The 56,165-nt window shown below is 38.3% G+C and carries 64 protein-coding genes and 5 tRNA genes (1 of these 69 running past the window's edge); 52 read left to right on the plus strand and 17 right to left on the minus strand.

Features of this window, described 5'->3' with window-relative positions:
* Positions 1-30: 30 nt before the first annotated feature.
* The 5 genes from ACFFHK_RS07040 to ACFFHK_RS07060 all read right to left on the minus strand — a co-directional run bounded on the left by ACFFHK_RS07040 (position 31) and on the right by ACFFHK_RS07060 (position 4,955).
* The gene (locus ACFFHK_RS07040) at positions 31-540 is read right to left on the minus strand and encodes a phage protease (RefSeq protein ID WP_382370957.1); all 510 of its coding nucleotides are present in this window, start codon (positions 538-540) and stop codon (positions 31-33) included.
* Between the two features lie 229 nt (positions 541-769).
* Positions 770-1,231, minus strand: coding sequence for a phage virion morphogenesis protein (locus tag ACFFHK_RS07045; protein ID WP_382370959.1), 462 nt, complete (start codon positions 1,229-1,231; stop codon positions 770-772).
* A 135-nt stretch (positions 1,232-1,366) separates the two neighbouring features.
* Positions 1,367-1,867: a PBECR3 domain-containing polyvalent protein gene (locus tag ACFFHK_RS07050; RefSeq protein ID WP_382370960.1), complete on the minus strand. Its 501-nt coding sequence runs from the start codon at positions 1,865-1,867 to the stop codon at positions 1,367-1,369.
* Between the two features lie 81 nt (positions 1,868-1,948).
* Positions 1,949-3,655, minus strand: coding sequence for a 2-succinyl-5-enolpyruvyl-6-hydroxy-3-cyclohexene-1-carboxylic-acid synthase (gene menD / locus ACFFHK_RS07055; protein WP_382370962.1), 1,707 nt, complete (start codon positions 3,653-3,655; stop codon positions 1,949-1,951).
* On the minus strand, positions 3,636-4,955 hold the full coding sequence (locus ACFFHK_RS07060; protein WP_382371190.1) for an isochorismate synthase: 1,320 nt from the start codon (positions 4,953-4,955) through the stop codon (positions 3,636-3,638). The genes menD and ACFFHK_RS07060 overlap by 20 nt, the downstream gene beginning before the upstream one ends.
* Positions 4,956-5,107: 152 nt before the next feature.
* Here ACFFHK_RS07060 and ACFFHK_RS07065 point away from each other — a divergent pair, with 152 nt between their 5' ends.
* Both ACFFHK_RS07065 and kdgK read left to right on the plus strand, forming a co-directional pair.
* Positions 5,108-6,322: a pyridoxal phosphate-dependent aminotransferase gene (locus tag ACFFHK_RS07065; protein WP_382370964.1), complete on the plus strand. Its 1,215-nt coding sequence runs from the start codon at positions 5,108-5,110 to the stop codon at positions 6,320-6,322.
* A 241-nt stretch (positions 6,323-6,563) separates the two neighbouring features.
* Positions 6,564-7,475: a 2-dehydro-3-deoxygluconokinase gene (gene kdgK, locus ACFFHK_RS07070; RefSeq protein ID WP_382370966.1), complete on the plus strand. Its 912-nt coding sequence runs from the start codon at positions 6,564-6,566 to the stop codon at positions 7,473-7,475.
* Positions 7,476-7,573: 98 nt separating this feature from the next.
* Here kdgK and ulaR read toward each other — a convergent pair whose 3' ends face one another.
* Complete coding sequence (ulaR, locus tag ACFFHK_RS07075) at positions 7,574-8,320, minus strand: HTH-type transcriptional regulator UlaR (protein WP_382370968.1); 747 nt, start codon at positions 8,318-8,320, stop codon at positions 7,574-7,576.
* Between the two features lie 119 nt (positions 8,321-8,439).
* Positions 8,440-9,531, minus strand: coding sequence for an L-ascorbate 6-phosphate lactonase (gene ulaG / locus ACFFHK_RS07080; protein WP_382370970.1), 1,092 nt, complete (start codon positions 9,529-9,531; stop codon positions 8,440-8,442).
* A gap of 387 nt (positions 9,532-9,918) precedes the next feature.
* On the opposite strand from ulaG, the gene ACFFHK_RS07085 reads away from it, so the two are divergent.
* From ACFFHK_RS07085 to cgtA, 7 genes are all read left to right on the plus strand, one after another.
* Positions 9,919-11,703 (plus strand): PTS ascorbate-specific subunit IIBC, encoded by a 1,785-nt coding sequence (locus ACFFHK_RS07085; RefSeq protein ID WP_382370972.1) that lies wholly within the window; start codon positions 9,919-9,921, stop codon positions 11,701-11,703.
* A 58-nt stretch (positions 11,704-11,761) separates the two neighbouring features.
* Complete coding sequence (locus ACFFHK_RS07090) at positions 11,762-12,232, plus strand: PTS sugar transporter subunit IIA (RefSeq protein WP_382370974.1); 471 nt, start codon at positions 11,762-11,764, stop codon at positions 12,230-12,232.
* Between the two features lie 30 nt (positions 12,233-12,262).
* The gene (locus ACFFHK_RS07095) at positions 12,263-12,943 is read left to right on the plus strand and encodes a 3-keto-L-gulonate-6-phosphate decarboxylase UlaD (protein ID WP_382370976.1); all 681 of its coding nucleotides are present in this window, start codon (positions 12,263-12,265) and stop codon (positions 12,941-12,943) included.
* 362 nt (positions 12,944-13,305) lie between these two features.
* Positions 13,306-13,542, plus strand: a complete 237-nt coding sequence (gene rpmB / locus ACFFHK_RS07100; protein WP_013746215.1) for a 50S ribosomal protein L28 — start codon at positions 13,306-13,308, stop codon at positions 13,540-13,542.
* Between the two features lie 11 nt (positions 13,543-13,553).
* Positions 13,554-13,724, plus strand: coding sequence for a 50S ribosomal protein L33 (rpmG, locus tag ACFFHK_RS07105; RefSeq protein WP_065234024.1), 171 nt, complete (start codon positions 13,554-13,556; stop codon positions 13,722-13,724).
* Positions 13,725-13,886: 162 nt separating this feature from the next.
* Entirely contained in the window at positions 13,887-14,843 is a 957-nt protein-coding gene (locus ACFFHK_RS07110) for a DMT family transporter (protein ID WP_382370978.1), read from the plus strand.
* 2 nt (positions 14,844-14,845) lie between these two features.
* The gene (gene cgtA, locus ACFFHK_RS07115) at positions 14,846-16,015 is read left to right on the plus strand and encodes an Obg family GTPase CgtA (RefSeq protein WP_382370980.1); all 1,170 of its coding nucleotides are present in this window, start codon (positions 14,846-14,848) and stop codon (positions 16,013-16,015) included.
* A gap of 36 nt (positions 16,016-16,051) precedes the next feature.
* On the opposite strand, the gene murQ is transcribed toward cgtA, so the two are convergent.
* The 6 genes from murQ to ACFFHK_RS07145 form a co-directional block, all read right to left on the minus strand.
* Positions 16,052-16,975 (minus strand): N-acetylmuramic acid 6-phosphate etherase, encoded by a 924-nt coding sequence (gene murQ / locus ACFFHK_RS07120; protein ID WP_382370982.1) that lies wholly within the window; start codon positions 16,973-16,975, stop codon positions 16,052-16,054.
* 16 nt (positions 16,976-16,991) lie between these two features.
* Positions 16,992-18,104, minus strand: coding sequence for an anhydro-N-acetylmuramic acid kinase (locus tag ACFFHK_RS07125; RefSeq protein ID WP_382370984.1), 1,113 nt, complete (start codon positions 18,102-18,104; stop codon positions 16,992-16,994).
* Positions 18,105-18,192: 88 nt separating this feature from the next.
* Positions 18,193-18,268, minus strand: a tRNA-Val gene (locus ACFFHK_RS07130).
* A gap of 32 nt (positions 18,269-18,300) precedes the next feature.
* Positions 18,301-18,376: transfer RNA gene (locus ACFFHK_RS07135), tRNA-Val, on the minus strand.
* Positions 18,377-18,405: 29 nt separating this feature from the next.
* A tRNA-Val gene (locus ACFFHK_RS07140) sits at positions 18,406-18,481 on the minus strand.
* Positions 18,482-18,498: 17 nt separating this feature from the next.
* Positions 18,499-18,574: transfer RNA gene (locus ACFFHK_RS07145), tRNA-Val, on the minus strand.
* Positions 18,575-18,752: 178 nt separating this feature from the next.
* Between ACFFHK_RS07145 and gltX the strand changes: the two genes are divergently transcribed.
* The 24 genes from gltX to ACFFHK_RS07265 all read left to right on the plus strand — a co-directional run bounded on the left by gltX (position 18,753) and on the right by ACFFHK_RS07265 (position 35,943).
* Positions 18,753-20,201, plus strand: coding sequence for a glutamate--tRNA ligase (gene gltX, locus ACFFHK_RS07150; protein WP_382370986.1), 1,449 nt, complete (start codon positions 18,753-18,755; stop codon positions 20,199-20,201).
* A gap of 103 nt (positions 20,202-20,304) precedes the next feature.
* Positions 20,305-20,380: transfer RNA gene (locus ACFFHK_RS07155), tRNA-Ala, on the plus strand.
* Positions 20,381-20,650: 270 nt separating this feature from the next.
* Positions 20,651-21,244 (plus strand): XTP/dITP diphosphatase, encoded by a 594-nt coding sequence (locus ACFFHK_RS07160; RefSeq protein WP_382370988.1) that lies wholly within the window; start codon positions 20,651-20,653, stop codon positions 21,242-21,244.
* Entirely contained in the window at positions 21,241-22,380 is a 1,140-nt protein-coding gene (hemW, locus tag ACFFHK_RS07165) for a radical SAM family heme chaperone HemW (RefSeq protein ID WP_382370990.1), read from the plus strand. The genes ACFFHK_RS07160 and hemW overlap by 4 nt, the downstream gene beginning before the upstream one ends.
* Positions 22,381-22,393: 13 nt before the next feature.
* On the plus strand, positions 22,394-23,053 hold the full coding sequence (gene rpiA, locus ACFFHK_RS07170) for a ribose-5-phosphate isomerase RpiA (protein ID WP_382370992.1): 660 nt from the start codon (positions 22,394-22,396) through the stop codon (positions 23,051-23,053).
* A 33-nt stretch (positions 23,054-23,086) separates the two neighbouring features.
* Positions 23,087-24,325: a phosphoglycerate dehydrogenase gene (gene serA, locus ACFFHK_RS07175; RefSeq protein ID WP_382370994.1), complete on the plus strand. Its 1,239-nt coding sequence runs from the start codon at positions 23,087-23,089 to the stop codon at positions 24,323-24,325.
* A 170-nt stretch (positions 24,326-24,495) separates the two neighbouring features.
* Positions 24,496-25,185, plus strand: a complete 690-nt coding sequence (locus tag ACFFHK_RS07180; RefSeq protein ID WP_382370996.1) for a pirin family protein — start codon at positions 24,496-24,498, stop codon at positions 25,183-25,185.
* Positions 25,186-25,444: 259 nt separating this feature from the next.
* Entirely contained in the window at positions 25,445-25,756 is a 312-nt protein-coding gene (gene rpsJ / locus ACFFHK_RS07185) for a 30S ribosomal protein S10 (protein ID WP_001181005.1), read from the plus strand.
* A gap of 17 nt (positions 25,757-25,773) precedes the next feature.
* The gene (rplC, locus tag ACFFHK_RS07190; protein WP_065231803.1) at positions 25,774-26,403 is read left to right on the plus strand and encodes a 50S ribosomal protein L3; all 630 of its coding nucleotides are present in this window, start codon (positions 25,774-25,776) and stop codon (positions 26,401-26,403) included.
* 15 nt (positions 26,404-26,418) lie between these two features.
* Positions 26,419-27,024 carry a 50S ribosomal protein L4 gene (gene rplD, locus ACFFHK_RS07195; protein ID WP_382371006.1) on the plus strand — a complete coding sequence of 202 codons (606 nt, stop codon included), beginning with the start codon at positions 26,419-26,421 and terminating at the stop codon, positions 27,022-27,024.
* Positions 27,021-27,320 (plus strand): 50S ribosomal protein L23, encoded by a 300-nt coding sequence (gene rplW / locus ACFFHK_RS07200; RefSeq protein WP_382371008.1) that lies wholly within the window; start codon positions 27,021-27,023, stop codon positions 27,318-27,320. Before rplD ends, rplW begins: the two co-directional genes overlap by 4 nt.
* Before the next feature lie 16 nt (positions 27,321-27,336).
* Positions 27,337-28,158, plus strand: coding sequence for a 50S ribosomal protein L2 (rplB, locus tag ACFFHK_RS07205; RefSeq protein ID WP_382371010.1), 822 nt, complete (start codon positions 27,337-27,339; stop codon positions 28,156-28,158).
* A 26-nt stretch (positions 28,159-28,184) separates the two neighbouring features.
* The gene (rpsS, locus tag ACFFHK_RS07210) at positions 28,185-28,460 is read left to right on the plus strand and encodes a 30S ribosomal protein S19 (RefSeq protein WP_013745959.1); all 276 of its coding nucleotides are present in this window, start codon (positions 28,185-28,187) and stop codon (positions 28,458-28,460) included.
* Between the two features lie 10 nt (positions 28,461-28,470).
* A complete protein-coding gene (gene rplV / locus ACFFHK_RS07215; protein WP_013745958.1) occupies positions 28,471-28,803 on the plus strand; it encodes a 50S ribosomal protein L22 in 333 nt (110 codons plus the stop codon).
* Positions 28,804-28,820: 17 nt separating this feature from the next.
* Entirely contained in the window at positions 28,821-29,528 is a 708-nt protein-coding gene (gene rpsC, locus ACFFHK_RS07220; protein WP_065231801.1) for a 30S ribosomal protein S3, read from the plus strand.
* 13 nt (positions 29,529-29,541) lie between these two features.
* Complete coding sequence (rplP, locus tag ACFFHK_RS07225; RefSeq protein WP_382371012.1) at positions 29,542-29,952, plus strand: 50S ribosomal protein L16; 411 nt, start codon at positions 29,542-29,544, stop codon at positions 29,950-29,952.
* The gene (gene rpmC / locus ACFFHK_RS07230) at positions 29,952-30,143 is read left to right on the plus strand and encodes a 50S ribosomal protein L29 (RefSeq protein WP_013745955.1); all 192 of its coding nucleotides are present in this window, start codon (positions 29,952-29,954) and stop codon (positions 30,141-30,143) included. Before rplP ends, rpmC begins: the two co-directional genes overlap by 1 nt.
* Positions 30,143-30,397 (plus strand): 30S ribosomal protein S17, encoded by a 255-nt coding sequence (gene rpsQ, locus ACFFHK_RS07235; protein ID WP_382371015.1) that lies wholly within the window; start codon positions 30,143-30,145, stop codon positions 30,395-30,397. Before rpmC ends, rpsQ begins: the two co-directional genes overlap by 1 nt.
* A gap of 206 nt (positions 30,398-30,603) precedes the next feature.
* Positions 30,604-30,927: a TM2 domain-containing protein gene (locus tag ACFFHK_RS07240; protein ID WP_382371017.1), complete on the plus strand. Its 324-nt coding sequence runs from the start codon at positions 30,604-30,606 to the stop codon at positions 30,925-30,927.
* A gap of 47 nt (positions 30,928-30,974) precedes the next feature.
* The gene (locus tag ACFFHK_RS07245) at positions 30,975-31,391 is read left to right on the plus strand and encodes an NINE protein (RefSeq protein WP_382371019.1); all 417 of its coding nucleotides are present in this window, start codon (positions 30,975-30,977) and stop codon (positions 31,389-31,391) included.
* Positions 31,392-31,395: 4 nt separating this feature from the next.
* Entirely contained in the window at positions 31,396-32,175 is a 780-nt protein-coding gene (locus tag ACFFHK_RS07250; RefSeq protein ID WP_382371021.1) for an ion transporter, read from the plus strand.
* 79 nt (positions 32,176-32,254) lie between these two features.
* Positions 32,255-32,659 (plus strand): hypothetical protein, encoded by a 405-nt coding sequence (locus ACFFHK_RS07255; RefSeq protein ID WP_382371023.1) that lies wholly within the window; start codon positions 32,255-32,257, stop codon positions 32,657-32,659.
* Positions 32,660-33,171: 512 nt separating this feature from the next.
* On the plus strand, positions 33,172-34,620 hold the full coding sequence (locus ACFFHK_RS07260; protein ID WP_382371025.1) for a putative Ig domain-containing protein: 1,449 nt from the start codon (positions 33,172-33,174) through the stop codon (positions 34,618-34,620).
* 12 nt (positions 34,621-34,632) lie between these two features.
* Positions 34,633-35,943, plus strand: coding sequence for an MFS transporter (locus ACFFHK_RS07265; protein ID WP_382371027.1), 1,311 nt, complete (start codon positions 34,633-34,635; stop codon positions 35,941-35,943).
* 21 nt (positions 35,944-35,964) lie between these two features.
* Here ACFFHK_RS07265 and ACFFHK_RS07270 read toward each other — a convergent pair whose 3' ends face one another.
* Positions 35,965-36,861 carry a helix-turn-helix domain-containing protein gene (locus ACFFHK_RS07270; protein WP_382371029.1) on the minus strand — a complete coding sequence of 299 codons (897 nt, stop codon included), beginning with the start codon at positions 36,859-36,861 and terminating at the stop codon, positions 35,965-35,967.
* 451 nt (positions 36,862-37,312) lie between these two features.
* On the opposite strand from ACFFHK_RS07270, the gene rplN reads away from it, so the two are divergent.
* The 19 genes from rplN to murA all read left to right on the plus strand — a co-directional run bounded on the left by rplN (position 37,313) and on the right by murA (position 48,553).
* Positions 37,313-37,684 carry a 50S ribosomal protein L14 gene (gene rplN, locus ACFFHK_RS07275; protein ID WP_013745953.1) on the plus strand — a complete coding sequence of 124 codons (372 nt, stop codon included), beginning with the start codon at positions 37,313-37,315 and terminating at the stop codon, positions 37,682-37,684.
* A gap of 13 nt (positions 37,685-37,697) precedes the next feature.
* Entirely contained in the window at positions 37,698-38,021 is a 324-nt protein-coding gene (gene rplX / locus ACFFHK_RS07280; RefSeq protein WP_382371031.1) for a 50S ribosomal protein L24, read from the plus strand.
* 15 nt (positions 38,022-38,036) lie between these two features.
* Positions 38,037-38,576: a 50S ribosomal protein L5 gene (rplE, locus tag ACFFHK_RS07285; RefSeq protein WP_382371033.1), complete on the plus strand. Its 540-nt coding sequence runs from the start codon at positions 38,037-38,039 to the stop codon at positions 38,574-38,576.
* An 11-nt stretch (positions 38,577-38,587) separates the two neighbouring features.
* Positions 38,588-38,893: a 30S ribosomal protein S14 gene (gene rpsN, locus ACFFHK_RS07290; RefSeq protein WP_382371035.1), complete on the plus strand. Its 306-nt coding sequence runs from the start codon at positions 38,588-38,590 to the stop codon at positions 38,891-38,893.
* A gap of 38 nt (positions 38,894-38,931) precedes the next feature.
* On the plus strand, positions 38,932-39,324 hold the full coding sequence (gene rpsH, locus ACFFHK_RS07295) for a 30S ribosomal protein S8 (RefSeq protein WP_382371037.1): 393 nt from the start codon (positions 38,932-38,934) through the stop codon (positions 39,322-39,324).
* A 15-nt stretch (positions 39,325-39,339) separates the two neighbouring features.
* Entirely contained in the window at positions 39,340-39,873 is a 534-nt protein-coding gene (gene rplF / locus ACFFHK_RS07300) for a 50S ribosomal protein L6 (protein ID WP_382371039.1), read from the plus strand.
* A 13-nt stretch (positions 39,874-39,886) separates the two neighbouring features.
* Positions 39,887-40,240, plus strand: coding sequence for a 50S ribosomal protein L18 (gene rplR, locus ACFFHK_RS07305; protein ID WP_382371041.1), 354 nt, complete (start codon positions 39,887-39,889; stop codon positions 40,238-40,240).
* Positions 40,241-40,255: 15 nt separating this feature from the next.
* Entirely contained in the window at positions 40,256-40,756 is a 501-nt protein-coding gene (gene rpsE, locus ACFFHK_RS07310) for a 30S ribosomal protein S5 (protein WP_382371043.1), read from the plus strand.
* 6 nt (positions 40,757-40,762) lie between these two features.
* Positions 40,763-40,942: a 50S ribosomal protein L30 gene (gene rpmD, locus ACFFHK_RS07315; RefSeq protein ID WP_013745945.1), complete on the plus strand. Its 180-nt coding sequence runs from the start codon at positions 40,763-40,765 to the stop codon at positions 40,940-40,942.
* 2 nt (positions 40,943-40,944) lie between these two features.
* Positions 40,945-41,382 carry a 50S ribosomal protein L15 gene (rplO, locus tag ACFFHK_RS07320; RefSeq protein ID WP_382371045.1) on the plus strand — a complete coding sequence of 146 codons (438 nt, stop codon included), beginning with the start codon at positions 40,945-40,947 and terminating at the stop codon, positions 41,380-41,382.
* A 7-nt stretch (positions 41,383-41,389) separates the two neighbouring features.
* Entirely contained in the window at positions 41,390-42,715 is a 1,326-nt protein-coding gene (secY, locus tag ACFFHK_RS07325) for a preprotein translocase subunit SecY (RefSeq protein ID WP_382371047.1), read from the plus strand.
* A gap of 30 nt (positions 42,716-42,745) precedes the next feature.
* Entirely contained in the window at positions 42,746-42,859 is a 114-nt protein-coding gene (gene rpmJ / locus ACFFHK_RS07330; protein WP_005548767.1) for a 50S ribosomal protein L36, read from the plus strand.
* Between the two features lie 149 nt (positions 42,860-43,008).
* Positions 43,009-43,365, plus strand: a complete 357-nt coding sequence (gene rpsM, locus ACFFHK_RS07335) for a 30S ribosomal protein S13 (RefSeq protein ID WP_382371048.1) — start codon at positions 43,009-43,011, stop codon at positions 43,363-43,365.
* Between the two features lie 15 nt (positions 43,366-43,380).
* Entirely contained in the window at positions 43,381-43,770 is a 390-nt protein-coding gene (rpsK, locus tag ACFFHK_RS07340; protein WP_132690360.1) for a 30S ribosomal protein S11, read from the plus strand.
* Between the two features lie 28 nt (positions 43,771-43,798).
* Positions 43,799-44,419, plus strand: coding sequence for a 30S ribosomal protein S4 (gene rpsD / locus ACFFHK_RS07345; protein ID WP_382371051.1), 621 nt, complete (start codon positions 43,799-43,801; stop codon positions 44,417-44,419).
* Positions 44,420-44,447: 28 nt separating this feature from the next.
* A complete protein-coding gene (locus ACFFHK_RS07350) occupies positions 44,448-45,431 on the plus strand; it encodes a DNA-directed RNA polymerase subunit alpha (protein WP_382371053.1) in 984 nt (327 codons plus the stop codon).
* A 41-nt stretch (positions 45,432-45,472) separates the two neighbouring features.
* A complete protein-coding gene (gene rplQ / locus ACFFHK_RS07355) occupies positions 45,473-45,862 on the plus strand; it encodes a 50S ribosomal protein L17 (protein ID WP_382371055.1) in 390 nt (129 codons plus the stop codon).
* A gap of 219 nt (positions 45,863-46,081) precedes the next feature.
* Positions 46,082-47,128 (plus strand): extracellular solute-binding protein, encoded by a 1,047-nt coding sequence (locus ACFFHK_RS07360; RefSeq protein ID WP_382371057.1) that lies wholly within the window; start codon positions 46,082-46,084, stop codon positions 47,126-47,128.
* A gap of 162 nt (positions 47,129-47,290) precedes the next feature.
* On the plus strand, positions 47,291-48,553 hold the full coding sequence (gene murA, locus ACFFHK_RS07365; protein WP_382371059.1) for a UDP-N-acetylglucosamine 1-carboxyvinyltransferase: 1,263 nt from the start codon (positions 47,291-47,293) through the stop codon (positions 48,551-48,553).
* A gap of 190 nt (positions 48,554-48,743) precedes the next feature.
* Here the strand turns inward: murA and ACFFHK_RS07370 are convergent, their stop codons facing one another.
* From ACFFHK_RS07370 to pyrG, 3 genes are all read right to left on the minus strand, one after another.
* Positions 48,744-54,383: an autotransporter domain-containing protein gene (locus tag ACFFHK_RS07370; protein ID WP_382371061.1), complete on the minus strand. Its 5,640-nt coding sequence runs from the start codon at positions 54,381-54,383 to the stop codon at positions 48,744-48,746.
* Positions 54,384-54,414: 31 nt separating this feature from the next.
* The gene (locus ACFFHK_RS07375; RefSeq protein ID WP_382371063.1) at positions 54,415-54,552 is read right to left on the minus strand and encodes an ESPR domain-containing protein; all 138 of its coding nucleotides are present in this window, start codon (positions 54,550-54,552) and stop codon (positions 54,415-54,417) included.
* A gap of 242 nt (positions 54,553-54,794) precedes the next feature.
* Positions 54,795-56,165: the 3' portion of a glutamine hydrolyzing CTP synthase gene (gene pyrG / locus ACFFHK_RS07380; RefSeq protein ID WP_382371065.1), read on the minus strand. It continues 267 nt past the right edge of the window; the window shows 1,371 of its 1,638 coding nt (coding positions 268-1,638); its start codon lies off the right edge, out of view — the gene reads right to left on this strand; its stop codon occupies positions 54,795-54,797.

Consider the following 56,165-nt stretch of genomic DNA (forward strand, 5'->3'; position numbering starts at 1 on the left):
GTGAGAGTAGGACACTGCCAGGTTTTTGAATTAGAGAGAGCCTCCGTAGCGATACGGAGGTTTTTTGTTTTTGGAAAATTGAGATGTTGCAATCGCTTCGTGCAACTCGTGCAATGCGGGACGATTTGTTAGTGCCGCATTAATCACGTCTAACACTTTGCCGTCGCTATCAGTGTAAAAATAAGGTGAGATGTAGCGGTATTCTTTGCCTTTAATTTGCGCAGCCGCTTTTTCTGTCCACTCGACATCGGCAAACAAACCCTCGCCCGAGAGATATTCCGCATGAGCAATCCAACCTGCTGCGGGATTCCCTTGCCCATTTTGCGCAATAAATAACGTTTGGTGTTCATAATCAATCATCATCTTGACCGTGGATTGATTAATCTTGTCCGCTAACGCATAACCGTTTGTATCATCTACATACCAGCCCCCTTTTCCCTCTGGACGTCCATCAGACGGATAAAACCGCCCAAACGGAAATAATTGGATACGTCCGTTAGGCTGTTTAATCTCGCTACAAGCAATGGCGGTTAATTTCATGAATAAATCCTCTTACTGTTGAGGATTACAGGATAATGCAGAGAAAAAAAATGCTCGTGCTGCATGATTTCAGCACTTAATTTTTTTCTGAAATTTAAAACTTGGGTGGAATAAGCAGTGAGGGTATTTTTAAATCTTTTTAAATCGCTTTTAAAACGTTTTAAAAATTTTCAAATGATAAATTGCACCTAAAAAAGAAAAAACGCCAATATGGGCGTTTTATTGGGCATTAAATTAATTTTTGAAAATAGTCCTGAATATCCTGAATCATTTCGTTTTTATCGTCCTCCGTTAACAGCATAAATGGGCGAGCTGGAATGGTTACTTGTTTTTTCTGTACCCATTTATCGCCCACTTTAAATTTAAGGTATGGCGCACGTTTTGCAGTAATCGTACCACCAAAATGATGTAATGCCGCATAGGGGAGATTCGTGCCGACCATCGCATAATCGTTTCCCCATGCTTGTTGAATACTGTTACGCAACTCCCCGCTATCAATTAACGGTTTACCTTGTCTTGCTTTTAGCCCTAACCACTTTGGACGTCCGCCTGCGGCAAAATTACGATCTACGGCGGTTTGCATCGTTCCTGCAAGCTGTTGCATAAGGGGCGCTTTATTCACAATAGCGTTTTCTAATTGTGAGAATTGGTTGATTAATTGTTCTGCATCATTGACTTTTATTTTAATCATAGTAATATCCTTTCTAACCACTAGAAAAGCGATGAATCTTCCGATCGCAGCCTGTCTAGGGTGGATAAACATCCTGCCTAGATGAACGAGAGCGTGTGCAGGTGAAGGGAGCCCTGCCTAGTGGCTTTTCTTATCTTAATTCGTGCGTCTAAATGATTGCACAAAAATTTCATTCGCTAACACTTTTATTACTACTAAATAGCGCTTCCCATTAATGACTTTATATAACTCAAAATGATTGGCTTTTTTTCCAATTTTAGTTTCTGTTGGTGCATTTAAAATATCGGGTAATTTCTGATATTCATCACTAGTAAAATTCTGATCTTCACGGCTTTGAAATTGTTTCATCAATGTGTCATCAGACAACCAGACTGTCGCCACATTGCTATTGATTGCGTTTTTTGTATTTTGATTGAGTACACCCGCTACAAATTTATACTCAAGCCTTAAATGATTACGAACACGCTTTAAGTCATTTTCTGACAGCTTACCACTTAATCCCAAAGCCTTTTTCCCTGCTATAAACTCACGCTCAAATTTTGCAAAATCCAGCTTAAAACTCTCACTACTCATTTCGCGCTTGGCAAATTGATGCGCAAGCTGTTCAGGATAACGATCTAAATTAGGTTTATACACACTACGCCCCGCATGATAATCAAAACCTTTGTCAAGCAGCGTAATGAAAAATATAAACCAATCGTTCTTATTAAATGCTATTTAAGTACCAATAACAGCTTGTGAAATTTGCTTAATTAAGTTTTTATAAATTGTACTTCCATCGGTTGAGTTAACTTTTATCTCAATAATTGTAGTGCTTTTTCTTAAATAAGCATTTTTTAGGGTAGAGGTTAAGTCTGCCCATGTATATGGGCGAGAATAATTTAAGTCAAATGTTGCAGCAATTTGTGAAAATTCAAGATTATGTGGTAAACGATAATATTGATCTTTTACTTCATTATCGACAGGCAACATATCAAAAATTGCTCCACCATTATTATTAATCACAAAAATAATCGTTGGGAATTTTACTTTTCTTAGTAAAGCCAAAGAATTCAAATCATAAAGTGCAGAAAGATCGCCTAAGAAAGCAACTATCGGGGATTCACTTGCGATGGCAACACCTGCTGCAGTCGCAAACAACCCATCAATGCCACTTGCACCTCGGTTGGTATACACTGGATAGTTGTTAGGAAGCTTACAAAGCGCATCTACTAAGCGGACAAATAGGCTATTGCCTAAAAAGAGTACGCCGTTACTTGGTAGTAATCTTTCAATATGATGTGCTAATGATGCTTCATTGAGGTTACTGCCAACCTGTTGTTCGATGAAATTTGCACAAAATTGGGATAAAGCTAAAGGCTCCAGTAACCAAGGTTTTTGGCGAAGTGGAGGGTGTGCACGTAACCAGTGATGTATTTTAGCGTGGAAACGAGTTTGTTTATGATGATAAGGATCTAAGCGACGTTGGGAGTGATCAACCAACCAATATTCTCCTTGAAAGGATTGGAGAAACTGATTGATACGTTTACTGATAATGCCACTACCTAATTGAATCACAATATCAGCTTGTAATAGTTGGTTAAATACGGTTTGATTAGCCAGCCAAATATCTGCGTAAGGTAGTGTTGCTTCAACACCAGATTGTATATCTGTGAGTAAGACCCACCCCATGGTATTTGCCCAAGTGGTAATACCCATTGTTTGTTCAAGTGGTAAACGACCTACAACAAGGACGCCTCGCTTGGCTCGCCAAAAATCCCATTTTTCATGAATTAACACTTCAGTTTGATTTTCTGGGTGGTTTTGCCAAGGCTTTGAACCATTTAACCAAACTTTAATTGGTTGTAACCAACTATGGTTGTCAATTTGTTCGGTTTCTGCCTGATATAAAGGTTCTGCAAACGGCACATTGATATGTATGACACCTGGTGTTAGTTTTTGCTGATAACAGGCTTGTTCTAAGGTTGAAACTAACCAATTAGCACTGTAATCTTGGCTTGGTTTCGGTAAATTGATTTGTGCTACTGGGTAATGTGCAAACATTCCTTGTTGTGGAATAGCTTGGTTTGCACCGCAATCAATTAATTCTAATGGTCGATCCGCACTTAAAATAATTAAATTTGTTTGAGTTTGATAGGCTTCAATAATAGCGGGATAGAGATTTGCCACCGCAGTGCCAGAGGTTACGATAATCGCCACAGGTTTTTGTTGCACTTTTGCTAAGCCTAATGCAAAAAAGCCTAAGCCTCTTTCATCAAAATGTGTATGGCAGGTAACTAGACTCTCATCTTGTAACCGAGCAGCTTCAAGCGTTAGTGGGGTAGAGCGTGATCCTGGTGCAATACAAATATGTTGTACACCATAGTTTACTAATGTTTTTAAAATAACTTTAGACCAACAGCGGTTAAATGTACTGACTGACATTGCTTTCTCCTCGATCTAAGTGAGTGTTAAATAAGGATAATAATCCTGACATTTTTTTGCTAATTTCTTGCCATTCTTCGCTGGCAACAGACTCTTTGACAATACCAGCACCTGCAAATAAGTGTAATTTATCATGATTGAGTTGTGCAGAGCGAAGACCAACACATAATTCGGAAAATTTTTGTGAAATAATGCCTATTGCACCTGCATACCAATCTCGCTCAAATGGTTCATAACGTTTGATAAAATCTAATGCCGTTTGTTTAGGATAACCTGCAATCGCCGCGGTAGGGTGAAGGGTTAATAATGGTTCCCAGTAGCGGTATTGTGATGACAATACGGTATGAATCGGGCGACATAAATGTTGTACTTTTCTTAGAATGCGTAATTGTACATCTTCAATTTTGATATGTTGGCAAAATGGCGACATTTTTTGTTGGATATCCTCGGCAACAAACTGATTTTCTTCTAAATTTTTATGATCGTTTAATAACCAATTTTGATACTGTAATTGTTGCTGTTTTGTATCACCAATAGGCGCCGTACCAGCTAATGCTTCACTATATATATGGTCATCTGTTCGTTGGTATAAGCATTCTGGACTTGAGCCTAAAAATGCAGATTGTTGAGTTTCGGCAAAGAGAAAGTGATAGCAATGTTGATTGACGACAGCACTTGAGGCGAGAAAATCAAAAGCATTTAACTGGTTATCTAAATCGAAAGTGATTTTTTGTGCTAATACAACTTTATCAAACTGCTTTTGTTGGATAGCGAGTAAGGCTTGTTGGATCAACGATTGCCATTCTGCTTGATTGCTACTTTGTTGAATGAGTGTTGGGGTAATATGCTGAATGGAGTGGATAGCTTGTGTTTGCTCAAAAGTTGCCCAATATTGTGCTAATTGTTGTTTTTGCGTTGCCCAATTTAGATGATCGATAAATAGTTTTATTGTGAGTTGTTGCTTACGATACTCCAAATAAAATTGCGGTAATAAAAAATGTAATTCTCCAGCAAATTTAACCCCACCAATAAAATTGAAATTTGGATATTGTTGTTTTAGCTCAGTGAGTTGCTGAAAATCTTTGATTTGTAATAGTGAGCCAAGTGCTACAACTTCATATTGTTGATGACGTTGCTGAAAATAAAATTGTGGGAATAAGGTTTGTGCTTTTAACCAAGCGATAAAATCAACCTTTGGTGTAGTGAGAGTAAGGTGAATCATACCAAATGGTTGAGAAGATGGTTGATAAATAGCGATCTGCTCAGTTAATAATGTTTTGAGTTGTTGTAATACATTCATTGCCAATTAAGGAGTTCTATTTATCCAAATAATAACAAAGGGAGTAATTCTACCGTAATTTCAAATAAACTTCTTGAAAATCTTTCTAAGCCGAAAAAATTAGCGTAAAGTAACCTCTTATTGTTAATCAGTAATTTGCTAGGGTGATGCAGATGGATTATTTTCCCAAATCAAATAAATTAGAACATGTTTGTTACGATATTCGTGGTCCAGTACATAAAGAAGCCTGCCGATTAGAAGAGGAAGGGCATAAAATTTTAAAATTAAATATTGGAAATCCTGCTCCATTTGGCTTTGAAGCGCCAGATGAAATTCTTGTTGATGTGATTAGGAATTTACCAACGGCACAAGGCTATTGTGATTCAAAAGGTTTGTATTCGGCACGTAAAGCGATAGTGCAATATTACCAATCAAAAGGGCTATTAAATGTAGGCGTCAATGATGTTTACATTGGTAATGGTGTGTCTGAATTGATCACAATGTCAATGCAGGCATTATTGAATGATGGTGATGAGGTTTTGGTACCAATGCCTGATTATCCTTTATGGACGGCGGCAGTTACTTTGTCGGGAGGTAAAGCTGTGCATTATCTCTGTGATGAAGAACAGAATTGGTTTCCTGATATTGAAGATATTAAGCAAAAAGTCTCTAGTCGTACAAAAGCGATTGTGATTATTAATCCAAACAATCCGACTGGTGCGGTTTATAGTAGAGAATTATTATTAGAAGTAGCAGAAATTGCTCGTCAAAATAAATTGATTATCTTTGCAGATGAGATTTATGACAAAATTTTATACGACGGAGCCGTTCATCACCATATTGCTGCATTAGCACCTGATCTATTAACAGTTACATTAAATGGATTATCAAAAGCGTATCGAGTGGCTGGATTCCGCCAAGGCTGGATGGTTTTGAATGGACCGAAAAAAGCAGCTGCGGGTTATATTGAAGGGTTAGATATGCTCGCTTCGATGCGTTTATGTGCCACTGTGCCAATGCAACATGCCATTCAGACGGCATTAGGTGGTTATCAAAGTATCAATGAATTTATTCTTCCTGGCGGGCGGTTATTAGAACAACGCAACAAGGCGTATGAATTAATTACGCAAATTCCAGGCATTAGTTGTGTTAAACCACAAGGGGCAATGTATATGTTCCCGAAAATTGATACAGAAATGTATAATATTTATGACGATGAAAAATTTGTTTTTGACCTATTAACACAAGAAAAAGTACTATTAGTGCATGGGCGAGGCTTTAACTGGCATAAACCAGACCATTTCCGTATTGTTACATTGCCTTATGTACATCAGATTGAAGAAGCTATGCAAAAATTAGCAAGATTTCTTAGTCATTATCACCAATAATATTTTTTTCTGTTAGATTTAAAAAATCTCTCTTAGCAAGTGGCAAGGGAGATTTTTTTGTTACTTGTTATGATGTTATTCTCTTTAGTAGTTTGTTTTATAAATTTATTTTTACATCAAAAATAATAAAACAACTTTTCAAAAAAATTAAAGCAATCTATTATTTGTTTAATGGCAAGATTCACAAATTACGCTGATGAATAGAATAATAAATGATGCGATATTAAAGGAGTACCTAATAATGCAAAATAAAATTGCAGTTCTTGGTGAATGTATGGTTGAACTTTGGAGTGATAACGATTGTTATCGACAAGGTTTTGCTGGTGATACATTGAATACAGCGATTTATCTTTCACGTTTGTTAGGTAATTCTGCTCAAGTAGCATATATTACGGGAATAGGGAAAGATGATTTAAGCCAAGCAATGTTAGCGTATTGGGCTGCAGAAAATATCGATACTTCTTCAGCGGTAACTGTACCAGATAAGCAACCTGGGTTATATATGATAAAAACCGATGAGAATGGAGAACGTCGTTTTTTATATTGGCGTAATGATTCGGCTGCACGCTATTGGTTAGCTCCGTTATCAGTAGAGGAAATAACGGTTCTTTTAGATAAATATAATTACCTTTATTTGAGTGGGATCAGTTTGGCAATTTTACCTACAAATGATCGTGAAAAATTGCTTACTGCGATTGAGAAAGCGAAAGTGAAGGTCATTTTTGATAATAATTATCGCCCTGCTTTATGGGAAAATATCGAGTCGACAAAGTCTGTATATCGTAGGATTTTATCCATTGCGGAGATTGCTTTTTTGACATTTGAAGATGATCAAGCGTTATATGGGTTTACCGATTATCAACAATCGGTTGATTTTTCACTTGGATTGGGTGTGAAAGAAGTTGTTGTGAAACGCGGTAAAGAACCTTGTATTGTGGTAACACCAACAGATCGTTATGAAATTGCCGCAACAAAAGTAGAAAAGGTAATTGATACGACAGCTGCGGGTGATTCGTTTAGTGCAGGTTATTTAGCAAAAAGATTGCAAGGTGGCACGATGGTGGAATCTGCTCAAGCAGGGCATAAACTTGCTGGTACCGTAATTCAACACAAAGGCGCAATTATTCCCAAAAAGGTAATGCCACTAATTTAAACGGATTATTTTGCTGGGTAACCAAAAACTCAATATTTAAGTAGGTGTTTCCCAGCCTGTTGTAATTGGTTGATGGAAGAGAGGAACAATCCGTACTGTTACACAGTAATTACTGTGATTCCTTTGTTTCTGATAGTATTGATAATATCAGGTGGTGCTTCTTTTCCTGTTACTAAAACATCAATATTTGTTAATTCAGTAAATAACATACCAACAGCATTACCTAATTTAGAACTATCAACTAAAGTAACCAATCTTGCACTTCTGGATAAAAGACGTTGTTCAGAATTAGCAATTAGCATATCTGTTTTGTATAAACCATCTATTGTTAACCCTTTTCCACTGGTAAATATGGTATTAGCGGCAAAAGTTTCATCATTACTATTGAGCGAAACTGTAATAGCTTGACCTTTATTATATTGTCCTCCCATAATGACCACTTGTTCATGATTATGTTCAATTAAATAATTGGCCAGCGGTAAATAATTCGTGATAATTTGCACATTTCTGCCACAGAGTGCGATACCTAGCATCATCATTGTTGAGCCACAAGTTAAAATAACGCTTTCTCCATCTTTGCATAAAGCGGCCGCGGCTGTGGCAATTCGCTGTTTTTCCCCAGAACTGAGTGGCTCTGTAAGTAACGGTTTCGTTATGCTCTGGTTGGTAATTAATTCAGCACCATTTCTGATTTTTCTTAATTTACCTAATTGATCTAATTTTTTTATATCTCTGCGAATAGTGGCGGGAGAAACACCTAAATAATCGATTAATTCTGGTGTAGAAGCGATTTTTTTTTGTGCTAAAAGGGTTAATATCTTTTGGTGGCGAATTTGCTCATTCATTTCTGAGTATTCCTTAAACTGATTGTTTTTAAGTTCAGGTGATCTGTTTTATTTATTTTATCAAAATGAATGAGCAAAATACCGCACTTTCTGATCAGAAAAGTGCGGATATTTTCAAATTAGAGAATCGATTTGAAAGGAACATTTGGTTCTTGTTCAAAACAATCATCAAAGCCACGTGGGTGATGATATTCAACTAAATCTTTGTCTCGAGGATAGACATATTTGCCACCAACTTCCCAAATAAATGGGTGGAATTGATATTGCAAGCGATCTTTGCGCATACGATAGAGCGCCAAAATTTCATCGGTACTTGCTGTAAAGTTTGTCCAAATATCATGGTGGACAGGGATAACAACTTTAGCTCGTAAACACTCAGCCATTCTAAGAATATCAATAGAGGTCATTTTATCTGCAATGCCAATAGGATTTTCACCATAACTACCTAATGCAACATCAATATCATAATCTTTACCATGTTTTGCATAGTAGATGGAGTAGTGAGAATCACCTGAATGGTAAATATTACCACCTGGTGTTTTAATCAGATAGTTTACCGCTTTTAAGCCCATCTCTTCATCGCTAGGGCAGATGCCATGTAACTCGCCGCCATTTTCTTCTGCACCTCGTGCAGGCAAAGTAACTAAACAAGTACGGTCAAAAGAATCTAAAGCGATCAATTCAATATCTTTGATTTTTACACTGTCGCCAGGTTTCACGACAACGCAGCGGTCAGCTGGAACACCCCATTTCAGCCACATATCTACACAATATTGTGGACCGATAAATTTTACATGATCTAAATTAGGATTTTGTATCACTGCGGCAGCAACATTAACATCAATATGATCATTATGATAATGAGTGGCAATAATTGCATCGACCTCATTAATGCCAAAGGGATCTAATACACATACGGCATTACGTAGATTTGGTTGTAATTTGCGTACACCAGCCATATTCGCCATTTGATGGCCTCTCACCATATCTTTAACTTTTTTTGTTGCTTTGCCACGACCACACCATAAATCAATACATAGATTTGCATTAGCTGGCGTTTTCACCCATAACCCCACACAACCTAACCACCACATTGCCACATTATTTGGTGATACTACTTCTTGCTCAATTTCTTCATTTAACCAAGTTCCCCACTCAGGGAATGTTGATAGGATCCAGCTTTCACGGGTAATTTCTTGAACTTTACTCATTTTATGCTCCTATGATCTTTAAATAGATAATTAAAAGTGTTCAAAAATAATCATATTTAATCAAAGGAAGATAATCAAATGTTTTTTTATTTTTTTATGATCTGTTTCTATTTTTAGTGTAAATACAAAGTATTAATCTGTTTTTATTGGTTTGTTATTTTTTATTTTTGTTTTTCTTTAAAGATAGGAAGATAAAAAAATTGTGATTTTGTTCACAAATGATCAAATATAATCTTTTTTAATCTTTATTAATGGTTATTATAAATATGGATTATTCAAGTTGAATACGATCATGAAAAGGAAAACTTGCCGCTTTCAAGATGAGGCTAATGAAATGATTGGAAGTTGGTGATTCCTTTATCTTCTAATTATATAGGGGGTTCTTTTATGGAAATACTCACAGATATTTTGCTCTTTCTAAAAGATCAGGTGTTGAATAAAGCACCATTCTTACTTGGTATTGTGGCTTGTTTAGGTTATGTATTACTGAAGAAAGATACAACAACGATTATTAAAGGAACGATTAAAACGATCGTGGGTTTTATGATTGTTCAGGCAGGATCGGGTTTTCTCGTTTCTAATTTTAAACCTGTTATTGAGGGCTTATCTAAATTCCATAAATTAACTGGTGCAGTGATAGATCCTTATACCAGTATGCAGGCAACAATTCAGACGATGGCTGATAATTATGCGTGGGTAGGCTATGCGGTAATTGGTGCACTCTTTTTGAACATTCTGTTGGTGGTGTTTAGAAAATTTACAGGGATTCGCACCATTATGCTCACAGGACATATTATGTTCCAACAGGCGGGACTGGTTGCTGTGTTCTATATGATTATTGGGGCATCAATGTGGGAAACGGTCATTTATACGTCGGTATTAATGGCACTATATTGGGGAATTTCATCTAATATTATGTATAAACCAACCCAAGCGGTAACAGGTGGTGCAGGGTTCTCTATCGGACACCAACAACAAATTGCTTCGTGGGTTGCTGTGAAGTTAGCACCAAAACTTGGTGATAAAACGGACTCTGTTGACAATATGAATTTACCGAAATGGTTACATATTTTCCATGATAGCATTTCAGCAACCGCATTAGTGATGACAGTGTTCTTCGGCATTATATTGTTGTCATTTGGTTTAGACAATTTACAAACCATGGCAGGCAAAACCCACTGGTCAATGTACATTTTAGAAATGGGCTTGAAATTTGCGGTGGCAATTCAAATTATTGTAACTGGGGTACGAATGTTTGTTGCTGAATTATCAGAAGCGTTTAAAGGGATTTCCGAACGTTTAATTCCAAACTCTGTACTTGCGATTGACTGTGCAGCAATTTATGCATTCTCACCAAATGCGATGGTGTTTGGTTTTATGTGGGGTGCGATAGGTCAATTTGTGGCGGTTGGAATGCTGCTAGGTTTGAACTCGCCAATTCTTATTATTCCTGGATTTATCCCAATGTTTTTCTCTAATGCCACGATTGGGGTGTTTGCTAACCAATTTGGTGGGTGGAAAGCGGTGATGAAAATCTGTTTTGTAATGGGAATTATTGAGGTGCTGGGATCGGCATGGGTCATTCATTTATTGGCAACGCAAGGCACAATATTTAATGGGTGGATGGGTATGGCTGATTGGGCATTATTCTTCCCTGTTATCTTGCAAGGTATTGTTAGTGTCCCAGGATTTTTCTTTGTGATTGTTGCACTTAGCCTTGTTTATATGTTGTTTGCAGCGAAAAAATTACGAGCAGAAGAGGCAGAAGCGGCAGCAAAAGGTTTAACCTTAGAGCAGTTAGATGGTTACGGCTTAGATGAGGTTGTGAGTCAACAGCAAACAGAAAGTGCAGATACTGAGTTGACACCAGCAGGCACAAAAGCCATTCGTATTTTAGCGGTATGTGGTTCTGGGCAAGGTTCATCAATGATGATGAAAATGAAAATTAAAGGTTATTTGGATAAGCGAGGCATTAATAATGTTATGGATTCTTGTGCGGTAACGGATTATAAGGGCAAACTGAGTGAAGTAGATATTATTGTCTGTTCTCAGCACCTTGCTGATGAAATTCAAGCAGGGGAAGGGAAGTCCGTTCTTGGGGTCAAAAATATGCTAAATCCAAACTCTTTTGGTGATGAATTAATCGCACTCATCAAACAGCACGTTAAATAATTAAAACGATTGATATAGTTTAACTATATCAATCGCCAGCGAGCAAAAAGGGATAAATATGAATTTAAAACAATCACTTATTGAAAACCAATCTATCCGTTTGCAACAATCAGCAAAAACATGGCAAGAAGCAATAAAACTTGCTATTGATCCACTTATTGAATCTGGTGCAGTAGAGCCACGTTATTACGACAGGATTATCCAATGTATTGAAGAAATGGGACCATATATTATTTTAGCACCAGGTTTAGCGATGCCACATGCTCGTCCAGAAGACGGGGTATTACGCACTGCTTTCTCATTAGTAACTTTGACGGAACCCGTTAAGTTTTCAGATGAAGATGAGCCTATTGATGTACTTTTTGCTTTAGCAGGGAGTGATTCAGATAAACATATGGCTGGCTTAATGGAGATTACGCAAGTATTAGATGATCCTGATAGTGATACTGGTGTAGATCTAGAAAAGATTCGTCGATGTAAGACTCATGCAGAAGTGTATGCGGTGATTGATGCTGCACTAAATGAATAATTCTATTATTTAAATAAAAGGGTATATATTATGAATAAACCATTACTCCAAATTGCGCTTGATTCACTTACTTTAGAAAAAGCTGTAGCAGATGCAAAACAAACAGAGTCCCTTGTTGATATTATTGAAGTAGGGACAATTTTAGCTTGTGCTGAAGGAATGAAAGCGGTTTCTGTTTTGCGGGCATTACACCCAAATCATATTATTGTTTGTGATTTGAAGACAACTGATGGCGGCGCTATTTTAGCAAAGATGGCTTTTGAGGCAGGAGCTGACTGGTTAACTGTATCGGCAGCAGCACATCCTGCAACAAAAGCGGCTTGTAAAAAAGTTGCTGATGAATTTAATCAGACACACCCAGAGCTGAAAGTAAAAAAAGAGATCCAAATTGAAATTTATGGAAATTGGACCTTAGAAGATGCTAAACAGTGGGTAGCGTTAGGTATAGAACAAGCTATTTATCACCGTTCAAGAGATGCAGAACTTGCAGGAAATGGCTGGACTGAAGATGATATTGAAAACATGAAAGCGCTAGAAGCATTAGGGTTAAAATTATCTATTACAGGAGGTATTATTCCTGAAGATATTTATCTCTTTGCTGAAATTAAGCAAGCAAAAGCCTTTATTGCAGGAAGGGCATTAGTGGGGGAAAAAGGACAAGAAACCGCAGAAAAAATAAAAGCAAATATTGATAAATACTGGCAAAGTTAGAGACTTGATTCTTGCGCAAGTGAAAAGAAAATGGAAGATACCAGCTTTTGGTAAAGCTGGTATCTTTATTGTATTTGTTGGTTAGCGTAAAGTTTATATTAATAAAATGAGAGATAAAAATTCTTCTTTGATGGAAGATTCATTACATTGCAAAAGAAGAAAAAATCATTTTTTTCACGATCTATTTTGATGATCAGGCTTGAGAAATCAAGATAAAGTGAGTATAATCCACGACCTTTAATATAGTTAGTAGCGGGTCGGGTTTCATACCTGACGAGGTAGCTAACAAATCTAAGCCAATTAGAATGTTGGTAATCCGAACCGTAGAGCTTAAGCTTTAGTTAATTATTGGAGAATTACAAATGTCCAGAGTCTGTCAAGTAACAGGCAAACGCCCGGCAGTTGGTAATAACCGTTCACACGCAATGAACGCAACTCGTCGTCGTTTTTTACCAAACCTTCACACTCACCGTTTCTGGGTTGAAAGTGAAAACCGTTTCGTAACTTTACGCTTAACAGCGAAAGGTATGCGTATTATTGATAAAAAAGGCATCGATGCAGTTTTAGCTGATCTTCGTGCTAAAGGCGAAAAAATCTAAGGAGCTGAAAAATGGCAGCAAAAGGTGCTCGCGAGAAAATTAAACTTGTTTCTACTGCAGAAACAGGTCATTTCTATACTACGACTAAAAATAAACGTAACATGCCAGAAAAAATGGAAATCAAAAAATATGATCCAGTTGTTCGTAAGCATGTTATTTATAAAGAAGCTAAAATTAAATAATCGCTTTTTTATAAAATAACTTTTTAAAATTAACTGCACCCAACGGTATTTACTGATGGGTGCAGTTTTTTATCTATTAAAGAACGAAGAAATTAATATCTTGAATTGAGTTAGAGAGTGAACGGTAGTATTCTGCGATAAAACAGTCATAATCAAGGAATAATGATGAGGCAAGTTGAACGACCATTATCAGGTTTTCTATTGGCATTAACGACAGCGATTTGTTGGGGATCACTGCCGCTTGCTTTACAACGAGTATTAACCGTTTTGGATAGTTATACTATTGTCTGGCTACGCTTTTTAATCGCAATGCTAGGATTAGCAATTATTTTAGTCATAACAGGTAAGCTACCAAATTTCAAAATTGCATTTAATCGGCGATTTCGTTGGATAACTTTAATTGGCTGCATGGGGTTAGCGGTTAATTTTATTCTGTTCAATACATCATTAGAGTATATTAATCCGTCTGTGTCGCAAGTATTGGGGCAGGTTTCGCCCTTTTTTATGATGTTGGCTGGGGTCATAATTTTTAAAGAAAAACTTAGATGGAATCAAAAATTAGGTGCAGTTTTATTATTTATCGGCTTATTGACTTTTTTTAATGCACGCTTGGTAGAGTTATTCACCAGTCTTACCACATATACAAAAGGTGTCCTACTTTGTGTTTCTGCGGCAATTATTTGGGTATCGTATGCCGTTGCACAAAAATTATTATTACGCCGTTTTAATTCACAACAGATTCTCTTTATTTTTTATATTTGTGCAGCATTGATTTTTACTCCATTTAGCCGTCCAGCAAGTTTATCTGGTTTAAATTGGGTAACAGGATTATGTTTACTTTATTGTTGTTTAAATACATTGGTCGCGTATGGTGCGTATGCCGAAGCATTAAATCGTTGGGAAGTGGCAAAAGTGAGCTCGGTTATTACGTTGACACCATTATTTACGATTTTATTTGTGGAAATTTTCCATCGCGCTTTTCCAGAGAGTGTCGCTGCATCTAATTTGAATTTTTTGGCATATGTTGGCGCATTTATTGTGGTATTAGGTGCATTGTGTTCAGCGGTAGGGCATAAATTAATTAAAACACGTCGGTTTGACGTCATAGGAGATAAATAAAGATGAAATTTATTGATGAAGCATTAATTAGAGTAGAGGCAGGTGATGGCGGAAATGGCTGCGTCAGTTTCCGCCGTGAAAAATATATTCCAAAGGGTGGTCCAGATGGCGGTGATGGCGGTGATGGTGGTGATGTTTATTTAATTGCTGATGAAAATCTGAATACGCTTGTGGATTACCGCTTTGAAAAACGCTTTGCTGCTGGACGAGGTGAAAATGGTAGAAGTTCAAATTGTACTGGACATCGAGGTAATGATATTACGTTAAGAGTACCCGTAGGAACGCGAGCAGTCGATAATGATACTCAAGAAGTGATTGGTGATTTAACGGAACATAATATGAAATTACTGGTGGCAAAAGGAGGCTACCACGGTTTAGGGAATACACGCTTCAAATCTTCGGTAAATCGAGCGCCACGGCAAAAAACAAATGGTACATCAGGTGAAAAACGTGATTTACAACTGGAATTAATGTTGCTTGCTGATGTGGGAATGTTGGGTTTACCTAATGCAGGAAAATCAACCTTTATTCGCGCTGTTTCTGCAGCAAAACCGAAAGTTGCTGATTATCCATTTACCACATTAGTACCAAGTCTTGGTGTGGTGAAAGTTGATGCTAATCGTAGTTTTGTGGTGGCGGATATTCCTGGGTTAATTGAGGGCGCATCTGAAGGTGCGGGGTTAGGAACTCGCTTCTTAAAGCATTTAGAACGTTGTCGAGTTTTAATTCACTTAGTGGATCTATTGCCGATTGATGAGAGTGATCCTGCAGACAACATTGCTATTATTGAAACAGAATTATTCCAATATAGTGAAAAATTAGCAGAAAAGCCGCGCTGGCTGGTATTTAATAAGATTGATACGATGAGTGATGAAGAGGCTCAACAACGTGCAGCAGAAATTGTCGAACGTATTGGCTGGGACGGAGATTATTATCTTATTTCTGCGGCAACGGGGCGGAATGTATCTGATCTCGTGCGAGATGTGATGGACTTTATTGAAGCAAACCCACGTGAAAAAGTGGTTATACCAGAAAATGAAGAAGTGAAATTCAAATGGGAAGATTATCACCAGCAACAGTTGTCAGAAGCAGAATTTGATGACGATGATGACGATTGGGATAATTGGTCAGAAGAAGATGAGGAAGGGGTTGAGATTATTTATAAACCTTAACGGGTTTAAACAAATTTAAGCAAATATATGGCGGATTTAATCCGCCATTTTTGTTGTCTGTAATGCGACGTTCAATTTCCCTTGAGCTTGTTGTAATAACTGTTCTGCCTCAGTGCGTGGTAAATGACCTAAAATCATCATAATTGCTAATTTAGCTTGATTATCGGCTAGTTGTAGATAATGGGTGGCGGTTTGTTGATCGCATTCTGTTGCTTGCATCACAATTTTGACTGCACGATGGCGAAGTTTTTCATTCGTTGCTTGTACATCAACCATAAGATTTTGATAGCATTTTCCCATTTGTACCAAACTGGCAGTCGAGAGCATATTTAGTACCATTTTTTGTGCACTCCCCGCTTTTAAACGTGATGAACCTGTTAAAACTTCCGCACCAACAACTGGGGTAATGGCAATATCAGCAAGCTTTGCCATTTCTGAATTTGGGTTACAACTAATCGCGACAGTAGTTGCACCGAGTTGTTTTGCATAGGCAAGCCCACCTAAGACATATGGCGTTCTGCCACTGACAGCTAAGCCTACGACCACATCTTTAGCAGAGAGTGCGAGTTGCTGTAAATCAAATTGTCCTGCTTGTGTATTATCTTCGGCATTTTCAACTGCTTGGCGAATAGCTTTATCACCACCTGCAATAATACCAATCACTTGATTTTGGCTAACGCCGAATGTGGGTGGACATTCAGACGCATCTAATACCCCCAGCCGTCCGCTCGTCCCTGCACCTTGATAGATTAAGCGTCCACCTTGTTGAAAAGCCGCAACAATGCAGTCAATGGCTTGTGCGATAAAGGGAAGTTGGCTTTTGATTGCGATTGCCACCTGTTGATCTTCTTGATTCATCAGTTCAACAATTTCAAGAGAAGAGAGTTGATCTAATTGTGATGAATTTGGATTGCGTTGTTCAGAAGTGAGTTGATCTAATGTTTGAGAGAGTGAAGACATTGGTTAATCCTAATGGTTAAAATGTATCCGCTAAATGAATAGCCCCTAAGACTGCAGCACGAGAAGCCCCTGTTACTTCAGGAACATTTCCTGACTGATGTTGTATGGTTCGGTAGGCTAACCATGCAAAAGCAGCTGCTTCGACAAAATCACTATCAATACCTTTGTCGTTTGTTGTGCAGACTTGCCATTGTGGTAGTAATGCTTGTAACCGTTGCATGATGAGAGGATTTCTTGCCCCACCGCCACAAACTAATAATTGAGCGGGTACATGAGTTTCGGGAATAGGAAGTTGTTGCACAATGGATTGTACGGTTAATTCAAGTAATGTTGCTTGTACATCAACGGCGGGTATATCTGGGAAGAGTGATAATTGCTGCTGCAACCAAGAGAGATTAAATAATTCTCTTCCTGTGCTTTTCGGTGGAAGTTGTTGGAAATAGTGTTCACGTAAACAGTGATCTAATAAGGTTTGGTGTACCGTTCCTTGACTTGCCCAGATACCGTTTTCATCAAAGTGTTTACCTTGATGAAGTTGAATCCAATTATCTAATAACGTATTACCTGGTCCAGTATCATAACCCGTTACCGAATCATTAGGTGGTAGAAGAGTAATATTGCTCATGCCACCAATATTTAACACAACGGTGAAGCAAGCGGAATTAGTAAAAATTGCTTGATGAAAGGCGGGGACTAAAGGTGCACCTTGTCCACCATACGCCATATCTTTGCGACGGAAATCAGTAATGGTTGTTATGCCTGTTTTTGCCGCAAGTAGATTGCCATCAACTAATTGCATCGTAAAAGGAAACGCACATTGTGGCGCGTGCCAAACCGTTTGTCCGTGGCAGCCAATAGCAGTAATTTGTTGTGAGGATAAGTTAGCTTGACTGAGTAATTTATTTACTTCCTCGATATAACATAACGATAAGCGATGTTCGATTTCACCTAACTGTTGTAGGGTGGTGTTCCCTTGCATTAACTGGGTGAGATCTTGACGTAATGATTCTGGCATGGGTGAAAATTGACTGGCAAGCATTTGTGGTTGGGCAGCAGAAAAATCAACTAGTGCAATATCAATACCATCTAAACTTGTACCTGACATAATGCCGATATAAAGAGAGGACATAAAGCAGCCTTTATTAAAGTATGTTATAAGGCAAGTATTATAAACAATAATGGAAGCAGGAAAATAAGAAATGTTGAAATAAAAGAATTGGTGGGCGATACCGGTCTCGAACCAGTGACCCCCTCCTTGTAAGGGAGGTGCTCTCCCAACTGAGCTAATCGCCCGAATAGCATATATTCGTGGTTATTAACAATAGTGGTGGGCGATACCGGTCTCGAACCAGTGACCCCCTCCTTGTAAGGGAGGTGCTCTCCCAACTGAGCTAATCGCCCACATTGTTAATATTGGGTGATGTCATAAGTGGTGGGCGATACCGGTCTCGAACCAGTGACCCCCTCCTTGTAAGGGAGGTGCTCTCCCAACTGAGCTAATCGCCCTTATGACAAACAAAATATGGTGGGCGATACCGGTCTCGAACCAGTGACCCCCTCCTTGTAAGGGAGGTGCTCTCCCAACTGAGCTAATCGCCCACATTTTGTGTTCGACGCATTATAATTATAATTTGTGAGCAGTCAATCGCTTTTTATGGCTTTGGCTTTAATTGTTGTAAAAGTAAGCATAAATTTGAACTTTTTATTAAGAAATAAACTAACTCGTAGTAGAATAACGCGGTTTTTTGACAATAAAGATGATTGATAGGCACAGCTAATGGAAATTAAAAGTTTATTTAATTTAGATCCAAATGTGAAAGTTCGTACTCGCTTTGCTCCAAGCCCAACAGGGTATTTACATGTAGGCGGAGCAAGAACCGCACTTTATTCGTGGTTATACGCAAAACATAACCAAGGTGAGTTTGTATTACGTATTGAAGATACTGATTTAGAACGTTCTACCCAAGAAGCAACAGAGGCTATTTTGGATAGTATGGCGTGGTTAGGTTTATCTTGGGAACATGGTCCTTATTATCAAACCAAACGTTTTGATCGTTATAATGAAGTGATTGATCAAATGCTTGAACAAGGATTAGCGTACCGTTGTTACTGTAGTAAAGAACGTTTAGAAGCGCTAAGAGAAGAACAAGAAAAAAATAAAGAAAAACCGCGTTATGACCGCCATTGTTTACATGATCATAGTCATGATCCAAGTGAGCCTCATGTGGTTCGTTTCAAAAACCCAATGGAAGGTTCAGTGATTTTTGATGATGCCGTGCGTGGTAAGATTGAAATTAGCAATAGTGAGTTAGACGATCTCATTATTCGCCGTACAGATGGTTCTCCAACGTATAACTTTTGTGTTGTTGTCGATGACTGGGATATGGGAATTACGCATGTAATTCGTGGTGAAGACCATATCAATAATACCCCTAGACAAATCAATATTTTAAAAGCGTTAAATGCACCAATTCCACAATATGCACACGTATCAATGATTCTTGGTGATGATGGACAAAAATTATCAAAACGCCACGGTGCAGTGAGTGTGATGCAGTATCGTGATGAAGGATTCCTACCAGAAGCATTATTGAATTATTTAGTGCGTCTAGGGTGGGGACATGGTGATCAAGAAGTCTTTTCTGTTGATGAGATGGTGGAATATTTTGATATACATCAAGTGAGTCGTTCCGCCAGTGCATTTAATACCGATAAACTATTATGGTTGAACCACAATTACATTCGTGAATTACCAGCCGAACAAGTGGCTAGTTATTTAGCGTGGCATATGCAAGATCAGCAAATCAATACCGAAAATGGTCCAGCACTAACTGAAATTGTGCGAGCGCTAGGTGAACGTTGCAAAACATTAAAAGAAATGGCAGCAGCAAGCCGTTATTTCTATGAAGATTTTGCTGAATTTGAGGAAGCTGCGGCGAAAAAACATCTGAAATCGGCTGCGATTGCTCCATTAACAGAAGTTTTATCTCAATTAGAACAACTAGAAAATTGGCAGGCACATGACTTACACCAAGTTATTGAACAAACAGCAACGAAATTAGACATTGGCATGGGTAAAGTGGGAATGCCACTACGTGTTGCGGTTACAGGTGCAGGTCAATCGCCATCACTAGACATTACCATGGAGTTGATCGGGAGAGTACGTTGTTTAGCGCGTATTCAACAAGCTATTGAGTTCATGAAAAATAAAGCAGAGGCTGTATAATCTGTTTGCTTTTTAGTCAAAAAGGGAGTGTTTATCCCTTTTTGGCTAAATTACATTGACATCAAGGAAGACGCCAATTAATATTAGCACCGTTCATTTCAGTGGGGATATAGCTCAGTTGGGAGAGCGTTTGAATGGCATTCAAAAGGTCGTCGGTTCGATCCCGATTATCTCCACCAATCTCACTAATTATCTATCTATTACAAAATTACTCATCAATACTTCACAATATTTTTATCTATTGGGCTAAATCATCATAAATCGTTATAACGCAAGATTTTAGTAACTTGCACAGATATTCAGCAAAATGATTAAGATAAGTTAATTAGCAAGAATGATTGATGAAATGAGATTCACTCTCTATACTATTGAAGAAATACGCACGCGAAAGTTGTTTATTCAGCGTGCGTTTATTTTTCTCATCAATGTTCTTATAGATATAGATTGTTATGACAAAACAAAAAATTGTATTAGCCACAGGAAATCAAGGTAAAGTCAATGAAATGGCAAATGTGCTGGCAGATTTTGGTTTTGAAGTCATCGCACAGACTGAGCTTGGGATAGAAAGTCCAGAAGAAACAGGATTAACCTTTGTGGAGAATGCGTTGCTGAAAGCTCGTCATGCGGCAAAATTGAGTGGTTTACCAGCGATTGCAGATGATTCTGGGTTAGCTGTGGATAGTCTTCATGGTGCACCTGGTTTATATTCGGCGCGCTATGCAGGAGAAAAGGCAACGGATAGCGAAAATAGAGCAAAATTGTTAGCAGAATTACAGAATGTATCCATAGAAAAACGTACAGCAAAGTTTGTTAGTTGTATTGTGTTATTACGCTCAGAAAATGATCCTGTGCCAATTATTGCAGAAGGGGAATGTAGAGGGATAATTACCGAACAGGAAATCGGTGAGAATGGATTTGGCTACGATTCACTTTTCTTTTATCCAGAAAAACAGTTAACTTTTGCACAATTAACCAAAGCTGAAAAACAACAAGTATCTCATCGGGCGCAAGCATTGAAGATATTGCAACAAAAATTAAGATGATTGTTTTACCACCTTTAAGTCTTTATATTCATATTCCTTGGTGTGTGCAGAAATGTCCATACTGTGATTTTAATTCTCATGCCCAGAAAGGCGAAATTCCTGAACAAGCCTATTTACAACATCTGTTGGCGGATTTAGATCAACAGTTATCTTATGTACAAGGACGAGAATTACATTCCATTTTTATTGGTGGTGGTACACCGAGTTTATTTAGTGCAGAGAGTATCGCCTATTTATTACAGCAAATCGCCTTACGCATTCCTTATCGTGAGCAGATTGAAATTACCTTAGAAGCTAATCCAGGGACAGCCGAAGCACAGCGTTTTTTAGGCTATCGGCAAGCAGGCGTAACGCGTCTTTCAATGGGCGTGCAGAGTTTTCATAATCCTCAATTACAATTATTAGGGCGGATCCATAATAGCGATGAAGCGAAACGTGCGGTGATGTTTGCACAACAAGCAGGATTTGAGCGATTTAATTTAGATTTAATGCACGGATTACCTAATCAAACGTTAGACAATGCGTTATCTGATTTACAACAAGCGATAGAACTCAACCCTCCACATCTTTCTTGGTATCAACTGACGATTGAGCCAAATACATTATTTGCGAGTAAACCACCAAAACTACCAGATGATGATTTGTTATGGGAAATTTTTGCCGCAGGGCATAAAAAATTGACGGCAGCTGGTTATCAACAATATGAAACCTCTGCTTATGCAAAGGCAGGGTTTCAGTGTGAACATAATTTAAATTATTGGCGGTTTGGGGATTATTTAGCGATTGGTTGTGGCGCACATGGTAAGGTAACTTTCCCTGAAGGAAACATTTTACGTTATTCACAAACTAAACACCCACAAGGTTATTTGCAAGGGAACTATCGTTATCAACAGTATGAAATAGCAGAGAAAGATCGTCCATTTGAATTTTTTATGAATCGTTTCCGTTTATTAGAGCCTGTAGCAAAACAGGATTTTATGCAATTTACAGGGTTATCTTTAATGACGATTGAAAAGCAAATAGACGCAGCCCAAAAACAAGATTATATTGTAGAGCATCGGGAATATTGGCAAATTACAGAACATGGCAAATTATTCTTAAATGATTTGCTGACACTTTTTTTATCTGAAGAATAGAAAGGATATAGGCATGGATCAATTAACAATGAAAAAAATGGCAGCGAATGCAGCACTGCAATATGTACAAGCCGACTCGATTGTTGGCGTAGGGAGTGGTTCGACAGTGAATTGTTTTATTGAAGCATTAGGGACGATAAAGCATAAAATTAAAGGGGCGGTTGCTGCATCAAAAAATTCTGAAGCGTTATTACGTCAACAAGGTATTGAAGTGTTTAATGCAAATGAGGTATCTGAGTTAGATATTTATGTCGATGGCGCAGATGAGATAACTCCACATAAAATGATGATTAAAGGTGGTGGCGCAGCGTTGACCAGAGAAAAAATTGTTGCTGCATTAGCGAAAACATTTATCTGTATTGTTGATCGTTCAAAACAAGTTGATGTTTTAGGTTCAACTTTCCCGTTACCAGTAGAAGTTATTCCAATGGCACGTTCTCAAGTGGCGCGCAAGTTAGTTGCATTAGGCGGCTCACCAGAATATCGTGAGGGTGTGGTAACGGATAATGGTAACATTATTTTAGATGTGCATAATTTCAAAATTATTAATCCTGTGGAAATGGAAAAAGAATTAAATAATGTAGCAGGTGTGGTAACCAATGGCATTTTTGCGTTACGTCCAGCAAATATTGTGATTGTTGGTACCCCTGATGGCGTGCAGATTATCGAATAAACTCTCATTTTAATAACAAAGGAAAACGCAAACATGACAGCGAAAGTATCTTTAGATAAAGCAAAGATTAAATTTTTATTATTAGAAGGTGTGCATAATAGTGCATTAGAAGTTTTGCATAATGCAGGATATTCAAATATTGAGTATCACACAAAAGCCCTTGATGAAGAGGAATTAATTGAAGCAATTAAGGACGCACATTTTATTGGGATTCGCTCTCGTACATACCTTACCGACAAAGTATTACAACACGCTCAAAAGCTGATTGCGATTGGTTGTTTCTGTATTGGAACAAACCAAGTGGATCTAGAGGCTGCTAAACAGCGTGGTATTCCTGTATTTAATGCTCCATTTTCTAATACGCGATCAGTTGCAGAATTAGTTTTGGGTGAAATCTTATTATTAATGCGTAATGTACCGAAAGCGAATTTTGAGGTGCATCGTGGTTTATGGAATAAATCTGCGGAAAGTTCAAATGAGGCAAGAGGTAAGATTTTAGGGATTGTGGGGTATGGTCATATCGGGTCGCAACTAAGTGTGATTGCTGAATCACTTGGTATGAAAGTTTATTTTTACGATATTGAAAATAAACTACCATTAGGGAATGCCCAACAAGTAAGAACATTAGAAGAATTGTTAACCATGAGTGATGTGGTTTCTCTCCATGTTCCAGAAAATAATTCAACTAAGAACTTAATGAGTGCAGAGCGTATTGCCCAATTAAAACAAGGTGCTATTTTAATTAATGCTGCGCGTGGTACAGTGGTTGATATTGATGCATTAGCAAAAGCATTAGACGAGGGGAAAGTACGTGGTGCGGCGATTGATGTTTTCCCGAAAGAACCCGCGTCGATTAATGAAGTATTTGAATCACCATTACGTCGCTTTGAAAATGTGATTTTGACGCCACATATCGGTGGATCAACCGCAGAAGCACAAGAAAATATTGGTACAGAAGTCGCAAGCAAATTTGTGAAATATTCAGATAATGGTTCAACTGTAACTGCGGTAAACTTCCCAGAAGTGTCTTTGCCAAGCCATAGCTTAGCAAAAGCGAAACGTTTATTACATATTCACCAAAATCGTCCAGGTATCTTGAATAAGATCAACCAAATTTTTGTGGATAATGGGGTAAATATCGCTGCCCAGTATCTACAAACAGATGAAGCTATTGGTTATGTGGTGGTGGACGTAGAATCTGATAACACAGAAAGCCTACAACAAAAACTGAAACAAATTGATGGCACGATTAAAGCGCGCGTATTGTACTAATTACCGTTAAAGAGAAGTGCCTCAGTCAGATGTAGTGGCGAGGCACTTTTTCTTTCTCTGTTGTTTATCGTTTCTCATTTGGAAACTTATCGTTATCTAAAGCTCTCTTAATTTCCCATTTATTGATTGTTACAATCCTCAGTACAAAAATTAATAGAAGGATTGCCACTATGTTATATATCAGAAAATCAGCAGAACGCGGACATGCAAATCATGGCTGGTTAGATTCTTATCATACATTTTCATTTGCAGGTTATTATGATCCACGTTTTATGGGGTTCTCGCATTTGCGTGTAATTAATGAAGATTGGATTATGCCTAGTAAAGGGTTTGGTACGCACCCTCATCGTAATATGGAAATTTTAACTTATGTCCTTGAGGGAACGGTTGCTCATAAAGATAGTATGGGGAATATAGAGGAGTTGAAAGCAGGCGAGTGTCAGATTATGTCAGCAGGCAGCGGCATTACACACTCAGAGTTTAATCCTAGTGAAACAGAAGTGTTACATCTCTATCAAATTTGGATTGAACCAAATGAGATGAATATTACGCCTCGTTATGCGCAAAAAGCATTTGCAGAAGCTGAGGGGGCAACATTGATTCTTTCGCCTACAGCAGAAGCTAATTCTTTTAAAGTGTATCAAGATATGAAGCTATGGCGCTATCAATTTAACCAAACTAAGCAGATAAGCATTCCACTTGAGGAAAAAAGACATTATTGGCTACAAGTGATTAAAGGTTCTGCCAAAATGAATGAGCAATATGTACAAGCTGGTGATGCGATTGCGGTAACAGAGGAATCTCTATTAGCGATTGAAATTGAAGAGAATGTCGAGTTTTTGTTGTTTGATTTAACTTAACTTATGAAAGAAAGTCCACAATAAAGACATAAAAAGTACTTGCTATTTTATTTGTGTTATATAAAATACACGAGCTTTTTAAGCCATTTGATGTAATCATTTATCAAATGATGACAATGTGAGTTTTAGAATAAGTTGTCATAAGAAAATGTTTCCGATTTGGAAACTAAAATAGGTTAGTCGCACTTCTTTCCATTAAGTATTGGAATCTGAGGTGTGAATTTTTTTATTAATCATTTTTGAATGGAGCTCTGGTCTCATGCAGAACCAAAGAATCCGTATCCGCTTAAAAGCCTTTGATCATCGTTTAATTGATCAATCTACAGCGGAAATCGTAGAAACGGCAAAACGTACAGGTGCTCAAGTTCGTGGTCCAATTCCACTACCAACCCGTAAAGAACGTTTCACAGTATTGATTTCTCCACACGTAAATAAAGATGCGCGTGATCAATATGAAATCCGTACTCACAAACGTTTGGTTGATATCGTTGAGCCTACTGAAAAAACTGTTGACGCTTTAATGCGTTTAGATCTGGCTGCCGGTGTTGATGTGCAGATCAGCCTAGGTTAATTTAAGAGGTTATTACAATGATTGGTTTAATCGGTCGTAAAGTTGGTATGACGCGTATCTTCAATGAAGATGGTGTGTCTATTCCAGTTACCGTAATCGAAATCGAAGCCAACCGCGTTACTCAAGTGAAAACCCTTGAAACAGATGGCTACTGTGCAGTTCAAGTTACCACTGGCTCAAAAAAAGCAAGTCGTGTAACTAAACCTGAAGCAGGTCATTTCGTTAAAGCAGGTGTTGAAGCTGGTCGCGGTTTATGGGAATTCCGTGTGGCTGAAGGTGAAGAATTCACTTTAGGTCAAGAAATTAATGTTGATATCTTCGCAGACGTGAAGAAAGTTGATGTTACTGGTACTTCAAAAGGTAAAGGCTTTGCAGGTACTGTAAAACGTTGGAACTTCCGTACTCAAGATGCTACACATGGTAACTCTTTGTCTCACCGTGTTCCTGGTTCTATTGGTCAAAACCAAACACCAGGTCGTGTGTTCAAAGGTAAAAAAATGTCTGGCCATTTAGGGAATGAACGTGTAACCGTTCAATCTTTAGAAGTGGTTCGTGTTGATGCTGAACGTAAATTACTATTAGTTAAAGGTGCTGTCCCAGGCGCAACTGGTGGTGATTTAATTGTTAAACCAGCAGTGAAAGCATAAGTCTAGGAGATAGGAATGGAATTAGTAACTAAAGATGCACAAAGTGCATTAACTGTTTCTGAAACTACCTTCGGACGTGAGTTTAACGAAGCGTTGGTTCACCAAGTTGTTGTTGCTTATGCAGCAGGTGCTCGCCAAGGTTCTCGTGCCCAAAAAACTCGTGCTGAAGTGTCTGGTTCAGGTAAAAAACCATGGCGTCAAAAAGGAACTGGTCGTGCTCGTTCAGGTGATATTAAATCACCAATTTGGCGTTCTGGTGGCGTAACTTTTGCAGCTAAACCACAAGATCACAGCCAAAAAGTGAACAAAAAAATGTATCGTGGTGCAATCAAGAGCATTCTTTCTGAATTAGTTCGCCAAGATCGTCTCGTTGTTGTTGAGAAGTTCGAAGTTGAAGCACCTAAGACAAAAGTTTTAGTTCAAAAATTAAAACAAATGGCACTTGATGATGTTCTTATCATCACTGCAAATGTAGATGAAAATCTATATTTAGCAGCACGTAATTTATATAAAGTAGATGTACGTGATGTTCAAGGTATCGATCCAGTTAGCTTAATTGCTTTTGATAAAGTAGTTATGACTGTGGACGCAGTGAAGCAAGTTGAGGAGATGTTAGCATGAGTCAAGAACGTTTGCTAAAAGTGCTTAAAGCACCGCATATCTCTGAGAAAGCAACAAATAATACTGAGAAGTCAAACACTATCGTTTTCAAAGTTGCATTAGATGCAAACAAAGCAGAGATTGCACAAGCAGTATCTGAATTATTTGAAGTGAAAGTGGATTCTGTTCGTACTGTGGTTGTTAAAGGTAAAACTAAACGTCATGGTGCAAGAATGGGACGTCGCAGTGACTGGAAAAAAGCTTATGTAACACTTGCTGAAGGTCAAACTTTAGACCTTGCAGAAAGTGCAGAGTAATCAGAGGAGATAATCAATGGCTATCGTTAAATGTAAGCCGACCTCCGCTGGTCGTCGTCACGTTGTAAAAGTTGTCAATCCTGAATTATATAAGGGTAAACCTTATGCGCCACTTTTAGATAAAAAAGCTAAAACTGGTGGTCGTAACAATTTAGGTCGTATTACTACTCGCCATATCGGTGGTGGTCATAAACAACATTACCGTTTAGTAGATTTCAAACGTAACAAGTTAGATATCCCAGCGGTTGTAGAGCGTTTAGAATATGATCCAAATCGTTCTGCGAATATTGCATTAGTATTATATAAAGACGGTGAGCGTCGTTATATTTTGGCACCAAAAGGATTATCTGTTGGAGATCAAATCCAAGCTGGTGTAAATGCACCAATTAAAGTTGGTAATTCATTACCAATGCGTAGTATTCCAGTGGGTACAACTGTACACAATGTGGAATTAAAACCAGGTAAAGGCGGTCAAATCGCACGTTCTGCGGGCGCATATGTTCAAATTATCGCGCGTGAAGGAAACTATGTGACCTTACGTCTTCGTTCTGGTGAAATGCGTAAAGTATTAGCTGAGTGCCAAGCAACTGTAGGTGAAGTTGGTAACTCTGAGCATATGTTACGCGTATTAGGTAAAGCGGGTGCTAGCCGTTGGAGAGGTATTCGTCCAACTGTTCGTGGTACCGCAATGAACCCAGTAGATCACCCACACGGTGGTGGTGAGGGTCGTAACTTTGGTAAACACCCTGTTACTCCATGGGGCGTACAAACTAAAGGTAAGAAAACTCGCCATAACAAACGTACTGATAAATATATCGTACGCCGTCGTGGTAAATAATTTTAATTAAATAAAGAGGATAAGCCATGCCACGTTCTCTCAAGAAGGGTCCTTTCCTTGACCTACACTTGTTGAAGAAGGTAGAGAAAGCGGTGGAAAGCGGGGATAAAAAACCAATTAAAACTTGGTCCCGTCGTTCAATGATCATTCCTAGTATGATCGGATTGACCATCGCAGTCCATAATGGTCGTCAGCACGTTCCTGTTTATGTTACTGATGAAATGATTGGTCATAAATTAGGTGAGTTTGCACCGACTCGTACTTACCGCGGTCATGCCGCAGATAAGAAAGCTAAGAAGTAAGGGGTAGATGATGGAAACTATTGCAAAACATCGTTTCGCACGCACCTCAGCACAAAAAGCTCGCTTAGTTGCGGATTTAATTCGCGGTAAAAAAGTAGCACAAGCATTAGAAATTCTTACTTACACTAACAAAAAAGCTGCGGCTTTAGTGAAGAAAGTGCTTGAATCAGCTATCGCTAATGCGGAGCATAATGATGGTGCAGATATCGATGATCTTAAAGTCGCGAAAATCTTCGTAGATGAAGGTCCTAGCATGAAGCGTGTGATGCCACGTGCAAAAGGTCGCGCAGATCGTATTTTAAAACGTACTAGCCACATCACTGTGGTTGTGTCAGATCGTTAATCAGTAGGAGAATAGCAATGGGTCAAAAAGTTCATCCACATGGTATTCGCCTAGGTATTGTTAAACCTTGGTCATCTACTTGGTATGCGAATACACAAGATTTCGCCGATAACTTAGACGGCGACTTTAAAGTACGTCAATTCTTAAACAAAGAATTAGCGAATGCTTCTGTTTCACGTATCACGATTGAACGTCCAGCAAAAAGTATTCGTGTAACTATTCATACAGCTCGCCCTGGTATCGTTATCGGTAAAAAAGGTGAGGATGTTGAAAAATTACGTAACGCAGTTGCAGCTATCGCAGGTGTTCCAGCGCAAATTAACATTGCGGAAGTGAAAAAACCTGAATTAGATGCAAAATTAGTTGCAGAGAGCATTGCCTCTCAATTAGAACGTCGTGTAATGTTCCGCCGTGCAATGAAACGTGCAGTTCAAAATGCAATGCGTTTAGGTGCAAAAGGTATTAAAGTTGAAGTTAGCGGTCGTTTAGGCGGTGCAGAAATTGCTCGTTCTGAATGGTATCGTGAGGGTCGTGTACCATTGCATACTTTACGTGCGGATATCGATTACAATACTGCTGAAGCTAATACTACTTATGGCGTCATTGGCGTTAAAGTATGGATCTTCAAAGGTGAGATTCTTGGTGGAATGGCTGCAGTTATGCAATCAGAACAACAACAACCTGCGGATAAGCCGAAAAAAGCTCCGCGTAAAGGTCGTAAGTAAGGAGATTCGCTAAATGTTGCAACCAAAACGTACTAAATTCCGTAAAGTCCACAAAGGTCGTAACCGTGGTATTGCGGCAGGTACTGATGTAAGTTTCGGTACCTTTGGTTTAAAAGCAGTTGGTCGTGGTCGTTTAACCGCGCGTCAAATTGAGGCGGCTCGTCGTGCAATGACACGTGCAATTAAACGTCAAGGTAAAATCTGGATCCGTGTGTTCCCAGATAAACCAATTACTGAAAAACCATTAGAAGTCCGTATGGGTAAAGGTAAAGGTAACGTTGAGTACTGGGTAGCCTTAATCCAACCGGGTAAAGTTCTATATGAAATGGATGGTGTGTCTGAAGAGATCGCAAGAGAAGCGTTTGCATTAGCAGCAGCTAAATTGCCTATTAAGACCACTTTCGTAACTAAGACGGTGATGTAATGAAAGCTCAAGAACTACGTACAAAAAGTGTTGAAGAGCTGAATGCTGAATTGGTTAACTTGTTAGGTGAGCAATTCAAGTTGCGTATGCAAGCAGCCACCGGTCAGCTTCAACAAACTCATCAGTTAAAACAAGTGCGTCGTCAAATTGCAGTTGTTAAGACTATTCTAACTGAGAAGGCGGGTGAGTAATGACTGATAAAATTCGTACAGTACAAGGTAAAGTAATTAGCGATAAGATGGATAAATCATTCACCATCGCTATTGAACGTATGGTTAAACACCCAATCTATGGTAAGTTTATCCGTCGTACAACAAAATTACATGTACATGATGAAAACAACGAAGCAAAAGTTGGTGATACTGTAGAGATTCGTGAATGTCGTCCAATCTCTAAAACAAAATCATGGACTTTAGTTCGTGTTGTTGAGAAAGCAGTAATCTAATTTATTGTTTAATCAACAAAGTAAAATGAATTAAGCCCTTAGCAGCAATGCTAAGGGCTTTTTTATCTCCAAATTCCTTCGCTATTACCTTCATTTTTTGATTATTTATTGAACGATTTTATAAGCAGTATACTGCTTATTGTTCTCTCTTTACAGAGAGAACAATCCTTCCTACAAATAAAAATTTTTTTATAAGAGTATTTACTATGTCAAATAATGTATTTATAGCAATTAAAGATAAGCTGCCTGCAGATGCAGCAATTTATGTTAAAGATAAATTAGATGCCTTAAGTCCTGAAAAGGCCTCTCAAGTTTCGATGCTATCGTTTAAAAATCCTATGACAGGGCTGATTTTAGGGCTTTTCTTAGGGACTTTAGGCGCAGATAGATTTTATAAAGGAGATATCTTATTAGGAATATTAAAACTGATTTCTTTAGGCGGATTGGGTATCTGGGCACTTATTGATCTCTTTTTAGTCTATAAAGGAATTAAAAAAGATAATTTGCAAAAAGTTCAAATGTTCCTATAGCAATAAAAATAAATGACAGCAAGATAATAATTTAACGAGGTTGGCAAATGCTATCACTTTATTTATCAGGATTAATTCCATCTGATACGTTGTTCCTACTAAAAGAAAAGTTAGCCAATTTAAACGCAAAGCAAAAAGAGCTTATTGAGTTAGCGAATTTTAAAAAAACAAATATAACCCTTGCGCTTTCATTGTCCCTTGGTTGTATTGGGGTTGATCGATATTACCTTGGGGATATTGTGCTTGGTGTAGTGAAATCAATCGGTTTTATTTTATTTGTTATTTTCTTAGGTTTAAGCGATGCAGAAGGAAGTTTTGGTCATGATAGTATTGATGCAATAGTAGGCTTATTTATTTTAGTGTATTTCCTATTTTGTTTTAGTGATATTTTCTTATGCCAAAAAAGAGCTAAAGAAATAAACTTACAAAAATTAAAAGAAATATTAATGTTAACTGAGATATAAGCTAATGAAAGTGCTCAATCATTTAGTGAATAATAAAAAATTCCAAAACTTTATTATTGCTGTCATTATTTTTAATGCTTTTATTTTAGGGCTTGATACTTATAATCTTGACCCTAAAATCCACAATGTTATTGAGATTTTAGATGAAATTTGTTTAGTAATTTATACTATTGAATTAATATTTAAAATAATCGCTTTTGGACGTCATTTTATTCGTTCAGGTTGGAATATCTTTGATTTCTTTGTTGTTGCAGTCTGTTTTATGCCAGCGGGTAGCGATTTTGCGGTTCTGCGTTTATTGCGCATTTTCCGTATCTTACGCCTCCTTTCTGCTTTCCCAAGTATGAGGTTGATTGTTTCTGCGTTACTTAATTCCCTTTCGGCTATGGTCAGTATTTGTTGTTTACTGATGATTTTCTTTTATATCTATGCTGTCCTTTGTGTTGGGCTTTTTGGCGAAGCCTTTCCGCAATTCTTTGGTACCTTAGGTGAGAGTTTATATTCATTGTTCCAAATTATGACACTTGAATCTTGGTCAATGGGAATCGCTCGTCCAGTCATTGCTGTATTCCCCTATGCTTGGATTATTTTTATTAGTTTTATTTTGATTATGAGTTTTATTGTATTAAATCTCGCGATTGGTGTGGTGGTGAATAGCATTGGGGAACTTTCCAAACAAAATAATCAAGAGGAAACGGTGGAAATCACACAGTTACACAAAGAAGTGATGGAGCTTAAACAGTTAATTAAAAACTTATCTACAAACAAGTTCGGTGAAAATTGATGTTTTATTTGTTGGTGTCAAGAAATAGCTTGTAAAACTATATCTTGATGCCGTAAATGTAATTAATTAGGAGATTAAAATGAATTTTAAAAAATTAACCTTAGCTTTCATGATGGTTGGGCTGGTAACGGCTTGTAGTCCCAAAACACCTGATTGTAATGATTCGGATGTAAAAAATTTAGTAATAGAGATTTTTAAAGAGAATATACTTGAATCTAGACTTTTTAGGGAAGATGAGCTTTGGTTATTTACAGAAAGAGATTATTCGATTACAGATGTTGTTATTAGACAGCATGATGAGAAGTTAGATTTCTATACATGTAGAGCTAAGCTTCAAGGGAGCTTTATTAAAGAAGATAAAATTGCAAATGAATCATATCGATCTCAAGCCAGCCAGCCGTTGGTAATTCCAATAACCTATACTATAGAGTCTGTGGATAGTGGAGAAAATTTCCAAGTTAATATTATTTCATTTGGGAAATAAATGTTGAATATTTTCAGTCCCAGTTAGTGGATATTTATTTGTTATATTCATTAAAAATAAATATTGCCGATGAAATGGATATGTATATCAAACAGCGCCAAGCAAATTTAACGGAAATCGAGAAAGAAACCAATAAATCTACGATTTAAACCTTTCCTAGAAGGCTATTCAGGCTACAACGGCGACGATATGGTCTACAAAGTAATTAATCTACACAACAAATCGGTGAGTTTATTTGCACCTTAATTTAGTAGGAAATATTTGTTTAGTTCCATTCCTTTATTTACTTACCACTGAGAGCCATTCTTTAGAATGGTTCAACTCTTCTTTTTTGACTGATTTTAGAAATCTGTTTACCTAATTTATTCAAGAGTGTGATCTTTCTCGCAAAATTGTACTTTATTGATAAAAAACTGAAGTTTTGAGACTTTCTTGCCTGATTTTTGGGGCTTTTTTCTTTTTTCGCTTTTTATACTGATAAGTCAGAGCAATAAAGATAAGGAGCAAGATTTATGCCAAGAATTAATGGAAGTCGAGTGATAGCAGCCAGTCCTTCTCACCCGATTTTATTCAAAATTCCAGCGTGTGGACAAGGTAAGTTATTATTTTCAATTAAGGACTTGCCGAAAGGCTTGAGCCTAGACAGTGAAAAGGGGGTTATTCAAGGTAAGATTTGTGAAAAGGGTGAATACGCTTTTACAGTAGTAGTGCAAGATGAGATTGGCGAGGCTCAACGAGAACTGCTAGCGATAATTGGACAAGGTTTATGTTTAACGCCTTTTATGGGCTGGAATAGTTGGTATTGCCATTCAGAGTTAATTTCAGAGCAACATTTAAGAAAGGTAGCGGAATATTTTGTTCAAACAGATTTAATTAACCATGGTTGGACGTATATCAATATAGATGATTGTTGGCAAGCTATTCGTCAAGGAGACAACCCAATTCAGCCAAATGAGCGATTTACGGATATACAACAGATGGTAACAGATATTCACGCTTTAGGGTTAAAAGTGGGGATTTATTCTACACCTTGGGTTTCTACTTATGCGGGGTTTAATGGCGGTTCGGTATTAAATGACCGTACTTTTGGTGTTTTACCGATGGATCAACGCCTGCAAATTGATCAGATTTATGGTCGCTGGCCTGGTTTGGAAAAACAAGGCGTTAACCGAATTGGTGATAAGTGGTTATTTGATATTGATGCAAAGCAGTGGGCTGAATGGGGAATTGATTTTGTTAAGGTAGATTGGTTGCCGAATGATGTCGCTACAACAAAACAGATTTATCAAGATTTACAACAAATAGATCGTGATGTTGTGATTAGCTTATCGAATAATGCTCCGCTTGAAAACGCGTGCGCATTAGGGCAGTACTGTCATGCAGTAAGGACGACAAGTGATATTCAGGCAGATTGGTCCTTAGTAAAACGTAATTTTGAGCTACAGTTAGCTTGGTTGCCTTATATGAAACCAGGTTATTGGCTTGATCCTGATATGTTATTAGTTGGAAATATTGCTAAACCGAATCAACAAAACACAGTATTTTTACCTTCCCCACTGACTCAAGCTGAGCAGCGTACACAAATGAGTTTTTGGTGTTTACTTTCGGCTCCACTACTTATTAGTTGTGATGTAACTCATTTAGATCAGTTTACTTTATCTTTGCTCACGAATGATGATGCGATAGATATTAATCAAGATTATCCAGCCAAAGCACCTGAGCGTATTTATCAGCAAGAGGGTATCGAAATATGGCGAAAACCATTACACAACAATGGAGTAGCAGTCGGCATTTTTAATTTATCAGACACGCAACAATCCTTAACGCTGGATCTCTCTACCTACTTTAACGCAGAACAGCATATCTTGAATGTTTGGCAGCAACAAATTCAATCGGTTAATGACAGATTACATCTTGATATTGCAGCTCATGATACCGTTTTGTTTAAAACGATAATATAAAAGGAGCATATTATGTATAAAAATGAAAATGTTGTTATTTCAACAAAAGAAAAAGTCGCATTTGGATTTGGTGATTTTGCTAGCAATTTAAGTTGGCAGACTACAATGTTGTTCCTTGCCTTTTATTTTACTGATATTTATGGGATTTCAGCTGCTGCTGTGGGAACAATATTTCTTGTTTCACGCTTTTTTGATGCGTTTACTGATCCTATTATTGGTTATCTTGCGGATAAAACGAAAACACGCTGGGGGCGTTATCGTCCATATATTTTATTTATGGCAGTTCCTTTTGGGATTTTATCTTACATTCCTTATTCAGCCCCTGAATTTGCGAATGAATATAAGGAAACTTTTGCGCTAATTTCTTATTTATTACTCGTGCTTGGTTTTACGATGATTAATATTCCATATAGTTCATTGGGCAATGTTATTACACGTAATAATGAGAGTCGTATTTCTATGCAAAGTTACAGATTTGCAATGACAGCTGCAGCAGGATTGATCGTATCTATAGGTGTTTCGCCATTGGCAGAGCTGATCGGTGGTATGGATAAAGTTGCTGGTTATAGAGGTGCCATGATTGTTATGGGAGGTATTGCAGCAATTTTCTTCTTATTATGTTTTTTGGGGGTGCGTGAAAGAATTAATATTGATAGCCATATAAAATTGAATTTTCGCAGCGCATTTCGTTCCATATTTCGTAATAAAGCGTTGCTATTACTTACTTTAACAATGTTGCTTTCCAATATGATGGGAGCAGTGAAGTTTGGTGGTACACTCTATTTTGTAAAATATCTATTGAATGCGGAGAATATGAGTGCCGTCTATTTAGGTGCGATGATGTTTGGCGGTGTTTGTGGTGGATTATTTGCTCAAAAAGCTAGTCATTATTTTAATAAATTACATTTATATGCTTTTTCAACATTAATGCAGGCAGTGGCTTGTGTGTCTATTTTTGTGGTAAATAGTCAATTATTTATTTTCAGTCAGTTTGCTTTTGGATTCTTCTTTTGGCTCATGTTAATTCCACAATTTAGCTTGATTTCAGATTATGTAGACGATTATGCGGAAAAAGAAAATGTACGCTATGACGGCTTTGCGATTGCAAGTTGTATTTTTGTGATGAAAACAGGTGGCGCGCTTGGCGGTGCAATTATGGGCTGGATATTAGGCATTGCAGGATATACGGGAACAGCTGAAAATAGTCAAAGCGCATTAAATGCGATCCAATATTTATATGGCTTATACCCAACAGTTTTACTATGCTTGTTAACATTAGTTATTTTATTTTTATTACCTAAGCCAATGATATTGAATAAATGACGAGTTGTGTCAGTTAAAAAGCTACTGTATTACATTAGATAGTGCAGTAGCTTTGATATTTTTTGGTGAGCAACCAAATGATTTTTTAAAAGCATAATAAAAGCTATTTTTCGATTGAAATCCAGAATGGTAAATAATGTCAGTAATAGCTAATTCTCCCTCTTTAATTAAGGCGAGAGCATAAGATAGACGTAAATTAATAATATATTGCTTAATACTGATCCCTAAAGTTTGAGTAAATAGCGTAGATAAGTAGTTTTTATTTGTTTTAGTGATGCTAGCTAATTCAGAGAGCGTTAAATTTCTATCAAATTGTTGGCTGATATATAAAAGGGTTGAAATAATATGTTTGAGAGATTTATTTGTAATATGGCTAGGTTTGCTTGGAGAATAAAGAAGAGAAAGCCGTTGTATAAACAGTTTAATTTCTTGTCGAGTAATCTCACATAAACGTATATTATCGCTTTGACTTTCACTCAACCACTCCATAAACTTAGCCCGCTTTAATGGTACATTTGGTGTGAGTTGCAACAATTTACCAGCAAGGATATGTTGTAACATTGACAGATTATCCCAAGCAAATAATTGATCAACTGGAAAATACAAAATTGCCAGCTCACAACAGTCTGTATGTACGACTTGATGAGGAATTAAGGCTAAAAATAGCCCAATTTCACCACAATGTAATACATAATTATGCCCATTAATATGATACTCAATCGAACCATCAAGTGGAATGTTAACTTCAATATGTGAATGCCAATGTGGGCTTGTCATACAGTTAGGCTGGCGTAGGTCAAGAATTAAAGTGTGATTATTAAGATAAAAATCTTTCCAATGACAATGTAAGTCAAGATGACTTTTTAACTCAGTTGGATTGACCTGTTGAGTTACGGTATCAATAATTGTCTTCATCATACATTATTCTCCGTAAAATATAGTTTAAATGTAACAAAGTCCGCTATATTTTGCTAACTATTTATGTAAGATAAATGAAAACCAGCAGATTGGTGAGTTTATTCGCATATTAGTTTAGTTTCTTATTGATAAGAAAAATAACAAAGAAAATTCATAACTATTCTTTCAAATAATAGTTATTCATGCTTTATTCCTCTGACCCATGATAAAATTAATGGGTTAATTTATTATTACTCCTAAATTATTCTTAAATTCCAAATAATCCCTTTAATCATATTTATTGTTTTTTTGTGCTTGATTTTAGTATCACTCTTATTTTTAACAAATAGTAGGAAATCAAGTTGCTTTTTATCTATGCGTTATGCTAGAATCCGCACCCTATCCGCCTATAGGGCGAGATAGAGGTAAATTTGTCCCGAAAGGGTTTTTTCAATTTTAGCGGAGTACTAACATGATCCAAGAACAGACTATGCTAGACGTTGCTGATAACTCAGGCGCTCGTAGCGTAATGTGTATCAAGGTTCTAGGTGGATCGCACCGTCGTTATGCTGCTGTTGGTGATATCATCAAAGTTACTGTGAAAGAAGCAATTCCTCGCGGTAAAGTGAAAAAAGGTGATGTACTTAAAGCAGTTGTTGTGCGCACCAAGAAGGGTGTTCGTCGCCCAGACGGGTCAGTTATTCGCTTCGATGGTAATGCTTGCGTTATTTTAAATAATAATAGTGAGCAACCAATCGGTACACGTATTTTCGGACCAGTAACTCGTGAACTTCGTTCTGAGAAGTTTATGAAGATTATTTCTTTGGCTCCAGAAGTACTGTAAGGAGAAGTGAGAAATGGCTACAAAAATCCGTCAAAATGATGAAGTGATTATGATCACTGGTAGCGTTGCCAAAGGTAAAGGTAAACGCGGAAAAGTAACAAAGGTATTACCTAACGGTAAAGTAATCGTTGAAGGTTTAAATTTAGTTGTTAAACACGAAAAACCAGTTCCTGCATTAGGAAAACAAGGTGGTATCGTGCGTAAAGAAGCACCGATTGATGTTTCTAACGTGGCAATTTTTAACCCGTCAACTAATAAAGCTGACCGAGTAGGTTTCAGATTTGAAGATGGCAAAAAAGTGCGTTTCTTTAAATCTACTGGTGAAACAATTAAGTAAAACTGGAGTAATGCGATGGCGAAACTGCATGATTACTACAGAGATCAAGTAGTAAACGAATTAAAAGCAAAATTCGGCTACAAATCTGTCATGCAAGTCCCACGAATCGAGAAGATAACCCTAAATATGGGTGTGGGTGAAGCATTGACCGACAAAAAATTGCTAGATAATGCAGTAGCAGATTTAGCAGCAATCAGCGGTCAAAAACCTTTAATCACTAAAGCTCGCAAATCTGTTGCAGGCTTTAAGATTCGTCAGGGATATCCGATCGGTTGTAAAGTAACCCTACGCGGTGAGCGTATGTGGGAATTCTTTGAACGATTAATTTCTATTGCTGTTCCACGTATTCGCGACTTCCGCGGTTTAAATGCGAAGTCTTTCGATGGTCGTGGTAACTACAGCATGGGTGTGCGCGAACAAATCATCTTCCCTGAAATCGATTATGATAAAGTGGATCGTGTACGTGGTTTAGATATTACTATCACCACGACAGCGAAAACAGATGAAGAAGGTCAAGCACTACTTGCTGCCTTTAACTTCCCATTCCGTAAATAAGGCAGGTTCTAATGGCAAAACAATCTATGAAAGCACGTGATGCAAAGCGTGTTGAGTTAGCTGAAAAATACTACGCAAAACGTCAAGAATTAAAAAGAATCATTTCTGATGTTAATTCTTCTGATGAAGACCGTTGGAATGCCGTGTTAAAGTTACAAACTTTACCACGTGATTCAAGCCCAAGTCGTCAACGTAACCGTTGCCGTCAAACAGGTCGTCCACACGGTGTATTGAGTAAATTTGGTTTAAGCCGTATTAAGGTTCGTGAAGCAGCAATGCGTGGAGAAATTCCAGGCCTTAGAAAAGCGAGTTGGTAATATACCACTTTATTTTGGAATCATGGGAGTAAAGACACATGAGCATGCAAGATCCAATAGCAGATATGTTGACCCGTATTCGTAACGGTCAAGCTGCGAACAAAGTCGCGATCAACATGCCTTCCTCCAAGCTAAAAGTGGCTATTGCCAACGTTCTAGCTGAAGAAGGTTATATTGAGAGCTTTAAAATTATTGAGGGTGCAAAACCTGAATTGGAAATTACCTTAAAATATTTCCAAGGAAAACCAGTTGTAGAAAGTATTCAACGTGTAAGCCGTCCAGGTCTTCGTATTTATAAACGTAAAGGCGAATTACCAAAAGTATTAGGCGGTTTAGGTATTGCTGTTGTTTCTACATCTAAAGGTGTGATGACTGACCGTGCTGCACGTCAAGCAGGATTGGGCGGTGAAATCATTTGTTATGTAGCTTAATAGTGAGGTAGGAAAATGTCTCGTGTCGCAAAAGCACCTGTTAATATTCCTGCCGGCGTAGAGGTAAAACTCGACGGACAGCTATTAACAGTAAAAGGTAAAAGTGGCGAGTTAACTCGCAATATTCATAAAGCAGTTGAAGTTACAGTTGATAACAACGCATTACATTTTGCTCCACGCTTAGAAATGGCTGGCGCAGATGCACAAGCTGGTACAGCACGTGCATTAGTAAATGCAATGGTTATTGGTGTTACTGAAGGCTTCACGAAAAAATTACAGTTGGTTGGTGTTGGTTATAGAGCACAAATCAAAGGTAATGTACTTGCGTTAAGTTTAGGTTATTCTCATCCTATTGAGCATACCTTACCAGCAGGTATTGTAGCGGAATGTCCTTCTCAAACTGAGATTATTCTGAAAGGCGCAGATAAGCAATTAATCGGGCAAGTTGCTGCAGATATTCGTGCTTACCGTCGCCCTGAACCTTATAAAGGTAAGGGAGTACGTTACGCTGATGAAGTGGTACGTACTAAAGAGGCTAAGAAGAAATAAGTAGGGTAACACTATGGATAAAAAATTGGCTCGTCTTCGTCGTGCGACCCGTGCACGTCGTATGATAAAAGAGCAAGGTGCAACACGTTTGGTAGTACACCGTACTCCACGTCATATTTATGCTCAAGTTATTGCACCTAACGGTTCAGAAGTGCTTGCTACAGCTTCTACTCTTGAGAAAGCGATCCGTGAGCAAGTGAAATATACTGGAAACAAAGAAGCTGCGGCAGTAGTTGGTAAATTAGTTGCTGAGCGCGCTTTAGAAAAAGGTATCAAAGATGTTGCCTTTGATCGTTCTGGTTTTAAATATCATGGTCGTGTGCAGTCGTTAGCAGACGCTGCTCGTGAAGCTGGTCTACAGTTCTAATAGAGGTAATTTGAGATGGCAAGCATCGAAAAACAAGCTGGTGAACTGCAAGAGAAGCTAATCGCGGTAAACCGTGTATCAAAAACAGTAAAAGGTGGTCGTATTATGAGCTTTACTGCGTTAACCGTAGTAGGTGATGGTAATGGCCGTGTTGGTTTTGGTTATGGTAAAGCACGTGAAGTTCCAGCAGCGATCCAAAAAGCGATGGAAAAAGCTCGTCGCAATATGGTGAATGTAGCGTTAAACGACGGTACATTACAACACCCAGTTAAAGGTTCTCACACTGGTTCGCGTGTATTTATGCAACCAGCAAGCGAAGGTACAGGTATCATCGCTGGTGGTGCAATGCGTGCAGTATTAGAAGTTGCAGGTGTTCGTAACGTATTATCAAAAGCGTACGGTTCAACAAACCCAATCAACGTAGTTCGTGCTACGATTGATGCGTTAGCTAATATGAAATCGCCAGAAATGGTAGCAGCTAAACGTGGTAAAACAGTTGATGAAATTTTGGGGTAATTGATCATGGCAAAAACTATTAAAGTAACTCAAACTCGTAGTTCAATTGGTCGTTTACCAAAGCATAAAGCTACTTTACGTGGTTTAGGTCTTCGTCATCTTAACCACACTGTTGAGTTGGTTGATACTGCAGCAGTTAGAGGTATGATCAATCAAGTATCATACATGGTTAAAGTGGAGGAGTAATAATGCGTTTAAATACTCTATCTCCGGCTGAAGGTTCTAAACACAGCGCGAAACGTCTTGGACGTGGTATCGGTTCTGGTTTAGGTAAAACTGGTGGTCGTGGTCATAAAGGTCAGAAAGCACGTACCGGCGGTGGTGTAAGACGTGGTTTTGAAGGTGGTCAAATGCCTTTATACCGTCGTTTACCTAAGTTTGGTTTTACTTCAATGAAAGCTGCAGTAACTGCAGAAGTTCGTTTAAGTGATTTAGCAAAAGTTTCTGGTAATGAGATTACATTAGAATCTCTAAAAGAAGTTAAAGTGATTTCTTCAGAAATCCAATTTGCAAAAATTATTCTTTCAGGTGAAGTGAAGTCAGGTATCGTGGTTCGTGGTTTACGCGTAACTAAAGGTGCAAAAGCAGCGATTGAAGCTGCTGGCGGTTCAATTATTGAGGAATAATTAACAGATGGCTAAACAACCGGGATATCAAAATAGAAGTACTCAGAGCGGTACAAGTGAATTAAAGCGCCGTTTATTGTTTGTTTTAGGTGCCCTTATTGTATTCCGCATCGGATCTTTCATCCCGGTTCCTGGCATTGATTCTGCTGTACTGGCGCAAGTCATTGAACAACAAAAAGGTACTATCGTAGATATGTTTAATATGTTCTCTGGTGGTGCCTTGAGTCGTGCGTCAGTATTTGCTTTAGGGATTATGCCGTATATTTCGGCATCGATCATTATTCAATTATTGACCTCTGTTTATCCTGCATTAGCCGAATTAAAGAAAGAGGGGGAAGCTGGCAGACGTAAGATTAGCAAATATACTCGTTATTCTACGTTAGCGCTTGCCACTATTCAGGCGATTGGTATTTCAACTGGATTACCAAATATGTTACCTGGGTTAGTACCGAATCTAGGATTTGGTTTCTACTTTACCGCCGTTATCAGTTTGGTAACAGGAACAATGTTCTTAATGTGGTTAGGTGAACAAATTACGGAAAGAGGTGTTGGAAACGGTATTTCTTTAATTATCTTTGCAGGGATCGTGGCAGGTTTACCAGCTGCGATTGCTCAAACTATTGAGCAGGCACGTCAAGGTCAGATGCATCTGTTAGTTCTCTTATTAATTGCTGTTGTTGTATTTGCAGTAACTTATTTTGTTGTATTTGTAGAGCGTGGACAAAGAAGATTAGTTGTTAACTATGCAAAACGCCAACAAGGTCGTCATATGTTAGCAGCACAAAGTTCGCATTTACCGCTTAAAGTTAATATGGCGGGGGTTATCCCAGCGATCTTTGCATCAAGTATTATCTTATTCCCTGCAACAATTACTCAATGGTTTGGTCAAGGACAAGGACTTGATTGGTTAAATGACTTATCTATGTTATTACACCCAGGTCAACCTTTATACTTGATTCTATATGCAGTAGCGATTATATTCTTTAGCTTCTTTTATTCAGCAATGCAATATAATCCTCGTGATACAGCGGATAATTTGAAAAAATCTGGTGCATTTCTGCCAGGAATTAGACCGGGGGAACAAACATCTCGTTACATTGATAAGATAATGACCCGTTTAGCATTAATTGGTGGTCTTTATGTTACTTTTGTATGTTTGGTTCCGTATATTATGACATCAGCATGGAACGTCCAATTCTACTTTGGTGGGACTTCATTACTGATTGTTGTAGTAGTAATTATGGATTTCATCGCTCAGGTTCAAAGTCATTTGATGTCAAGTCAATATGAATCGGTGTTGAAAAAAGCAAACCTTAAAGGGGTAAGACAATAATATTGTCTTTGAAACGAAAAAGGATAAGCAATGAAAGTTCGTGCGTCCGTAAAGAAATTATGTCGTAACTGTAAGATTGTTAAACGTGAAGGCGTAGTTCGTGTGCTTTGCAGCGATCCTAAACATAAACAACGTCAAGGTTAATTGATATATTTTTCTTGAAAAGAATTAGTTGAGCAGGTATACTGCGCAACTCTTTTATATAGTGTATTGGTATGTTGTTTGAGTATCCTGAAACGGGCTTTTCAGATCAACATACCAGATTTTTGTTAATCAAAAAATAGGAGTGCATAGTGGCCCGTATTGCAGGCATTAACATTCCTGATCACAAACACGCTGTAATTGCTTTAACAGCAATCTACGGAATTGGTAAAACCCGTGCGCAACATATTTGTGATGCAGTGGGAATTGCTGGAAGCGTTAAGATCAGAGAATTGTCTGAAGAGCAGATTGATAAACTGCGTGACGAAGTTGGTAAATTTACCGTTGAAGGTGATTTGCGTCGTGAAGTAACACTAAACATTAAACGTCTTTTAGACTTAGGATGCTACCGTGGATTACGTCATCGTCGTAGCTTACCGGTACGTGGTCAACGTACTAAAACTAACGCGCGTACCCGTAAGGGCCCACGCAAACCGATCAAGAAATAATCGGGGTAAATGATAATGGCTAAAACACCAGTTCGTACGCGTAAGCGTGTAAAAAAACAAGTTGTAGATGGCGTGGCTCATATTCATGCTTCTTTCAACAACACTATTGTTACGATCACTGATCGCCAAGGTAACGCTCTAGCATGGGCAACTGCAGGTGGTTCAGGTTTCCGTGGTTCTCGTAAATCTACTCCGTTTGCTGCACAAGTTGCTGCAGAACGTTGTGCCGAAATGGTTAAAGAATTCGGCTTAAAGAACTTGGAAGTTATGGTTAAAGGACCTGGTCCTGGTCGTGAGTCAACAATCCGTGCATTAAATGCAGCTGGATTCCGCATCACTAATATTACTGATGTGACTCCGATTCCTCATAACGGTTGTCGTCCACCGAAAAAACGTCGTGTGTAAGACGTATTAGGATAGTTGGAGAAAGAAAATGGCAAGATATTTGGGGCCTAAGCTCAAACTAAGCCGTCGTGAGGGCACAGACTTATTTTTGAAGTCAGGTGTTCGTGCGATTGAGTCAAAATGTAAAATTGATACTGCACCAGGTCAGCACGGTGCACGTAAGCCACGTTTATCTGACTATGGTAGTCAATTACGTGAGAAACAAAAAGTTCGTCGTATGTACGGCATTTTAGAACGTCAATTCCGTAACTATTACAAAGAAGCTAACCGCTTGAAAGGTAACACGGGTGAAAACTTATTAGTGTTACTAGAAGGTCGTTTAGATAATGTTGTATATCGTATGGGATTTGCAGCAACACGTGCAGAAGCGCGTCAATTAGTTAGCCATAAGGCTATTGTTGTTAATGGACGTGTAGTGAATATTCCTTCTTTCCAAGTTTCTGTTGATGATGTTATTGCAGTACGTGAAAAATCGAAAAAACAAGCACGTATTAAAGCATCATTAGAATTAGCAGAACAAAGAGAAAAACCAACTTGGTTAGAAGTTGATGCTGCTAAAATGGAAGGTGTTTTCAAACGTATTCCAGAACGTTCTGATTTATCAGCAGATATTAACGAACATCTGATCGTTGAGCTTTATTCTAAATAATAGAGTTTAACAGCAAAGAGAGGATAAAATGCAGGGTTCTGTTACAGAATTTTTAAAGCCACACTTAGTAGATATTGAGCAAATTAGCTCTACTCACGCTAAAGTAACCTTAGAGCCGTTAGAGCGTGGCTTTGGCCATACATTGGGTAATGCTTTACGTCGTATTCTTTTGTCATCTATGCCTGGTTGTGCAGTGACAGAAGTTGAGATTGATGGCGTATTGCATGAGTACAGTAGTAAAGAAGGGGTTCAAGAAGATATTCTTGAAGTGCTTTTAAACTTAAAAGGTCTAGCGGTTAAAGTTCAGAATAAAGATGATGTATTTCTGACACTAACAAAATCTGGAATTGGCCCTGTTGTTGCCGCAGACATCATTCATGATGGTGATGTTGAAATTGTAAATCCGGATCATATCATTTGTCATTTGACAGATGAAAATGCCTCTATTAATATGCGCATTCGTGTACAACGTGGTAGAGGGTATGTTCCTGCTTCAGCGCGTGTACATGATGAAGAACGTCCAATAGGTCGTTTATTAGTTGATGCGTGTTATAGTCCAGTTGACCGTATTGCTTATAATGTTGAAGCAGCACGTGTTGAGCAACGTACTGACTTAGATAAGTTAGTAATTGAAATGGAAACTAATGGAACATTGGATCCAGAGGAAGCAATTCGTCGAGCAGCAACAATTTTAGCAGAACAGCTTGATGCATTCGTTGATTTGCGTGATGTTCGTCAACCAGAAGTCAAAGAAGAAAAACCTGAGTTTGATCCGATTTTACTTCGTCCAGTAGATGACTTAGAGTTGACAGTTCGTTCTGCTAACTGTTTGAAAGCAGAAACAATTCACTATATCGGTGATTTAGTCCAACGTACAGAAGTTGAGTTACTTAAAACACCTAATCTTGGTAAGAAATCACTTACTGAAATTAAGGACGTGCTTGCTTCTCGTGGTTTATCACTTGGTATGCGCCTTGAGAATTGGCCACCGGCAGGTATTGCCGAAGACTAGTTTGGTCATAGGTTAAAGATTTTTCTGAGAAGGATAAGGTCATGCGCCATCGTAAGAGTGGTCGTCAACTAAACCGTAATAGTAGCCATCGCCAAGCGATGTTTCGTAATATGGCAAGTGCATTAGTTAGTCATGAAATCATCAAGACTACTTTGCCTAAAGCAAAAGAATTACGTCGTGTAGTTGAGCCGTTAATAACTCTAGCTAAAGTAGATAGCGTTGCAAATCGCCGTCTAGCTTTTGCTCGTGTTCGCGACAACGCAGTTGTTGCTAAATTATTTAATGAATTAGGTCCACGTTTTGCACAACGTGCGGGTGGTTATACTCGTATTTTAAAATGTGGTTTCCGTGCTGGTGATAATGCACCAATGGCATATATTGAATTAGTTGATCGTCAAGTTGCTGAAGAAGCAGCTGCTGCGACAGAATAATTTAATATTCATTATTTTAGAATTAAAAAACTGCATCTAAATTCAGATGCAGTTTTTTTATGCCTACTTTAAGGGAGAGAATGTTTTATATAATTGATGGAATAAATTTTATTTGTGATAGTTTTTATTTTTAAAGTTAGTAAGAACTTGTTATACTCAATAGCATTTTGATTCATTATTGTTTTGCTGTATAAAAGCTGGCTTTGGAGGATTCGCAAATTGAAATTTTTATCTTTTTCTCAATTATTGAAATCAATTCTATTTTCCTTTCCTATCTTATTTAGTTCATCTCTTGCCGCAGAAAAGCTCTACATTTATAACTGGACAGAATATATTCCAACGACTTTGATTCATCAGTTTACAAAAGAAACTGGCATTGATGTGGTCTATTCTACATTTGAAAGTAATGAAGAAATGTATTCAAAAATGAAATTAACCAATGGCAGTGGATATGACCTTATTTTTCCTTCTAGTTATTATATTGGCAAGATGGCAAAGGAGGGAATGTTAGCGAAATTAGATAAAAGTAAATTAAAGAATTTTGCTCAAATTAGTCCTGAATTATTAAATAGAGATTTTGATCCAAATAATCAATATTCATTACCATATGTTTATGGGTTGACGGGGATTGGTATAAATACAGCGGAAATAGAACCAAGTAAGATTACTAGCTGGTCTGATTTATGGAATCCAATATATAAAGGAAAGGTTTTATTAACTGCAGATTCTCGCGAAGTATTTCATATTGCTTTATTAATAAAGGGTTTTTCACCAAATACAACAGATGAAAAAGAAATTGTATCTGCTTATGATTTATTGAAAACATTAGTGCCAAATGTATTGGCATTTAATTCAGATTCTCCAGATGTGCCTTATTTACAAGGCGAGGTATCTTTAGGCATGATCTGGAATGGTTCGGCTTTCCGAGCAAATAAAGAAAATGAACATATTCAATTTATTTTTCCTAAAGAAGGCGCCATTATTTGGATAGATAACTATGCGATTCCTAAAAATGCGAAACATAAAGATGCAGCCTATAAATTTATTGATTTTATGCTTCGCCCAGAGAGTGCAAAAGCAGTGATTGAAACAATGGGCTTTTCTATGCCAAATAATGGTGTAAAAACGTTGCTTTCGGAAGATGATGCAAATAATCCAACACTTTTCCCACCACAAGAAGAATTACGAAAAGGAATTTTACAAGCAGATGTTGGTGATGCTATTGATATTTATGAGAAATATTGGAATAAGTTAAAAACTAATTAAGCGTTTTCAACGATTTTTCAATAAGAAACGTATATAATACACCACAATATTTAGTCTCCCTCATTATGTTATTGCATAATGAGGGAGTTGTATTAATAAATTATTAGAAGCTAATTTAGTTATTATTTAATAATAATTAAAAAATACTTTATAGGATTTTTTATGGAAAAGTTTCGTGTACATGGGCGGACGTGTTTAAAAGGCACCGTTAATATTTCTGGTGCGAAAAATGCGGCATTACCAATTTTATTTGCTGCAATTCTTGCAGAAGAGCCAGTAACATTACATAACGTGCCACGTTTGCGTGATATTGAAACCACATTAAAGATTTTGCATAAATTAGGTATAAAAGCTGAGTGGTGCGGTGAGCAAAGTGTTTATATTGATGCGAGTAATGTAACTAGTTTTGTTACGCCTTATGAATTGGTTAAAACAATGCGTGCGTCTATTTGGGCATTAGCTCCACTGACAGCGCGTTTTAATCAAGGGCAAGTCTCTTTACCTGGAGGTTGTTCGATTGGTGCTAGACCAGTTGATCTTCATATTTCAGGTTTAGAAAAATTAGGTGCAAAAATTATCTTAGAAGATGGTTATGTCAAATCGTTCGTATCATCACGTTTACAAGGCACACGTATTGTGATTGATAAAGTCAGTGTTGGTGCTACGATTTCAATTATGACTGCCGCAGTTTTAGCAAAAGGAACAACTATAATTGAAAATGCGGCGAGAGAGCCAGAAATTGTTGATACAGCGGAATTTTTGCAGAAAATGGGGGCAAATATTCAAGGGGCAGGAACTGATACCATTACTATTGAAGGCGTTGATCGCTTAGGGGGCTGTGAACATACAGTAATACCAGATCGTATTGAAACAGGAACATTCCTTGTCGCAGCCGCGGTATCAGGTGGTCGAGTAGAATGTCTTGGCACACGCGCAAGTACCTTAGATGCTGTAATTGAAAAATTACGTGAGGCAGGGGCGCAAATTGATGTAACAGAAAATAGCATTACGTTGGATATGATTGGACAACGTCCTAAAGCTGTGAATATTCGTACTGCACCTCACCCAGGGTTCCCGACAGATATGCAGGCGCAATTTACCTTATTGAATATGGTGGCAAATGGTACTGGTATTATCACAGAAACCATTTTTGAAAATCGTTTTATGCATATTCCAGAATTAATTCGTATGGGAGCTAAAGCTGAAATCGAGGGTAATACAGCCATTTGCCATGGTGTAGATCATTTGTCTGGCACAGAAGTAATGGCAACGGATCTTCGTGCTTCTGCAAGTTTGGTGATTGCGGGGTGTATTGCTCAAGGTGAAACGATAGTGGATCGTATTTATCATATTGATCGTGGCTATGAATGTATTGAGGAAAAATTGCGTGGTTTAGGCGCTCATATTGAACGTTTCTCAGTGTAAGATTAGATTATTCGTAGTTTTAAACCCTTGCTTTAGCAGGGGTTTTTTGTTTCTTGAGAAAAGGAGGGGATTTTTTATTAGGTTTAGATTTGGATTTAGATTTAGATTTCGTCCTAAAGGACGACCTACCTCAAATAAAAATGCCACCTACTGGTGGCATTTTCATCATCATTGATTAACGCTTTAATGTTTAAAAGACCATTTTAAACGACACGCTAGGGGTTTGTTCTACTGAACCCTTACGGCTAGAAACATTGTAACCAACAGACAAACTCGCAAGTGGTGAAAGTTTATAATCCACACTCACGCCTGCGCCAGTTGATAAACAGTTTTCTTGTGTACCTTCGGTAACGAATGATTTATCTTTCGCACCTTGGAATGACGCTCTCACCGAAGCAGGTTCTGCCATTAGGTTGTAGCCAACATTGGCATTTGCACCGACTAAAAGATTTGGAGCAACTTGTACTTTCACTTTTACCCCAACTTCGCTGGTCATCGTCTCAAAACTTCCCGCGTCTGCGTGTAGGTTTAAGATACCTGCGCCTTTTTCTGCATATGCGTTATTTCTCACTAAGTGGTAATCCAAACGTGCATAGCTTTCGAGTCTCACGGTGTCAGAAAGCGTGCTTGGTAAAGTTAACCCCAATCCTGCATAGGCAATTTTATTGCCATAGCTTGCACTAGCGGTATTACTTAAGAAGCTAAACTTACGTTCCGTATCCACTTTGCTGTAACCCACGCCAGCCTTATAGTCTAACGCTAAATCACCCGCTAATGGCGTGTTACCATAGATACCTGCTTGTACAGTTTTGCTCTTCACGCTTTGCGCTGATGGTGATTCACGACTGACTGCGCTATCTTCCACATAACCTAGCATAACGCCAAAACGATTGCCGTTATAGCAGCGCTCCGCACCGATACCGAAACCATAGCTTTCATCATAATAACCTGAGGCACCTTTATATTGATGCTGCTGGCGTTGGCTATGGAATGGTTTCACCCAGAGAGGATCGCCATCAAGATTTTCATGTGCATCACATTGTTGATAATTATCTGCCAATGTTGCTAACTGTTTACTGCTATCTGCCACAATTTGGCTACTTGCGCCCGATAAACTTGGCAAGACAGAAAGTAAGGCATCTTGCGCATCTGCATTATTCTCAAAGTTACGACGAGAAAGGTCAGCAAATGGACCATTTGGGTCATTAGTGAGTATCTCATCTAATACCTTAGCCACTCCTAATGCACGTGGTGCGTTATCCGTTGCAATCTTGGTTAAGCCATTTTTATCTTTTCTAGAGTATGAAATATCAACATTATTGCCATCAGTGGTAACTTTTGGCGTGAAGTTTTCTTTTGCGAACTCTCCTAAAAGATTGACCTCTTTAAAGTTACCATCTCTGCCGTCTGCGTCTGTTACCTCAATAAGTGGGTGTTTTAGCGCTGTGTCTAAATCATTGATGTCATCAATTTTTTGCAGGTCAAGATTTAACGTTCCATCTAAGGTTGCACGTTTTGCTCTAACTTTTCCTGTTTTTTCAGGGGTAACTTTCAGTTCTACCGTACCATTTGGCTTAACGGTTAAACTACCTAATTCAGCCCCATTTTCATCAACAGCTAAAGTAGCATTATCCTCTACCGTAACAGCGCTATTTGGTAAGCTTCCGCCATTAGTGATAGCCAGTTTTCCGCTCTTCACATTGGTTGCCCCTGTGAAGGCTGGATTTTGGTTGCTAACTTCTAATGTACCCTCACCGTTTTTATTTAATGCACCTGTACCGCTCAGTGCTGCTGTCGGCGCTAATGCAATGCTTTTATCTTTGTCAATATCAAGATTGAGGTTACCATTGATTGCGATAGTATCGCCATCACCGATATTCAAGCCATTAAATAATGGGGTGTCATCGGTTGGTTTTAAATTTAGATTTCCATTTTCGCCAATCGTAATGCTAGCGTTGTCATCAGCGCCTGCTTGCGACGGATCAGACATAATATTGGCTGCGGTTAAATCACCATTAACGGTTAAGCTACCTTTATTGACTTCTAACGCTTTATCGCCATTTTCACCGACTTTGAGGCTACCAGCTTTTGCATTTTCGTCATCGCTCTCTTTGGCATCTACCGTTACGCTACCGCCATTGATTTTTGCTGATTCTTTTGCGGTTACTTCTGCTCCCTCTTTAACCGATAATGCACCGCCCTCTTCAACAGATACGTTATCGGCAACTACTTCACCCTCAACTACTAAGGCATCAGGCGAGTCGGCATCATTACCCGCTGTATCTGTTTTTTTGTTACCAACGGTTACATTCTCACTGTTTAATTTAGAGTTTTTAGCGACTGTAAGCTTACCGTCGTTAACATTGGTTGCTGCTAAGGTATTTTCTGGTGCAGTCAGTTTTAACTCACCTTCACCATTTTTGTTTAAAGTACCTTTATTGCCCTCTTTATCTGCTGAAATTGCGGCGGTAGGTTCTTGGCTGACGGTACCACCTGCAGGGACGTCCACATTTAAGGTACCGCCCACACCAATATTGTCGCCCTTGGCGGTGTTAAAGCCATCAAATAAGGTATCTCCGTCTGCTGGTTTGAGGTTAACTGTGGCGTCAGGTTTGATAGTAACATTCGCATTGGTATCCCCATCTGTTGCATCAGAAGAGGTAATGTTGCGCGCGTTAAGTTCACCCGCTACGGTTAAATCCCCACCGTTTAACTTAATGTCTGCTGGCGTGGTTTGTGTACCAGCGGTTAATGTTGTACCTTTCTCAACATCAATGGTGCCATTATTGACCTCAATGCCTTTTTCAGCGTTTAAGTTACCGCCAGTTACATCAACATCACCACCATTTACGGTAAGTTTATCTTTTGCGGTGAGAGTACCTGCATTGGTTAGGTTCCCATCACTTTTCACTGTTAATGCACCGTCAACTGTTGCGGTTGCGCCTGCTTTAATATCAAGCTTCACATCTTTGTTGCCGTCGCCGTTACCGACATTTAAAGGACCAGTGTTTTTCAAGGTTGCACCATTATCAACGGCTAATGTGCCTTTGTTAATGTTGGTGGTACCACTGGTTAAGTCGCCTTGTTTTACATTCAAGGTTCCATTGTCCACATCAACCTGACCAATCTTATTACCCTTTGCAGTTAAATCAAGCGTACCCTCTCCTGCTTTCGCTAAAGTCCCTGTACCGGAGAAAGGCGCATTTGCATTTTGCGTTACGGTTTTATTTGGCGTGGTATTAACAGTCAGTTTACCTGCAATATCGATAATATCTTTGGTGCTCTCATCGCCATCTTTGGTATTTAGCCCATCAAATAGTGGTTTGTCATCGCTTGGCGTCAGGGTTACGTCTGCCCCTTTGGCGATACTCACTTTTGCTTGTTTTCCATTGCTTGGGTCTTCGGTGGCAATAATATTACCCGCAGCCAAATTTCCTTTGACATCTAATGTACCAGCATTTAACTCGAGGTTTTTATCGCCATTTTCGCCGACTTTCAGACTACCAGCTTTCGCATTCTCGCCTTCGCCTTTTGGTTCAACGGTTACGGTACCGCCGTTAATTTTGGCGCTCTCTTTTGCGGTTAACTCTGTGCCTGATTTAACATTTAACGCATCACCAGTAACGGTCAAATTATCGGTGGTGAGATTGGCGGAAACATCTAAGGTACCATCTTCTAGGTTTACACTACCAAAGGTGTTTTTAGCGGCTAAATTAAGTGTTCCATTACCTTGTTTATTGAATGTCCCTGAGCCAGTAACATCTGCGGTACTCGCTTGATTTACCGTTGCGTCAGCAGCCACATTCGCATTCCATGTACCATCAACGGTAATGCCATCTTTCCCTTTTTCACCCGCCGCATTGGTGGTTGAGTTGAAGTCTTGGAAGAGCGTATCACCATTGACTAAATTAGTGGTTAGGGTGCTGCCCGCTGCCACAGTAACCGTTGCTTTATCGCTATCGGTGGCGTGTGGGTCAAGGGTTTTAATATTGCCTACTGTCGCACTACCACTGGTGATTTCTAGCGTCCCGTTGTCCACGACAACATCGCCATAATCTCCAGCATTATTGGTCGTGGTTAAGGTACCACCCGCTACCGTAAGTTTTGGAATAACCTCATCTGTTGTATAGGTTTTGTTGTCATCAATTAATACATCGCTGGTATGGCTAATGCTGCTACCAGTGGTTAATTCGAGTTGACCACCTGAAACCGTAGTTTTTCCAGTGTAATTATGTTCACCATTGAGGATAAGCTTGCCAGCGCCTGCTTTTTCAAAGTTCCCAGTGCCAGTAACTTGACGGGTTAATGTCGCAGGATCGGCAAAGTTAAGTTTTAAAGTCCCTTTTTTCGTTGCATCGGTGCCGGTTGAAATCGCTGATGTCGCATTTCCCATTGCGCCAGCGTTATCAAATTGCAATGTTCCGCCAGTAATTGCGGTGGTACCAGTAAAGTCGTTAGCGGTATTGTTGACGATAGTTGTGCCAGAACCGACTTGTGTTAAATTCCCTGCGCCGCTTAGTTTATTGGCAACGGTAATTTCATTGCTACGGTTTACTTCAAGTGTTGCACCTGATTGGAGGGTGATGCTTGCGGTACCAAGATTTCCGGTTTCGCCACCATTACCTAAAGCAAGTGTGCCGCCTTTAACATCAACTGCACCAGTATATTCATCACTATTGGCAATAATGATTTCTTTATTCGTGCCATATTTGATGATGTTTCCGCTTCCTGAGATCACGTTATTTGCATGGAGAGTATTTTCTCTATTACCGTGGTCGAGTGCTAAGGTTGCGTTCTCATTAATCACGATATTGCCAGCAACGCCACCCATTGATGCCGTATTGTTATGTAATTTACAAGAATGGGTATTGCCTGGTCCGCTATTAGTAGAGCAACTACCAAATGATAAAGTTCCTTCGTTAATAGTAGTTGTACCAGTATATTCATGATCTGTTGTAAGAACTAATGTACCGCCACCCGTTTTAGTAATCCCACCAGTACCTTTAAAAACAACTAGGTTCGGGGTTTTATTTGATTCAGTTCCATCTCTAAATACGACACCTTTACCTTGGTCAACATCGACAGTAAAGGTTCCAGTTAGGTTAATTTGATCGTCTTTAGTTAATTTATTAAATAGGAAGGTATATTTGCTAGCCATATTTTTGACGCTTAGGGTTGCATCGCCAATATTGATTACTACTTTAGTGTTACTGTCTTGTTTATTTAAGATATTCCATTGGGTATTATTATCATTACCTGTATTACTGCTAACGGCCACTCCTGTAATATCTATAATTAATTTAGCATTATTTTGTAAATTAAGGGTGGCTGTTTGGTTATTTAAATTTTTAAAGTATAGGTTACTTCTGGCTAATGTTAATTCACCGCCATCGAGCGTTAAGGTACTGCCACCATATAGTAGAGTGTTTCTTTTTACTTTAATCTGGCTACCTGAATTAATAGCTAATGTTGCTGTGCCAGATCCGTCAGCTATAATAGTGTTACCACGACCTGACCCCCAGCCTTCTACAATATTTCCATTAAAACCAATCGCAATATCTTGAAGATCTTGATGCAGGGCAGAGTTATTATTCATCGTAAATGTATGACCACCGGTTAAAACGATAGAGTCTGTCCATTTATTCGATACCTGCGTATAGATTTCATTACCTGTTGCGTTATCTGTTGTAATCGAACCACCTTTAAGCCATAAACTTGATTCTCTAGTATTCCAGCGGAAATCATTAAAGACAGAATAGGTTCTTCTATCTGCTTCATTTGGGATCTCTACATCTGTTTTTGTTACTGTTCCTGCATAAGCAGATTGCACACTGACCGCTAAACCAGAAAGAAGAAATACCTTAGCTACCCCCCTCCCATTGATGATTTAGATTGTTTTCTTTAATAGTTTTTGTTTTTCCTTTAGCAAGAGTTAATTCAGATACACATTGCCAAACGCCTAATGTGGTATTCCAAATAACTCGATAAATCTTATTCATAATTTTTCCTAATGTAATTTTAATACAAATAAAATTAAATTTTACGTATAAAAAAGTATGGCGTAATGATAAAAAGGCAAAATTTTAGCATATTTTTTGATAAGTGCTAGGGGAGAGGGGATTTTTAATTTACAAAACGTATTTTTAAAGTCAGTAAGAATTTATTGAGTATCATTTTCTAGAAAGAGTAAAGAATGGTAGTTATCCCTCCTTTTTAGGGAGGGAGATGTTAATGTGTAAGATTAGCTTTCTTGTTGTTTTTGATAACTGTAAGCTGCTTTAATAAAGCCAGTAAATAAAGGGTGTCCATCTCGCGGGGTTGAGGTAAATTCCGGGTGGAATTGACAAGCAACAAACCAAGGGTGATTTGGCACTTCGATGATTTCAACCAATTTCTTATCAGCTGACCATCCTGTTACTTTTAACCCCGCTTTTTCAATTTGCGGTAATAATTTATTGTTCACTTCATAACGATGGCGATGACGTTCTTCGATAGTTTCTTTGCCATATAATTGGCGAGCTAAGCTACCTTCTACTAAATGGCATTGCTGGGCACCAAGGCGCATTGTGCCACCAAGATCAGATTTATCACTACGAACTTCAACATTTCCCTCTGCATCTTGCCATTCTGTAATTAAGCCAATGACAGGTTGAGGACAATTTTTATCAAATTCTGATGAACTTGCATCTTTCATTCCTGCAACATGACGAGCATATTCAATCAAAGCAATTTGCATTCCTAGGCAAATACCTAAATAAGGAATATTATTTTCGCGTGCGTATTGTGCGGTCAGAATTTTGCCCTCAATACCACGATAACCAAAACCACCTGGAACAAGAATTGCATCTAAGCCTTTTAATAAATCAGTTCCTTTTGATTCAATATCTTGTGAATCAATATATTTAATATTCACACTTAATCTATTTTTTAAACCACCGTGTTTAAGTGCTTCATTTACTGATTTATAAGCATCTGGTAATTCAGTATATTTTCCAACCATACCAATGGTAACTTCACCTGTTGGATTTGCTTCTTGATATAGTACATTTTCCCATTCAGAAAGATCTGCTTCAGGGCAATCTAAATGGAAACGTTGACAAATAAAGTCATCTAAACCTTGAGATTTTAGTAATGCTGGGATCTGATAAATGGAATTAACATCTTTTAATGAGATAACCGCTTTTTCTGGCACATTACAGAAAAGTGCAATCTTCGCACGCTCATTTGGTGGAATAATGCGATCAGAACGGCAGATTAATACATCTGGTTGAATACCGATTGAGAGCAATTCTTTCACGGAATGTTGTGTTGGTTTTGTTTTCACTTCACCCGCTGTGGCAATATAAGGCACTAGTGTTAAGTGCATAAATAAGGTTCTTTCTCTACCCACTTGTACTGCGAGTTGACGCAATGCTTCTAAGAATGGTAAAGATTCAATATCACCAACTGTGCCACCAACCTCGACAATGACAACATCGTGTCCAGCAGCACCTTCAATAACTTTTGCTTTAATTTCATTGGTAATATGAGGAATAACTTGAATAGTTGCACCAAGATAATCGCCACGACGTTCTTTACGTAATACTTCAGAATAGATTTTCCCAGTGGTAAA

This window comes from Gallibacterium trehalosifermentans (assembly GCF_042433055.1).
Lineage (GTDB): Bacteria > Pseudomonadota > Gammaproteobacteria > Enterobacterales > Pasteurellaceae > Gallibacterium > Gallibacterium trehalosifermentans.

What these genes read in the sequence shown, in the direction of transcription:
- rplQ (WP_382371055.1), top strand. Translation starts at nt 45,473, where the DNA reads ATGCGCCATCGTAAGAGTGGTCGTCAACTAAACCGTAATAGTAGCCAT.
- rplR (WP_382371041.1), top strand. Translation starts at nt 39,887, where the DNA reads ATGGATAAAAAATTGGCTCGTCTTCGTCGTGCGACCCGTGCACGTCGT.
- ACFFHK_RS07260 (WP_382371025.1), top strand. Translation starts at nt 33,172, where the DNA reads ATGCCAAGAATTAATGGAAGTCGAGTGATAGCAGCCAGTCCTTCTCAC.
- rplX (WP_382371031.1), top strand. Translation starts at nt 37,698, where the DNA reads ATGGCTACAAAAATCCGTCAAAATGATGAAGTGATTATGATCACTGGT.
- ACFFHK_RS07110 (WP_382370978.1), top strand. Translation starts at nt 13,887, where the DNA reads ATGATGAGGCAAGTTGAACGACCATTATCAGGTTTTCTATTGGCATTA.
- rpmB (WP_013746215.1), top strand. Translation starts at nt 13,306, where the DNA reads ATGTCCAGAGTCTGTCAAGTAACAGGCAAACGCCCGGCAGTTGGTAAT.
- rplF (WP_382371039.1), top strand. Translation starts at nt 39,340, where the DNA reads ATGTCTCGTGTCGCAAAAGCACCTGTTAATATTCCTGCCGGCGTAGAG.
- rpsH (WP_382371037.1), top strand. Translation starts at nt 38,932, where the DNA reads ATGAGCATGCAAGATCCAATAGCAGATATGTTGACCCGTATTCGTAAC.
- ACFFHK_RS07265 (WP_382371027.1), top strand. Translation starts at nt 34,633, where the DNA reads ATGTATAAAAATGAAAATGTTGTTATTTCAACAAAAGAAAAAGTCGCA.
- ACFFHK_RS07375 (WP_382371063.1), bottom strand. Translation starts at nt 54,552, where the DNA reads ATGAATAAGATTTATCGAGTTATTTGGAATACCACATTAGGCGTTTGG.
- rplW (WP_382371008.1), top strand. Translation starts at nt 27,021, where the DNA reads ATGAGTCAAGAACGTTTGCTAAAAGTGCTTAAAGCACCGCATATCTCT.
- rpsE (WP_382371043.1), top strand. Translation starts at nt 40,256, where the DNA reads ATGGCAAGCATCGAAAAACAAGCTGGTGAACTGCAAGAGAAGCTAATC.
- rpiA (WP_382370992.1), top strand. Translation starts at nt 22,394, where the DNA reads ATGGATCAATTAACAATGAAAAAAATGGCAGCGAATGCAGCACTGCAA.
- ACFFHK_RS07350 (WP_382371053.1), top strand. Translation starts at nt 44,448, where the DNA reads ATGCAGGGTTCTGTTACAGAATTTTTAAAGCCACACTTAGTAGATATT.
- rpsQ (WP_382371015.1), top strand. Translation starts at nt 30,143, where the DNA reads ATGACTGATAAAATTCGTACAGTACAAGGTAAAGTAATTAGCGATAAG.
- rpsS (WP_013745959.1), top strand. Translation starts at nt 28,185, where the DNA reads ATGCCACGTTCTCTCAAGAAGGGTCCTTTCCTTGACCTACACTTGTTG.
- rplO (WP_382371045.1), top strand. Translation starts at nt 40,945, where the DNA reads ATGCGTTTAAATACTCTATCTCCGGCTGAAGGTTCTAAACACAGCGCG.
- kdgK (WP_382370966.1), top strand. Translation starts at nt 6,564, where the DNA reads ATGCAAAATAAAATTGCAGTTCTTGGTGAATGTATGGTTGAACTTTGG.
- rpmD (WP_013745945.1), top strand. Translation starts at nt 40,763, where the DNA reads ATGGCAAAAACTATTAAAGTAACTCAAACTCGTAGTTCAATTGGTCGT.
- rpmG (WP_065234024.1), top strand. Translation starts at nt 13,554, where the DNA reads ATGGCAGCAAAAGGTGCTCGCGAGAAAATTAAACTTGTTTCTACTGCA.
- ACFFHK_RS07090 (WP_382370974.1), top strand. Translation starts at nt 11,762, where the DNA reads ATGAATTTAAAACAATCACTTATTGAAAACCAATCTATCCGTTTGCAA.
- hemW (WP_382370990.1), top strand. Translation starts at nt 21,241, where the DNA reads ATGATTGTTTTACCACCTTTAAGTCTTTATATTCATATTCCTTGGTGT.
- ACFFHK_RS07255 (WP_382371023.1), top strand. Translation starts at nt 32,255, where the DNA reads ATGAATTTTAAAAAATTAACCTTAGCTTTCATGATGGTTGGGCTGGTA.
- murQ (WP_382370982.1), bottom strand. Translation starts at nt 16,975, where the DNA reads ATGTCTTCACTCTCTCAAACATTAGATCAACTCACTTCTGAACAACGC.
- ACFFHK_RS07095 (WP_382370976.1), top strand. Translation starts at nt 12,263, where the DNA reads ATGAATAAACCATTACTCCAAATTGCGCTTGATTCACTTACTTTAGAA.
- rplB (WP_382371010.1), top strand. Translation starts at nt 27,337, where the DNA reads ATGGCTATCGTTAAATGTAAGCCGACCTCCGCTGGTCGTCGTCACGTT.
- rplC (WP_065231803.1), top strand. Translation starts at nt 25,774, where the DNA reads ATGATTGGTTTAATCGGTCGTAAAGTTGGTATGACGCGTATCTTCAAT.
- ACFFHK_RS07240 (WP_382371017.1), top strand. Translation starts at nt 30,604, where the DNA reads ATGTCAAATAATGTATTTATAGCAATTAAAGATAAGCTGCCTGCAGAT.
- rpsD (WP_382371051.1), top strand. Translation starts at nt 43,799, where the DNA reads ATGGCAAGATATTTGGGGCCTAAGCTCAAACTAAGCCGTCGTGAGGGC.
- ACFFHK_RS07040 (WP_382370957.1), bottom strand. Translation starts at nt 540, where the DNA reads ATGAAATTAACCGCCATTGCTTGTAGCGAGATTAAACAGCCTAACGGA.
- ACFFHK_RS07045 (WP_382370959.1), bottom strand. Translation starts at nt 1,231, where the DNA reads ATGATTAAAATAAAAGTCAATGATGCAGAACAATTAATCAACCAATTC.
- ulaG (WP_382370970.1), bottom strand. Translation starts at nt 9,531, where the DNA reads ATGAGTAAAGTTCAAGAAATTACCCGTGAAAGCTGGATCCTATCAACA.
- ACFFHK_RS07060 (WP_382371190.1), bottom strand. Translation starts at nt 4,955, where the DNA reads ATGAATGTATTACAACAACTCAAAACATTATTAACTGAGCAGATCGCT.
- rpsC (WP_065231801.1), top strand. Translation starts at nt 28,821, where the DNA reads ATGGGTCAAAAAGTTCATCCACATGGTATTCGCCTAGGTATTGTTAAA.
- ACFFHK_RS07250 (WP_382371021.1), top strand. Translation starts at nt 31,396, where the DNA reads ATGAAAGTGCTCAATCATTTAGTGAATAATAAAAAATTCCAAAACTTT.
- serA (WP_382370994.1), top strand. Translation starts at nt 23,087, where the DNA reads ATGACAGCGAAAGTATCTTTAGATAAAGCAAAGATTAAATTTTTATTA.
- ACFFHK_RS07245 (WP_382371019.1), top strand. Translation starts at nt 30,975, where the DNA reads ATGCTATCACTTTATTTATCAGGATTAATTCCATCTGATACGTTGTTC.
- rplE (WP_382371033.1), top strand. Translation starts at nt 38,037, where the DNA reads ATGGCGAAACTGCATGATTACTACAGAGATCAAGTAGTAAACGAATTA.
- rpmC (WP_013745955.1), top strand. Translation starts at nt 29,952, where the DNA reads ATGAAAGCTCAAGAACTACGTACAAAAAGTGTTGAAGAGCTGAATGCT.
- ACFFHK_RS07085 (WP_382370972.1), top strand. Translation starts at nt 9,919, where the DNA reads ATGGAAATACTCACAGATATTTTGCTCTTTCTAAAAGATCAGGTGTTG.
- ACFFHK_RS07180 (WP_382370996.1), top strand. Translation starts at nt 24,496, where the DNA reads ATGTTATATATCAGAAAATCAGCAGAACGCGGACATGCAAATCATGGC.
- ulaR (WP_382370968.1), bottom strand. Translation starts at nt 8,320, where the DNA reads ATGAATGAGCAAATTCGCCACCAAAAGATATTAACCCTTTTAGCACAA.
- rpsK (WP_132690360.1), top strand. Translation starts at nt 43,381, where the DNA reads ATGGCTAAAACACCAGTTCGTACGCGTAAGCGTGTAAAAAAACAAGTT.
- rpsN (WP_382371035.1), top strand. Translation starts at nt 38,588, where the DNA reads ATGGCAAAACAATCTATGAAAGCACGTGATGCAAAGCGTGTTGAGTTA.
- ACFFHK_RS07125 (WP_382370984.1), bottom strand. Translation starts at nt 18,104, where the DNA reads ATGTCCTCTCTTTATATCGGCATTATGTCAGGTACAAGTTTAGATGGT.
- rplN (WP_013745953.1), top strand. Translation starts at nt 37,313, where the DNA reads ATGATCCAAGAACAGACTATGCTAGACGTTGCTGATAACTCAGGCGCT.
- rplV (WP_013745958.1), top strand. Translation starts at nt 28,471, where the DNA reads ATGGAAACTATTGCAAAACATCGTTTCGCACGCACCTCAGCACAAAAA.
- menD (WP_382370962.1), bottom strand. Translation starts at nt 3,655, where the DNA reads ATGTCAGTCAGTACATTTAACCGCTGTTGGTCTAAAGTTATTTTAAAA.
- rpmJ (WP_005548767.1), top strand. Translation starts at nt 42,746, where the DNA reads ATGAAAGTTCGTGCGTCCGTAAAGAAATTATGTCGTAACTGTAAGATT.
- rpsJ (WP_001181005.1), top strand. Translation starts at nt 25,445, where the DNA reads ATGCAGAACCAAAGAATCCGTATCCGCTTAAAAGCCTTTGATCATCGT.
- ACFFHK_RS07160 (WP_382370988.1), top strand. Translation starts at nt 20,651, where the DNA reads ATGACAAAACAAAAAATTGTATTAGCCACAGGAAATCAAGGTAAAGTC.
- murA (WP_382371059.1), top strand. Translation starts at nt 47,291, where the DNA reads ATGGAAAAGTTTCGTGTACATGGGCGGACGTGTTTAAAAGGCACCGTT.
- cgtA (WP_382370980.1), top strand. Translation starts at nt 14,846, where the DNA reads ATGAAATTTATTGATGAAGCATTAATTAGAGTAGAGGCAGGTGATGGC.
- gltX (WP_382370986.1), top strand. Translation starts at nt 18,753, where the DNA reads ATGGAAATTAAAAGTTTATTTAATTTAGATCCAAATGTGAAAGTTCGT.
- rplP (WP_382371012.1), top strand. Translation starts at nt 29,542, where the DNA reads ATGTTGCAACCAAAACGTACTAAATTCCGTAAAGTCCACAAAGGTCGT.
- ACFFHK_RS07270 (WP_382371029.1), bottom strand. Translation starts at nt 36,861, where the DNA reads ATGATGAAGACAATTATTGATACCGTAACTCAACAGGTCAATCCAACT.
- secY (WP_382371047.1), top strand. Translation starts at nt 41,390, where the DNA reads ATGGCTAAACAACCGGGATATCAAAATAGAAGTACTCAGAGCGGTACA.
- rplD (WP_382371006.1), top strand. Translation starts at nt 26,419, where the DNA reads ATGGAATTAGTAACTAAAGATGCACAAAGTGCATTAACTGTTTCTGAA.
- ACFFHK_RS07065 (WP_382370964.1), top strand. Translation starts at nt 5,108, where the DNA reads ATGGATTATTTTCCCAAATCAAATAAATTAGAACATGTTTGTTACGAT.